Origin of the sequence: Nitrosomonas sp. (assembly GCF_043753625.1) — a bacterium.
Classification (GTDB): domain Bacteria; phylum Pseudomonadota; class Gammaproteobacteria; order Burkholderiales; family Nitrosomonadaceae; genus Nitrosomonas.
Window position 1 is genome coordinate 1 of record NZ_JAYUWI010000043.1, and the last position, 49694, is coordinate 49694.

Sequence of the window (49694 nt, forward strand, 5' to 3'; positions counted from 1 at the left end):
CATCGCAAACTTGTTTTATTGGTGTTATAGGAATACCTATATTACAAGTTTGTTTCTATTTATTAAATAGTTATCTTAAAATGTCAACAGGCCCTAGATGCAAATGAAATGGGTCAGGAAAAACAAGCCTTACTTAAGAAAAATGAACAAATCAAGAAACAGCTAGAAGAATCTAGTACACAGATCAATGATCTGGCTGCAGATTTTTTGCTGAGAGCAAGACTCGCTGAATTTAATTATCAACTAGGCGATCAACGTATTCCTACGACACAACAATACTATGAGGAGGCATTAGAACTTAACTATACGCCTCAGTATTTGTGTAATTACGCTTGCTTCTTACAAAGTGAAAAAAAATTTGATGATGCAGAAAAAGTATTCTTGGATGCACTGCCAGTTTGTAAGAATCTTGCGCAAAATGATTTAGCTACGTATTTACCCGGAGTAGCTATCATACTTACCAATCTGGGAAGTATTGCTTCTCATAAAGTAAGCCGCCGCGACCAAGCGGAAGCGTATTACTGTGAATCTATAGAAATTTTTCTTGAACTAACAAAGAACAATATTGATAACTACCGTGCTGATGAAGCTGGTACGCGCACTAATCTGGGGTTACTGATAAGTGATGATCGTAACCGCTTCGATGAAGCTAGAAAATTATTCGAAGATGCCATAAAAATTTGCCGTGATGTACATAACAAAATTAAATCAGGTAAGGCTCTTTACGCTGCTGCAGCAGCAATCAACAATCTATGTAACATACTGATTCAAAAAGACAGAAATCTCTACTTTGATTCTATTGAAAGATTACTAAATGAAGCCTTAAAAATGTACGAATCTCTGCTCACAAATAATCAAGATAGATATTATCAATCTGACAAAGCATTAGTGCTCAGAAACCTAGGTAACTTGGTAGCATCAGATAGTAGGCGTAATCGTCACGGTGAAGCGGAAAGAATTCATCATAAGGCTTTAAAATTTCAAAGGGAACTAGCTGAAAATAATCCTGAGGTTTATTTACCTGAAGTGGGATTGACGCTTAGATATCTAGGAAATCTTGTCGCACTTGAACGTGATCGCCGAAAAGAAGCGGAAGAATTCCTCCAAGAAGCTTTAGATATATATCGTAAATTAGCAAAATCGAATCCACATGAGTATCTTGCTGAAGTAGCAAATACTCTAGAATTATTAGGTGGTGTAAATATGCACTGGAAACAACCCCAAAAAGCGTTACGTTATTTCCGAGAATCGGGAAAGCTATACTCATTCCTTACTCAGCAAGATCCATCAGTTTTTAGTGAAAGACTAAAAATTAACAAATTACATATTCAAGATGCAATAGGAATTGCCGCAAATGAGCGTAAAAAAGAATAGAAATTTAATTAATGAAGAAATAATTAAATTAGCAAATGTATACTTCCCAGTTACCAGATTTATCCGTTTTGGTGAGCCGTTTTAGGCTCAAACAAATGCCGTCAATGAATCGAATTCAGTCAATCACTGTCAGATTAAATGACGATTAATTTCTGAAGCTGTCAGATCAAGTTTGAGCCACTACAGATTCGATTGTTTTTATTTCATTCAGCATGGCTCGATAATCTAAATAATCGATCGCAACCGGAAATGCGGTATTGGTTATGTACCAGCCGCAAAGACGGATAGGAATAGGCATCCATGCTTCTTGCCAGTTGCATTTGATGCTGTAATTCACTTTCTATCGCCGGACTTCTCAGATCTTCGATAAAAACTTCTTCGTTCAATCCAATTTCGCGAGCGCAAGCTTGCAAGGTTTCCGGCAGCGAAGGATTCTTCGCTTGTTGATAATAAGCGGTCTGAATGGCACGGACGGCGTATTGTGGTGATTACCCTAGGATCGTAGCCGTGCAAAGGTCTCTACACATTCATCCTAGCCGGTCAATCTTAGCACTGGCCGTCTTGATGTGGTCCTCAAGTGCGGCGATACACGATCCGAACCGGTGGCTGAATCCTGTGCTCGCCTTCATCTGAGCAAGGAACACACGAGCCAGTTGTTCAGCGTATCGCTAGGTTTCGTTAGTCACACTAGCGCAAATGCTGGCCTCGGACACGGTGCTCGGTAGCCCGCCACCACTGCGGGGTGCAAAGGTCATCGACGTCATATCGTAAGCCGGTGCAATATCATAAGGGCGGCCATGCTCGGAGACGAATGACAGATTGCCGCTGTGCATGTCGGTATTACCGATCAGGGTGCCGAAAGCCCACAGGAGATCTGCACGATCCGCTGCTTCTTGGCGAATCTGACCGTCAGCCGCCAGCCGGCGGGCGATGATGGGCCAACCCCCTGTGCCTGCGCCAACGAATTCGGCGTCCAGCGCAGCTAAGGAGCATAGTGCACGCCGGCCCAAGTTGCCGATACGGTCAAAACGCTCCGCTTCAAGAAAACGTTGGCTGCCGTGATCCACTATCCGTGTTTTGGCGGCAGGGACACCGGCTTCGCGGAGCGTATCCAGCGCGAGATGTTCGGCTAGCAACAGATCGCGCCAGCGTTCGCTCACAGGACTTTCTTCCATCTCGCTGAACTTCACGATGACGTGCCGGGGTCCATCGGGCGTTATGGCGAAGGTGGTGAACTTTGGTTGCTCGCCTCCGGCTGACGATCCAGGTTTCTCACCGCGAGCGGCTTCTATTGCCAACCGAGTATATGCTTTGGCCTTTTGTTTCTCCTCGATTGGATCGGGAACGGAAGCGGCGAGAAAACGATCCCGCGCAATATCGCCCAGCAGCAGATTCCCTACCACATCATGGCCATGCGCAAGCAGCGCCCGCAAGGCGTGGGTATCGGTCCAGTCTGTGAGCCGTTCCGGAAGCCCCAGTTCAGCGCCGTAACGAGCAGCGTATGCTCGACCGAGATACCCTTGGGGACGCATGTCAAACAACCACCATGGCAAACCGTGGCTATGGAGAGTGACTCCGTTCTCTTGGCACATAACGAACCCTTCCAGACGCACTGGAATCAACATTCCCAGTTGACGTATCCGGCCTTCTGCATCGACCCGGTAGACCGGGAAGTCCGGCAATCCGCGTGTGGCATCGCGTAGCGCGTAATGAATAGATCGCGCAGCGCCAATCCGAACAATTTCATCGCCAAGTTCGGTCAGAGTGCGGGAGATCGTTGGTTGACTGACACCAATAATTTCAGATATTTGGCGAGCGGATAACGGCCCACCAAATAGTCGCATTCGAATAGTCTCAGCGTGCAGTGACATACATTTGAATTAATATATGAATATATTAGTGAATAGATAGTATAAGCGATCCGAAACTCATTCGGAAAAAATATTGCAGCTCAAGGCTGTCTATGATCGAAGATAGATGGATATATCGCAGCCTTGGGCGATGTAAGCCGCCATCGATCACTAAGTCTCGCAGACTGCATTGGATCGACGCTAGTCAACCAATGTCAGATTGAATGGATGATAACTTCTGAAGCTATCAGATCAAGCTTGAGCTACTACAATTTCACTCAGCATGGTTCGATGATCCAAATAATCGATCGCAACCGGAAACACGGTATTGTTATGTACCAGCCGCAAAGACGGATAGGAATAGCCATCCATGCTTCTTGCCAGTTGAATTTGATGCTGCAATTCACTTTCTATCGCCGGACTTGTCAGATATTCGACAAAAACTTCTTCGTTCAATCCAATCTCGCTGGCACAACCTTGCAAGGTTTCCGGCAGCTGTAAATAGCGCCTCTCGACCGTCCTTGGAGGTGATTGGTCGTGCAATTATCGCAACCATCCTTTTTTCTTGATATAGGCAAGCGGTAGTAACGCGGCACCGAGAGTTAACATCATTGAGTAAATGAAACCATGTTGCCATGACAGCTCTGGCATCACAGCGAAGTTCATCCCATAGAAGGTGCCAACTAGTGTAGGCGGAAGGAAAACGGCGGTAATAATAGTGAATACCTTAACTATTTGGTTCTGCTTGATGTTCAAAATATTTGTGACGGCGTTTTGTAGATAGCGTACCTTCTCGTGCTCAAAATAAGCATGTTCCTTGACCCCAACGACATCGCCTGCGAGTTCGTTGACTACCGCTTGCAACTCCGCCTCGGTGACGTTATCAACCTCGCCACCTAGGTAGCGCACTGCACGCGCCAGTGACAACTGAGCCTCCACACATTTCGAAATGAGTTCTTCAGTCTCGTTTAAGCTTCGCATCGTCCCCAGAAGATCCGTCACTCCCATTTCTTTTCCTTGTGCGTTGTACCCATCCGATATTTCGGAAATCTCCTTGGCACTGCGCTCGAGTTCATCAGCAATGCGGTCAATGGCGGTGTCGGCGCTATCGTTAGCTACTTGCAGCAGTACTCGCAACACCTCTTTCGGGCTTTGGGCATTGGCCTGCTTGCGGTTCAAGCGTTGTAATGCGATCGAGAACTGGTGAAAACCCTCTTCATTGTTGAGGGTGGCTACCACTTGTTGTCCGAGAACGAAGGTGACGTGTCCAAAGCATGGGACCTCATTCGCGTCCAGTGTCAACAAATAGGAGCGCATATAGAGGAAACTGTCGTCCTCTGTCACACTGCTGTTTTTTGAGCCGGTGTCGATACCGAAACGCTGGCGCAACATTGCGCTCTCTTCCACGGTTGGTGCGGCAACGTCAAGCCAAACGACATCACGATCATTTTCTGGTTCTGGCATGCCATGCACAATAGAAAATGATTGTTGAGTTTTAATGATGCTGTGGATCATGGGTTAGTTTCTCCTCTTTCTCGGATGTGCTGGCAAGCATTTTTATTCGCCTTTTGACTTGTCAGTTGATTTTTCGCTATGGGAGAGCGATGTTGACGATGTTGCCGTTTCTTGCCCGGAAGGCTGTAGGTAATGCACCATAATCATGATTACTGCAAGAAATAAGTACAATACGACTACTGCAGTGATTATCTCGTTTTCCAGGCTACGGCGATGTAGTGGCTGAGTCGTTCCTTGGTTGATCTTCATGGTGGATTCCTTATTTTATTAACGGAAGGATTTTATCCGTAAACTAAGTGGGGTAAGTAAACTTTACCAGTCCAGTTAAACGATTTTCTAAGTGTGAGGTATCGGCTGGATGGATGGCGCACCCAATCAAAAAGATCAATATCTTAAAGGAATCTCTGAATAACTGTCATTTCGAGCATAGCGAGAAATCTATGCTGTTGATTACCAAAGATTCCTCACTCTGTTCGGAATGACAAGAGTGAGTTATTCAGAGGCTCCTAAATTACAAACTCCCTCTATTCTGACTCCGCATATTCAATCGAATAATCCCAAACTAACCTATCCTCTTTATTCTGATCCGAATATAGCGAAATATCTCTTCTGAAATCTCTGGCTTGTTCGGGTGGAATATGGACATAAATATATTCGTTTTTTTCTGAAAAAATAATGCAATCAATAGGATCGTTATTCGCACAATCTTTAATGGTAATTTTTAATTGCACACCATTCAAAGTAAATTTTTCAGAGTTATTGATTATACGCCCCGTCATTTCATAGCTACTGTGTGAGAGCTTAAATGAGATATTTTTTAAAACTAACTCTGAAGGCGAAATCCTGTTTCTGGATTTATTCTTTTCAAATTCTTGATACTGCCAAAATAACAAACCACCAACCGCACATACCAAAACAAAAACCCCTGCAAATTTTCTAAATTTTTCTGATACTACTAGCAAAATCAATATAATAATTCCTGCGAGCCATTTCATAATCTGTCCCTTATAATCTCGTCTAGAAGGCTGTTGAAAAACGTATTCGAGGCAGCCGATGCAAGGCAAAAAACAGGCGAAAAAGCGCAGTTTATACTTAATAAATGAGCATTTTGAGCCTGTTTTTAACACCGCAGCGGCAACGCAGATAGTTTTTCAACGGCCTGCTAGAAGATAAACCTTTTTTGAAACACTCATCTGTGTTTTTGACAACACAATGGATTATCAGTACGTTTATTTTTGCTTAGAAAGGTATTTATGCTTACTGTATTGCAGTAAGGCGGGTCTGTTGAGAAATATTATGAAAAACCAACTGAGCTAACCTGCTGATATCAGCCTTGGGCTCGATGAACAATTAAAAGTGAGTTACGTCCACAGTTTATGACCGTCAAAAGAAAGAAGAGGGAACCTTGATATTTGAATGGCTGACAAGTCCTGAAGCGTGGATAGCATTAGGCACATTAACTGCACTAGAAATTGTTCTCGGGATCGATAACATTATATTTATCTCCATACTTGTCGGGCGCCTTCCCGAAAGTCAACGTGCGTTTGCCAGAAGGATGGGGCTTGGCCTTGCCATGATCACGCGCTTGGCTTTGCTATTTTCGATCTCCTGGGTAATGGGATTAACTGAACCGTGGGTTACATTGTTTTCATATGAGATTTCAGGACGCGATGTGATTCTGATTGGTGGCGGTCTGTTTCTGGTCGCCAAAGCTACGCATGAAATCCATAACAGCTTGGAAGGAATAGAAGAACCGGGTCGTTTGGTTGTAGTCACCAGCCTGGGAACGGCGCTGCTCCAGATTGCGGTGTTGGATATCGTATTCTCATTGGATTCAGTCATCACGGCGATCGGCCTGGTCGATCAGGTTTCTCTCATGGCGATTGCTATTATTCTGGCAGTAATCGTGATGCTGATGGCAGCAAAAACTATCGGGGACTTTGTGGATGAACATCCTACGATCAAAATCCTTGCTCTTTCATTCCTTATTTTAGTGGGCGTCACACTCATGGTGGAGGGGTTCGGTGTACATGTGCCAAAGGGCTATATTTATTTTGCTATGGCTTTTTCCGTCACAGTAGAGATGCTCAATCTTCGTATGCGGAAAAAACGGATGGCTCCCGTCAAACTCTACAAGAAAATTTCAAAATAGCTGAGAGCGGTTATTTATTACAAGAAATATCTCCCGATAAGCTATGAATTGTGTCTCTATTACATTATCCGTAAAAAATAGATTCGCACTAAAGATTTATCTTTTCTTGAGTCAAGGTAGCTTGATGTAGCTAGAGTTGTAAAGCACTCCGTTGCAAACGGAGGATTAGACCTGCAGAGATTTAATCAAAATGTTTGCCCATCGCGCAGCTATACTAAGAAGTTATTTGATTTCCAGATTATTGCAAAAGAAACGTGACAAATCTGACGATTATTGGCAAGCACTAGCGGATATATTTTCAATAGAAACAGTTAATTAAAACACCCATTAATCATATTAATTACAATTAATATCAATTGGTTATTAATAGATCGTGACAATAAATCATTGTGAATACGGATTAGTTGCAATCTAATACATTTACGTCCTCTCTTATACTTCTAAATATTGACAATCACTCATCCAAAGAGTAGACAGAGAACAACGAAATTTTTTCGTTGTTCTTTTTTCCGATCACATTCAGAAAATGTAAATGGATTGACGAATTTTAATCAGTAATTGGCTCCAGCCAAAGGATATTTTATGAAAACGCAATTTTGGATTACAACGATAGCAATCATCTTATTGATAGTATTCGGTCAGGCGAATGCAGGTGAAAAGGAAGTAAGCAAACAGCAAGTACCAAAAACGGTACTCGAAGCTTTTGAGAAAGCTTATCCAAATGCCAAAGAAATAGAATTCGAGAAAGAAATAATCGATGGAAAAGCTGTTTATGAAGTGGAATTCAAGGAAAACGATAGAGAATACGAAGTTCTGTATGACTCTGATGGAGTAATTGTACAAATAGAAGAAACTCTCGATGCTAAGGCGTTGCCCGAATCAATAGTTCAGGCTATTTCCAAGGCATATCCGAAAGCAACCATTGAAGACGCAGAAAAAGTAATGAAGCCAGATGGAACGGTTATTGCTTACGAGGTCGAAATCAAGTCGGAAGGAAAGAAACTCGAACTTGAATTGGATGCTAACGGAAAAATATTGAAAACCGAGCAGGATTAAGACTAGCTGGATAAAATAGATTCCAACAAGTCACATAAGGAATCAATCGACTCGTCAGATGATCTTGGAGACATCACTGGATATTCTATTTTTTCAACGTGACAAATCTGGCGATTATCTGCGTATATTAGTGAGTGCTATCGGGTATTAAATTAATAAAATAGATACTTATAATACCTGTTAATCCGCAGATCCCAAGGTTCTAGCCCTGGTCGGGAGCCGTTTTAGGCTCGAACAAATGCCCGCAATGGTTCTAATTCAGTCAATCAATATCAGATCAAGTCTGGACTACTATAGATTCGATTGTTTTATTTCACCCAACATGGTTCGATGATCCAAATAATCGATAGCAATCGGAAACACGGTACTGTTATGTACCAGCCGCAAAGACGGATAGGAATAGACATCCATGCTTCTTGCCAGTTGTATTTGATGCTGTAGTTCACTTTCTATCGCCGGGCTTGTCAGATCTTCGATAAAAACTTCTTCGTTCAATCCAATCTCGCGGGCGCAAGCTTGCAAGGTTTCCGGCAGTGATGGATTCTTCGCTTGTTGGTAATAAGCGGTCTGTATGGCACGTATCATTTCCGGTTCAGCTTCCGTCCGCTGCTTTTTGGCTGCCAAAACAGCCCGGCAAGCCGGATAAGTCGCACGAATCGGCGTATTTCGTGACCAGAAATCCCAATTGAAGTGAACACCGGGTACCGTTTGCTCGATGCGCTGCCATGCCTGTTGCACCATTTTTTGCGGCGCGAGCGGCATCAGTTCTGTGGTATCCGGCGCGAGCCCGCCAACGAGGTATACAATCTCCATATCTCGCGGTAAATCCTGTTGCAACGCAGACCAGCTTTGGCCAAATGCGTAGCACCAGCTACACATGGGGTCATGGATATAAAAAAGCCGAGGAATGGATTTCAATGCTGAAATGAATGCTCAAAGGGTAGTAATATTATCGCTTATAAGCGATTAATCCTAACAATTGAGTCCAGACTGGTATAAATTTCTATCGCTGTAAAAAACTATGGATATTTCTGTCTCGTGAAAACCAAAATGCATTATCGTAAGCCCCTTCTTTCATATTTTGGTTTGCAACCGATGAGTACAACGTGGAATTCCTTGCGGATGTCTCTTGCGAGAGGCGTATTGATCTGTTTGCTGCTCCTGCTCGGCAGTTGCAGTATGTTGCGCCTCGGTTACGATCAAGGGCCGCAGTTGGTCTGGTGGTGGCTCGATGGCTACGTCAACTTTAGCAGCGAACAGACACCGCACGCCAAGGAGGCAATCCGCCGGTGGTTTGATTGGCACCGCAAAACGCAGCTTCCCGAATACGCGGCTTTGCTAGCCAAGCTGAGCAACCAGCTTGATGATACCGTGACACCGGCACAGGTTTGTGGTTGGTCTGAAGAACTGAGAAACACCGTGGCACCAGCGTTCGATCAGATGCTGCAGCTCGGCGCACCGTTGGTGCCGGGTTTGGGTGAAGCACAATGGCAGCACATGGAGAAACACTACAGCAAGGGTAACGAAGAACTGCGGCGCGACCACCTGCAACCGAATATCGAAGAACGACGGGAGGCATCGGCCAAACGCACCATCAAACGCATTGAGAATCTCTACGGCAGCATTGACGAGGCGCAGCGGCGCCTGATTACTACCAACATTGCAGCGTCACCTTTCGACCCAGAAGCCTGGTTGATCGAGCGCCAGCGACGTCAGCACGAAACACTGTTGACACTGCGCCGCCTGGCCGCTGAACCGGTAGAAACCGAACAAGTCGTTGCGGCACTGCGCGTATTGGTCGAACGCGTCGAGCGCTCTGCTGATGACGATTACCGCGCCTACCAGGTGAAACTGACCGAGTACAACTGCGCTTTCATTGCGCAGATGCACAACAGCACCAACGCCACCCAGCGCCGCCATGCGCATGACAAACTAAAGAGCTGGGAAAATGACTTTCGTACCCTGGCAAACCATGCTATCCGGTAGCGTATTCTTCCAACCTATCCGGCAGCTTTTGCTCCCATGACGTCCGCTTCCTGTTCGAGTCATTGATCGCACGGAATAAATTTCAATCAATACTCACCCTTACAGTGCGATGATTGAAGAAAAAAACCATTCCGATGCCATCCTGAGTAAAAGCGCTTTTGAGGGAGGGAGGCATGGAATGGGGAGGGGGAAGAAAGTAAAGCTAGGAGAATCTAATTAAAATAGACAAAAAATTAATAACTTGTTCAGTAACTGTCATTGCTCAATCCAGATAGGATTATCCAGGCAAAACAAAGAAAAGGGAATGTGACAAATTGTCGCAAGCAGAGGATTTGATCACGAGCGGTTAAGAATGGTCCCCGGAAAAAATTGCAATTCATTGAATTTGTGTAGGAAACACACATATCACCGCCACGAAAAAACATGCGAATCAGAGTGTAATCATTCCATTCCTGAGATAAATTTATTCAATCAGCTCAGCAAGATCACTTTTCTTTAGCTTTATTTTGTAAAGCAGCTGTCATAGAAGTGAATTCGAATGATCGAACGGATAATCAGATAGACGCTTAATACAATCAAGGCAAGATTAAGCAACCCCAATGGAATCAGAAAGTGCAAAACACTTTCTGCATCATACATTCTTGAAGTCGCTACCAGCACGCTCATAACGGATAAAGGAAGAGCCAATATGGCTATACCTGTCCGCATCACGGAAAGTGAGGTACGCTTTTCAGCCAAAATAAGCTGAATCTCATCCATGACTACTGTTGGATCGGCTTTATCGATATCCGCAATCAAATCTCACCCCTCTGAACTTGCTAGATAATTTTGCATGGAATGACGGCATCTTCATCGTAGGTATAGATTGCACAAAGCCGATGATAGCCATCCGCGACGATCACTTTGCCATTCACCGAATCTCTCACCAGCAAAATAGGTGACAATTGATTCCCCGATTGTATCTTCTGTTGATTTTTCTTCACCTGCGTATTGCTTATTCCGAGCAACGATAAATTGGATGCTCTAAAAATATCCTTGGCTTTGAACTCTGAAATCTTTGCCTGTTTTAGATTATCCACATAACCAATCGCTGTCTGTTCATCGTACATCAGGCTCAAATAAGACAAAGCTGCCGGATAATTATGTGCTTCCGGCTCGCTTAGCCAGTTAATTTCAGTTTTCTTTGGCATGGTTATAAATTTGCTCCGCGCGCCCTGCACCTATCCTTGCGGCAAGACCACAGAGAATCGCAAGTTAAAAACTCAACCATTTGAAATAGTTATGCCTTCATGCTCGATTTCCATGCTCTCAATTGCCACTTCATTACCTTCCGATTTCAAGTCGGTGCCGGTAATCTTTGTCGGCCAAGCATTCGTCAGTGTCCATACCATAGTCGCCTTACCGCCCTCATCCAGCAGACTGATAGTAACCGGCAATCGTTTAATCGTATTCATTTTAATTTGTTTAAACCAATCCCAGAATTTGTTATCCCCTTTGAAGATACCTTTCTTCATGGTGATATTTCCGACTTTCTTCATTCCTGGCATTTTGATCACCGAAAATTCTGGACTATCGCCATGACGATATTTGATCTCCTCTGACTGGATGTCCAATCCGCTCACTTCCTGAAATGACATCACTTGAGAATCCCACTTAACCTGAAAATAAAACTTTGGCATAGGCCAAACAGTAGTCGATTGACTTGATCCATCATCTGCCATAAATTGTCTCCATTTTTATGTCTAAAGCTAATTAAATAGCTATATATTCTCGGTCAGGCTAGGAGGCTGTCCAAGAATAGTGATCGTAGCGAGGGAAAGCCATTTTGAGACAGATTTTTCGATTATTTGAGGCGAATAGTTATTCTATTTAACGAGAATAATCGGAAAATATGACCAAAATAGCTTTTCTTCAGTAGATCGCTCTATTCTCGGACAGCCTCCTAGCGCCTTTTCTGGCCTAGTAATGACCCCAACAAGCCGCGGGTAATTTCACGCGCAATGGATGAGCCCACCGAACGAGCTGCGCTCTTTGCAAGGGCGTCAATTACTCCCTCGCGGCGCCCGCCACGTTTCCCGGATGAACCTAACAGTAGGTCGCCTAATTCTCCCAAGATTCCCTCGCTCGTTGGTTTCTGCAAAAACTCAGAATCTTTGGCTTGCGATGAGTTGCTAAGTGGTTTTTCAGTGCCGGTTCGCGCCTGCAATAATTCAAAAGCGCTTTCACGATCTATTTCCTGTTCATATACACCAGCCACAAGCGAGGATTGGATCAGTTGTTTTCTTTCCTCTGGTGTGATCGGGCCAATCTGGCTAACGGGAGGCAATATAAAAGCGCGCTCGGTGACTGTCGGCGATCCATCAGAATCGAGAAAAGAGATCAGCGCTTCACCAACGGAAAGCTCAAGAATGGCTTGCTTGACATTCAGTTTCGGATTAGGCCGCATGGTTTCAGCGATAGCATTCACTGCTTTCTGGTCACGCGGCGTGAATGCGCGCAACGCGTGCTGAACGCGATTACCCAGTTGCGTTAATACTTTTTCCGGAATATCAAACGGGTTCTGCGTGACGAAAAAAACCCCAACACCTTTGGAACGAATCAATCTAACAACTTGTTCGATCTTCTCCAGCAAAGCGGGAGATGCCATGCTAAACAACAAATGCGCTTCGTCAAAAAAGAATACCAGTTTTGGTTTTTCACGATCACCGGTCTCCGGCAAATTTTCGTACAACTCTGACAGCATCCAGAGCAAGTACGTGCTGTACAACCGCGGCGAATTTAACAGCTTATCAGCAGCCAGAATATTGATGACACCTTTGCCATCAATCGTCTGCATTAAATCCTCGATATTGAGCATCGGCTCACCAAAGAACTTGTCCCCGCCCTGCTTTTCTATTTGCAATAAGCTACGCTGGATCGCACCGATAGAAGCAGAGGAAACATTGCCATACTGAGTTCTGAATTTGTCGGCATTGTCACCGACAAATTGCAATAATGCGCGCAAATCCTTCATATCGAGTAACAACAAACCATGATCATCGGCCACTTTAAAAACCAATGCGAGGACGCCTTCCTGTGTTTCATTCAGATTCAGCAAACGTGCCAGCAGCAGCGGCCCCATATCAGAAATCGTCGCACGTAACGGATGACCGTTTTCCTGGAGCACATCCCACAAAGTAACTGGAAAACCTTGCCATTCCGGAGAATCCAGTTTTAACAGATCCACGCGTGCTTTTACTTTTCCGGACAACGATCCGGGTTTACAAATACCCGTCAAATCGCCTTTAACATCCGCCATAAATACCGGCACACCGATACTGGAGAAACGCTCTGCCAATTTCTGCAAAGTGACCGTCTTGCCGGTACCGGTTGCGCCAGTAATGCAGCCATGGCGTGTTGCCATCGCGGGCAGGAGCGCCAAGTCAGTTTTGCTTGTTTTAGCGATGATCAATGATTCAGCCATAATGTATTCAATAAAAAACTTTAAAAAATTATCGGTTGAGAAATCAATTCTTTCCAATTACTGAGAAAATGTACTGAATGTCCAATTGTATGTCAAACCGCAGCAAAGACAATGAAAACATGTCTATCGATGTATACTATTGCTTGGGTACTGATGCACGCACCAGTTTTTTAAGCAAGCTTCCTAGAAAATTTCTGGATTGATAACCTTGAACAAACAGCTTATTTATGGCGACATTGGTGGCACCAAAACCATACTGCAATGGGCTGAAATAAGGGATAGTGAGATCCATCAGCAATCCACCTATCGTTATGACAGCGCCGCTTTTGCAACTTTCTCCGACATGCTGAGAGACTTCCTGAATCGAACCGAGACAACAAATCATCCGGTAGCAGCCTGCTTTGCAATCGCAGGACCTATCGTTGCTCAGCAAACAAAAGTAACCAATTTACCCTGGCAAATAAGTAGCACAAGCATTTCGGATGAATTTTCTATTCCCGTTGTCAAGCTCATCAATGATTTTGAAGCAGCAGCATTGGCGATTGAAAGCCTGTCAAAAAACGATTTGATCACATTACAAACTGGGCAAACCCATGCGCAAGCAACGCGCGTCGTACTGGGTGCGGGCACAGGGATGGGTGTGGCTTGGCTTATCTGCCTGGAAGGTCGCTATTCCGCATTGTCCACTGAAGCGGGTCATATGGATTTTGCACCGGCCAATGAATTGCAGATCCACTTGTTCAAGGCGTTACATGATAAATTTGGCCATGTATCGGTCGAACGCGTGCTATCCGGATCCGGATTAACCAATATATTTAATTTCCTGCAAATGAACGCGGCGATAGCTTCAGATTTAGCACCGATTATTCTTGAGGAAGACAGTGGCGCCAACATAACCGCACTGGCCCAGACCCGCAAACACCCGATCGCAATCAAATCATTGGATCTATTTGCTGAGATTTATGGTGCCTACGCGGGTAATCTGGCGCTGGCTGGATTATGCCGGGGTGGCGTATACATTGCAGGCGGCATTGCCCCTCGGATTATTAATATATTAAGCTCAGGTGGCTTCATGCGCGCATTTCGAGACAAAGGACGATTTTCTGCATTGATGAATGAAATTCCCGTGCATGTCATCACAAATACTGAAATCAGCTTGCTCGGTGCCAAACAAGAGGCACATAATCTGCTCAATAGTCAGGATTGAAAGTTTGGCGGTTTCAAGATCCAATTCCCATTCTTCAAAACAATAAATTAACCACCCATACAAAAAATAAATCTCATCAAGGAGAGTCATCATGTTTTCGAGAACTGCTTTCACCATTACCGTCAATCCTAAAATACCACCGCGTCTTAAGCGTCTGGAAGAACTGGCTAACAATCTTTGGTATAGCTGGGATCGTGCCACGCGCACGCTTTTCTCCCGCCTGGATCCGCATTTATGGGAAGCAGTCGGACATAATCCCAAGGCATTTCTTAAACGCGTGGATGAATCGGCACTGCTGAAAGCAACGGAAGACCGGGTTTTCCTCGCGACCTACAATAGTATCCTGTCCACTTATGATTCCTATCATGATGCATCATCGCAGGATTATGCGGGACACTTAGGCCCGCAAGATCAGGTAGCTTATTTCTGTTTTGAATTTGGTTTTCATGAAAGTTTACCGATTTATTCCGGCGGCTTGGGTATCCTGGCTGGAGACCACTGTAAGGCAGCCAGCGATTTACACTTGCCATTCGTAGCGATTGGCTTGCTCTATCGCCAAGGCTACTTTTCTCAAACGATTGATAGTTTGGGTAATCAGCAGGTTACCTACACCATCTCGGATTTTGAGGATCTGCCTGTCACGCCGGTCTTGCATGAGGATGGTTCGAGTGTGCAAATCGAAGTGGCATTGCCGCAACGCACCATCGTTGCAAAAATATGGCAGGCAAAAATCGGCCACGTCACACTTTATCTGCTCGATACCGACTTACCGGAAAATTCTCCACAAGACCGCTATATCACGCACAACCTGTATGGGGGTGACCGAACCATGCGGATTGAACAGGAGATTATTCTGGGTATCGGCGGTGTGCGTGCACTCCAAGCGCTTGGCATCAAACCGACTGTGTGGCATATCAACGAAGGTCATGCTGCTTTTATGATTCTCGAGCGCATTCACAATCTGGTAGCGCAAGGACTTGATTTTGCGACTGCACTGGAAAGTGTGGCCGTTAATACTGTATTCACAACGCATACCGCAGTACCTGCCGGGCATGATCATTTCAGTGCAGAGATGATGCAAACTTATTTTGCCAGCTTTTATCAGAATCTCAACATTACACGCGAAGAATTTCTGTCACTCGGTCATGTATCAGATAGCCCTGACTTCAACATGACAGCATTGGCGATTCACGGTTCACGCACACACAATGGTGTCAGCAAAATACACGGCGACGTATCAGCAAATATTTGCCGGGATTTGTGGCCACAAATTGAGCCGGAGGAAAATCCGATCTCCTATATTACGAATGGCGTTCACGTGCCAACCTTCCTGGCGCAGGAATGGTCTGATCTGTTTGATCGTTATCTCGGCCATGAATGGCGCAATAAAATGTGCGATACCGGCTATTGGTCAGGCATTAATGCCATACCCGATCATTTATTCTGGAGCGTGCGGCAATCGTTAAAATCGCAAATGTTTCACGGTATCCGTTCGCGCATCACTGATCAAAACACCAGAAATCATGGCTCTGAAGCGCATCTTGACCGGCTACTGAAGTTTGTTGATCCCATCAATCCAAACGTACTGACATTGGGCTTTGCACGTCGATTCGCCACGTATAAGCGCGCCGCTTTACTATTCGAAAATCTCGACTGGCTGCGGAAAATCATCCTTGATCAAGATCGCCCTGTGTTGCTGATCTTTGCCGGCAAGGCACACCCAGCCGATGTACCGGGTCAGGATGTCATCCGGAGAATCAGTCAGATTGCACAATTCCAAGAATTTGAAGGACGGCTCTTATTAATTGAAGGCTATGATTTACGGCTCGCCCGCCGCTTAGTTGCCGGCGTGGATGTTTGGCTTAACAACCCAATCTATCCGCTCGAAGCCAGTGGCACATCGGGCATGAAAGCAGGTATTAACGGCGCCATTAACCTGAGTGTATTGGATGGCTGGTGGGGAGAAGGCTACGACGGTAAAAATGGCTGGGCGATCAAACCCGGTCCGAGAGATATGGAGGACGCGCTGCGCGACAAAGAAGAAAGCCGTGCACTGTATGAAATCCTGCAAGATCAGGTCGTTCCACTCTATTACAATTATGGCAAACTCGGCTATTCGCCTGAATGGGTAAAAATGGCGAAACATTCAATGATGTCACTACTGCCACGTTATAACTCGACTCGCATGGTCGATGAATACGTAACGAAATTCTATCGCTCAGCCAGTAACAAAGGCATGCAATACGCAGCCAATGATTTTTCTGGCGCAAAAAATATTGCTGCTTGGAAAGCCAAAATAAGAAACGCTTGGCGTGGCGTAACACTCCGTCGGTTAGACATTCCCTCTGAACGCGCTCATTTTAGTGAAGCGTTGAATTTTAAGGTGGCTGCTAAACTGAACAATTTGGAACCGGAGGATGTCATCGTAGAGCTACTGATGCACCGCCAGTATAAAAAAACCCGATTAACCAACTTTAATCATTTCAAGTTTGAATATACAGGCGCCAAGGATTCAGACGAGCATATTTTTGAACTCCAGTTAACACCGGAATTGTGTGGCAAACAGGAATATTACATTCGAATTTATCCCTGTCACCCGTTACTGTCCCATCCGCTGGAAATGGGTATGATGGTTTGGTTGTAAATTACGATAGCGTTAACAGGAGGGCTTTACATGAACATTAACCCCGTTGGATGGTTTGAAATTTACGTGCAAGATATGGATCGGGCCAAGCGTTTCTATGAATCTGTTTTCCAGGTTAAGCTGGAACGTTTGGACAGTCCTGCAGAAATGAAAATAGACCTGTGGAGCTTTCCGATGGCAAAAGATCAAATGGGCGCATCCGGAGCATTGGTTAAGATGGAAGATGGGCCATCCGGTGGAAATGCTGTGCTGATATACTTTACTTGCGCAGATTGTGCTGTTGAGGCAGCACGCGCAATGCCTTCAGGCGGAAAATTAATTCGTGAGAAAATGTCCATTGGTCAATACGGCTTTATCGCTCTGATCGCTGATACCGAAGGCAATATGATCGGACTTCATTCCATGCTATAACATTTTTGACTCATGTCCCTTTATCAAATTCAAGATCCTTCCAGTCTTTGTAGCAGCGCTCGAAGACCTGATCGTGTAATTGAACAACCCCGTGGCAAAATCATGGGGAATCGCAAGTTAAAGTACTTGAGACGAAAACAGATTCGCCGCCATGAAGGCGGCGAATCTGTTATTTTCTGTAATACACAGACGCTCCCTTATAGGAAGAAGTCCCCTACTGTCCAATCAGCAGCTACGTTAATCCCATCTTGCACCAAAATCTCAAAGTCAGCTCCAAGAGCGGCATCTACATTACCCTGGATAATAGTATTTCCACCGGACTCAAGAACCCTGATCTGACCAGCAGCTGAGAATGCTGCCGTTGAAATAAATGTAAAATTCTGATTCCCTGCGACACCAGTATTCGCATCAATCGCGTTAACATCAACTCGATCTCCGAGTACAACCCCCACCGCATCAAAGCCAGAAATAATGTCGTGCCCGACACCGAGGACTGAATCCCCAATCGCGGTAAATCGGAAGAAATCGAGTCCTGTTCCGCCTATCAAAGTATCAGTTCCGGCTTGACCGAGCAGTGTATCGGATCCGCCACTACCGTTCAGAAAATCGTTGCCTGCATTTCCACTTAGCGTATCAGCCCCGGAACCGCCATTGATATTGTCAGCTCCATTACCGCCAGTTAAGGTGTCTGTCCCTGCGTTGCCATTAATTGTCAGATTGCTGAGAACGGCCGACCCATCAACATTATCGGGCCCATTGCCGCCATGGAAGACTTCAATTCCAGCCGTATTGAGGTTTATGGAAATCCCCGTAGTTCCACTGATAATGAGTGTATCCGCACCTAAGCCACCGATAACACTTGTCGCTTGATCAGTTATAGTAATCGTGTCATCGCCGTCGCCAGCATTGACTGTATCAGCGCCAGCACCAGAATTGATGGAATCATTCCCTGCACCTCCGATGATGTTATCGATGCCACTACCCGTTAGAATGCTATCGTTACCAGTTCCGCCATCGACAATATTATTACCTTCTTGGCCGTTGATCGAATCGTTGCCGTCATTTCCATTCAACGTATCGTTCCCTCCACCTCCAGTCATACTATCGTCGCCTGCATTCCCGGTGATCGTGTTGTTGCCTTCACCACCATTCATGAAATCACCGGCACTGCCACCGGTGATATTGTCATTACCACCACTCCCATTGATAATGACCTGCACAGCCATTGCGCCGCCATTAAACGTATCATTCCCTTCACTTCCTTGTTGAATCCGTTCTATCCCAGCCGTAGCGAGATTGATCGTTCGACCTAGGGTACCCGATAAAAACAAAGTATCAGTCCCTAATCCTCCGATAACACTGGTAAACCGTGTGTCCACCTGAATAGTGTCATCCCCATCACCTGCATTTACCGCATCGATACCGCCACCACTATTGATATTATCGTTCCCGACTCCACCGGTGATCGTATCATTTCCGCTTCCGGCAAAAATCGTGTCATCCCCATTACCTCCGATCAAAGAATTATTTCCATCCCCGGCGCTAATAAAGTCATTGCCATCACCGCCGTTGATCGTATCATCCCCGCCCACACCGCTTAGACTGTCATCACCTGCATTCCCGACGAGATTGTCATTCCCTTCGCCACCGTTTAAGGTGTCACCCGCGCTCCCCCCGTGAGGATATCATCCCCGCCATTCCCGCTGATGATCAAGGCCACGGCCATTGCCACACCATTGAACGTATCAGCTCCCTCACTGCCTTGTTGAACACGTTCAATACCTGCAGTTGCAAGATTGATTGTTCGACCTACGTCGCCCGACAAAAACAGCGTGTCAGTCCCAAGCCCTCCGATAACACTTACAAACTGAGTGTCAACCTGGATCGTATCATCGCCGTCACCGGCATTGACTGTGTCAGCACCGCCGCCCGCGTTAATGCTATCGTTTCCTACACCACCCAGGATATTGTCACTCCCACTGCCGGCATTTAATGTATCGTTGCCTATACCGCCGTCCAGTGTGTTAGTTCCCTCACCCGCGTTGATACTATCGTTGCCGTCTCCCCCGGTTAGGGCATCATTCCCAGACCCGGCGCTGATCGAATCATCACCTGCACCGCCATTTACTGTATTATTCCCTAGCCCGGCGTTAATGCTATCAGACACACTTCCGCCACTGATCGTGTCACATTACCACCATTCCCATTGACAATCAGTGCTACCGCCGTAGCAGCACCGTTAAACGTATCGTCTCCCTCGCTTCCTTGTTGAATACGTTCAATACCCGTAGCTGCAAGATCTATTATTCGACCTGTAACCCCCGACAAAAACAGTGTATCAGTCCCAAGCCCACCGCTAACACTTACAAATTGCGTGCTTACCTGAATCTTATCATCACCAGCGCCGGCATCGACTGTGTCAGAACCGCCGCCCGAGCTAATGCTAACGTTTCCATCACCGCCGAGTATATTGTCATTTCCACTTCCGGAATTTAATGTATCGTTGCCTAAGCCACCATTTAATGTGTTAATTCCCTCACCGGCATTTATATTGTCGTTACCATCTCCTCCGCTTAATGCATCGTTTCCAGAACCCGCGCTAATTGAATCGTCACCCGCATTACCATTTACAGTGTTGTTTCCTTGCCCCGCATTAATGCTGTCGTTAGCGCTCCCCCGTGAAACCGTGCCCTTGTCTACGCCGATCTTTTCGGCGATCTCGGTTTGATTCAAACCAGCTTGCTTCAGTCCGTAAATCTGGTATCGTAGTCCGCTGGTAAGCTGCTTGTATTGCTTCATCTGTGCTCCTTTTACTTGGTCGTTTAAGTGGCTCCGATATTAACGCAGCTTGCCACCTAAATTCGCTTACAAAAGTTGCACTTCGAACTTGAATCCGCCTCTTCTTAATCCAGGACAAATGTCCTAGAAAATTAGGCGTAATTGTCCTATTGAATTATATTGCTTGAATAGTTAGAGTACAATTGTTGATAAACAGTAAAGGTTTTCAATAAGTTTCTGTTCAATAAAATAATTATTCTTATGAAGGGGCAATGCTATGGCAAACATAACTGGAACAAATGGCAATGATACGATTACTCTGGCTTTAGTATCGGCAGGCGTAGTGGGTATACCTACTGCCGGAGACGATTTTATTTCGGCGCAGGATGGCGATGATACCGTCGAAGCGGGCGGTGGGAATGATTTCATCGACGGCGGGGATGGCAACGATAGTCTTAATGGTGGTAATGGCAACGATTCAATTTTTGGCCGTGATGGCAATGACACCATTATTGGTGGACTTGGCAATGACAATATCGACAGCGGCGAAGGTGCTGATTCAGTTAATGCTGGTGATGGTGATGACACGATCCGCGTTAACACTCAATACGTTGCCTTGAATGGAGGAGCGGGAACCGACACACTGTTTCTGGATGGTACCACGGGCCGGATAATCAATCTTGCAGTTGCCGGTATTGAACGTGTCCAGCAAGGTAGCGAAGGCAATGATACATTTGATGGCTCCGGAATGGTTGTATCCCTCACCCTTAATGGAAATGGCGGAAACGATATAATCACCGGTGGTAGCGCTAACGACAGTATCAACACCGGATTGGGAAACAACACAGTTAATGCCGGAGCTGGCGATGATTTTATCAGTGCCAGCTCCGGAAACGATACGATCAACGGAGGGGACGGTAGCGATACTATTTTTGCCGATGAGGGAAATAATACACTGGATGGTGGTGCAGGCAACGATACATTATTCACCAACAGCGGCAGTGATAGCATTCTCGGCGGCTTAGGCAATGATAATATCAATGCGGGAGGCGGTGCTGATACTGTAAATGCCGGTGATGGCGACGATTCGATTCAGTTGGATGATCAATTCGTGAGTGTCAATGGCGGCACAGGAACCGATACTTTGATCTTATCGGGCATTACGGGTCGAACCATTGATCTTGCAGCCACCGGTATTGAGCGCATTTCACAAGGAACCGCAGGCGATGATAATTTCAATGGCGGTGCTTTGGCTATCGCATTAACTATCAACGGAAATGATGGCAATGATACGATTACCGGCGGTGGCGGCTCTGATAGCATTAATGCCGGAGAAGGCAATAACACCGTTGTTGCAGGGAATGGAAATAACAGCATTACGGCCGGGGGCGGGAACGATAATATTACCAGCGGCTTAGGAAATGATTTCATCAGTTCGGGTGGGGGCGATGACACAGTCAATGCTGGTAACGGAGACGACTCTATTCATGTCGCTGAGGGGAATAATACTGTCATTGGAGGATCTGGAAACGATACTATCTCAGCCGGAAACGGGAGCGACAATATCACGGGTGGAGTTGGTAACGATAACATCAATGCTGGCGGGGGCGCCGACACAGTCATCGCGGGTGATGGCGATGACACGATCCAGGTGAATACGCAATTCGTCAGCATCAGCGGAGGAACCGGTACCGACACCCTATTCTTATCGGGTACTACCGGACGGACAATTAATCTTGCTACCACAGGGATAGAACGCATCAATCAAGGAAGTCAAGGAAATGATACGTTCAATGGCGCCACTTTAGCCGTTGCGGCTACCATCAATGGAAATGGCGGGAACGATATCATCACCGGAGGCAGCGAGTCTGATTCCTTAAATGGCGGTGAAGGAAACGACACGGTTAACGGTAATGCAGGTGACGACAGCATCAGCGGAGTAAATGGCAACGATACCATCGACGGTGGTGACGGTAACGATTTCATCAGCGGCGGTGAGGGAAATAATAACCTGATTGGCGGAAATGGCAACGATAACATCAATGCTGGAAGCGGTATTGATACCATCACAGGTGGAGTCGGTAATGACAGTATCAATTCGGGAGGAGGAGCTGATACGGTCAATGGCGGCGATGGTGACGATACAATGTTTGTAACTGATCAAGTAGTCAGTGTTCTCGGTGGCTTGGGAAATGATACACTCTTCGTCAGTGGTACAACCGGAATAACGATTGCTAACCTCAACACAGCCAGCATCGAGGTTTTTCATGGTGGTAATGGAGCGGATAACATCAATGGATCAACAGTTGCTGTCAATCTAACGCTTAATGGTAACGGCGGAGCGGATACTTTGACAGGCGGTAGCGGAAACGACAACATCAATGGTGGTGCCGGAGCGGATAATCTAACCGGCAATGTGGGTGACGATACGCTTAATGGCGGCAGCGGAGCAGATACATTATCCGGTTTGGCAGGCACCGATCTTCTGATAGGGGGAACAGGGCTGGATGTTTTCCGATATGTTGCTGTCGGAGATTCAGTCCTTGGTGCGGGACGAGATGTTATCAGTGGATTCGATGACGTTGGTGCCGTGCTTGGTGATAAGATCAGTTTCACCGCAATTGATGCAAATGCTGTAGTCGCAGGAAACCAGAACTTTGCATTCATTTCCACTGCTGCATTTTCAGCGGCGGGTCAAATCAGAGTTATTGAATCCGGCGGTAATACTATTATTCAAGGGAATGTCGATGCCAATCTGGTCGCCGACTTTGAAATCCTGGTGCAAGATGGTGCTCCGTTAGCTGTTAATTGGGTGGCAGGAGATTTCTTCCTGTAGTTTTTTTGACCGACCAATACGGTCAGACAATCAGTTGCAAATAAAACAGTGCCGCCCTACACGGCGGTACTGTTCATTCTCCACAGCACTTTAACGGAAGAAATCTCAGGAGATTGTTCCCAGATCAAAGTCGATAATAAAAATTCCATTTGACCGGAGGTCAATCAGACAGGCGTAAACTCGGTTGCTTGCGGTCGAGTAGTCAGAGCCTGAGGGAATTTTTTGATAAAGTAGCTGAATTTGGCGCTCAACCGAGTGTTAACCTGACAGTTCGGTCATTGCCAGTATTGACCACATCCTTCCATGAAGTGGCGATTTACCCACACAAGTTGAAACCTACAAACAGCAACGGACATTATCCACAAAGTGAGATTACGGTGGATTACGGATTATTAGTGTAATTAGAGCACCGCTATCAACAGTGTCGTCGCCATCAAGCGCTGAAATGGAGTCATCTCCAACTGTGGGCAAACCAACAACCCCTGCCGACACCAAAGCCAGAGTAATTGTATCGTTACCATTCGTTCCAGTTACGTTTGCCATAATACTGCCTCCTTCAAATATATAAGAAATTAACTGCCCCTTTTATCACGATAATACTTATTAGAAACCAGAGCAGTTCACTAACAATTTCACTGTCGCCAGTGAAAAATCTAAATTCAATAAGACCATCGCATCCAATTTACTATTTCATTTCTTTCAGGTAAAGAAAATAATCTTTTAGTTAAATTACTACATGCAATCTATTGAATAATAATCATAAAATAAGCACAACAAGATTTATGATAATTGTGTCACCGTCGCTTTAATTAAGCTATGAACCATATGCGACAGTGCTTTCAGTCAATTTTATTGAGTTCATTAAAATCTCACCAGATCAGTGATGTGATGCCATGAATTTTTCGAGAAGTCTTAATCTATGGAATTCTTGAGCGACTTAAGTAACCAAACTGAGAAATTTAGGATTACTAATGCAATGAATAAACAACCCCACTGCATGCAGTGGGTTGTTAGATTGATAGCGGTGAATTACTTGTTACGAATACCGGGACGACTGCGTTCAAGTACCTTAGCAATTGCTTTGATATCAAACTGACTCACACCCGCAAGTTCGGCTTGCTGACTAACAATACCAAAAAATTTCGTAATCACTTCATCGGGAATATTTCGTCCTTGGTGGATTTTTGGCATAGAACCACGGCATCGATGGCCTGATTCGAGTGTTGCACCGCTATGCCGTGACGAACCGCCTAAATCATGGTCCAGCATCATAGCCAAGCATTGCTCAATCTCCGCCGGAGTTTGGGTCAAATTACCAAAGAATGATGCAATTTCGCTATCTGCAAGTAACGCTGGCACCGCAAAGTTATGCAAAAACGCAAGAATTCCATGATAACCGCCTAACCTAGCCGCGACAGTATCACTTTCCACTACTAAACGCGGAACACTGTCGTTGTTTTCATTGATTTCCGTTTGTTGCGTCGGTGTTTTACCCGAGTCAGCCAATGCAGAACTTATGCCATCGATTGCAACGAGTCCGTACATTAAAGCAATCACGAGATATTTAACCCATTCGGCTACGTGATGTTGTTTCGATTGTACAAAAACCATGACTTTGTCTCCTGTCAATTCATTTCAAGTTAATTTGCCCAGTGATAGCTGCTGCTGATACTGGAAATTTATGGAGTTTTCCGAAATAAATCTCTTTTCTTAATCTCTCCATTACTTAATACGCGGAGACTTGAAATTTGGATGCAAGAAACTGTAAAAATAAAATTCTTTCTTTAATTCAGCCAAATAGAACAGATACTTTATACAAAATAAAGCATCTGTTATAACTGACCATACTCAAAAACTATGCAGTTCACGGCATAAAAATTACCGGCTTGCATCCAAACCGATATTTCCTGCGTATAGGTTAATAGAAGCTTTTGCTTTATTTTTCTGGAATTATTTTAATAACTGAAAGAATGGGGAAATTCTATGTCAAATAAAACCATCAAAGTCGTTGCCCAAGTAACTGCGCTCGCCGACAAAATTGTTGAAGTACAAGCCATATTGCAAGCAATCGTTGCACCGACCCGCTTGAAAATTGGCTGCCTGAATTATTAGTTACTTAGAAATAGCAGTCACCTCGCTGAGTTCTTATTTATTGAAGAATGGGCTGATGAACAAGCGATTGATGCACACTTCGTCACGCCACATATGCGGGATGCTCTGGAAAAAGTAACCCCGTTGCTAGCGGCAGCGCCTATCATCAAGAAATATGAATCACTCGTTTAACAAGATACCGTTAGGAGGAACGATCAATGAGTACCAACATGCAAGAAATAACAGCACAACCTTATCACGGCATTTTTTTAAATGACGGGCGAAAATTCAGCAACTGGGGTTCAAGCCACAGCACGCAACCCGCTGTGTACGTGGAGCCCTTCAGCTACGCGGATGTGCAAGCAATTGTGCTGGATATGAAACAATTTCCTACACCAGTGCGCCCAGTGGGTTCCATGCTATCGGTCACAGAAACCATCGTTAATGACGGCGGCACATTGCTCTGCACACGCAAACTGGATGCAATACTGGGTTTGGAAACCGATGATCAGGGCAGGCATGTGGTCCGGGTGCAAGCAGGATGCCGGCTGAAAAAACTGAGTCTTTGGCTACAGCAGCAAGGCTGGGAAATACCATTTCAGGCAGAAATTGGCGAGGCAACTGTCGGCTAAATCGCGGTAGGAGATACTAAGGAATCGTCCTTGGACGGACCCGGTTATTTTTCCAGTCATGTCGTGGCTATTCTCTCTATCGATGAAAACGGAAGCCTGCAAACATTACCCGACAAACAGGATGCTGCCGCTTTTTACGCATTCAAATGCAGTTTCGGTTTATCCGGCATTGTTGTGGAATGTGTCATCGAAGTGCGCCAAGCCAACTTATGCAGAGCAGATGTTGATTTGAAAGCGTATGACAGCCCAGAGGCGCTAACCGATGGCCTATTGTGTTTGCGCAAAGGGTACGACGCATTGCTGGCCGTTGTCATCCTACATCAGCTTGTCTGTTTTGTGGAACAACGTTACCGGGCTGGGGCAGGTAACGTGAAGCCGATGCGCTCGCAACCCGAATGCGAAGCGTATCGAATTGCGAAAAGGCTAGCGATTCAGCGGGGATTTGACGGCGGCAGCCTACCGCAACCGAAAGGCATCGTTTTTTCGCGCTATGATTTCATCAACGAGTACTGGCGCTCCGGAGAAACGGAAAGTCGTCTGGATTTTCAGTACTACGAGCACGATATTGGCAGACTGGAACAAGTCATCGTCGAATCGTATCGGTTCACGCGAGCCTTTCAACAAAAAACCGGATTTGCACCCACCAGTTGGGCCACTTATTTCGTCCATCGCCACGAAAAAAAATCCAAACCTTACGGTATTTATTCAGGCGGACCCGGCATTTCCTGCTCGTTCGATCCGGTTTATTGCAATCCGAATGACCTGCTCTGGCAGCAATTTTCAAAAGAATACAATCGTCTCGCCATTGATACCTTGGGTGGCAATCCTTCACCGATCCAAACCCAATGGCTGCGACCCGGCGATGCACGTATTCCGAAAAAATTGGCACGAAGCCGGTTCACTACACTCTATTATCAGCAATTTTTAGTGTGCTGACATTGGACTTGTTGCCTGATGAAGCAGTGCGCTACTGAATCTCAGCCAGTAATATGGTTTAATAAATCTATTCCGCTCCCAGCGAATCGGATTACTCGTGACAGATAAGGTTTAACGATCAGTGACAAATAGTGATACAACATGTTGCGACACCAGCGCGAAAGAAGTACAAATGCAGGCTTGGGTCACCGCAATTGCCGGGCATGACGAACAAGCATTGGCAGAGTTGTATGAAAAGACCCTTGCACGTGTTTATGGATTGGCGCTACGCATCACACGTAACTCTCAAGCGGCGGAAGAAGTCAGTGAAGATGTGTATTGGCAAGTGTGGCGCGAGGCACCACGTTTCGACGTACAACGCGGCAATGTCATCGCATGGCTACTAACGATCACACGCAGCCGGGCGTTGGATTATTTACGCAAGCAAGATAGCGCCGAACTTTGTGAGGAACCGGAGCTTCTGTTGATGCATGAACCGGCTTGTGACGGCGATCCGCAAGATCTGCTCTCCGCCACACAAACGAACCATCAATTGAACCGGGCACTCCAACAACTCGAACCGGTTCAGTGGCAATTGGTGGCTATGGCTTTCTTTCGTGGATTGACGCATGAGGAAATCACCACATCCACTGGCATAGCGCTGGGAACGGTGAAATCGCATATTCGCCGTGCGCTGAAGCAATTACACGATGCGTTGGAAGAAGATTTAATCAAAGGCTTTGAATGATGAAAAAACGCTATTCTTTAGATCCAGCAGATTCGGAACAAGCACAGAAAATCGAATCCGCTTTGTTGGAAGGATTGGAGCCATTACCGCCCAGCGCACAGCAACGCTCAAAAATCCGCGCACAGCTTTTTCAACGCATTCATGCCAGCATTACCGCAGAATCGCCGCGCATCACCGTGCGCAGCGAGCAGGGAAAATGGCGCAAGATTCGCCCGGGTGTACGCGCCAAAACGCTGGACAAAAACACCCGTGCTTTCCTGCTCGACATCGCACCCGGCGCCAGCCTCCCGATGCACCGCCACCATGAAGATGAAGAATGCGTGGTGCTGCGCGGCTCAGCCAGCCTCGGAGAGCTCAAAGTAAGTGCTGGCGACTACCATTTAGCGCGTTCGGGCAGCCGGCATGGAAAGATAGCCTCAGAAACCGGTGCATTGCTGTACTTACGCGGCATACCGGTAGGCCACACCGCCGAAATTGCCCGCGACCTGCTCACCGCCTTTTTACCCGGTGATGGCCGTGAATTGATCACCATCCGCGCAAATGAAGGCGAATGGTCGGATCTAGCACCCGGCGTAGCAAGCAAGCCGTTATTTGATGACGGACAAATTCATTCATCGCTTGTACGACTTGCTGCGGATACATCTTGGGCAGCACGATCGCAATGTCTCGCACACGATGAAGAATGCTTGTTACTCGAAGGCGATGTGTTCATAGGCGATACCTTGCTGCAAACCGGTGACTGGCAGCTCGCGCCGACGGGTTCCGAATCTCTTTCGATATCCACGGACAAGGGCGTATTGTTCTTTATGCGTAGCTGCTGGTGACAGCACGTCACTCCCGTAAGGATTTAAGGTAAGTGGAGCGAAGCAACTTGAGATGGCGATGAAACGATTTAAGAAGACCAAGACTGCGTCAGCTTGAGCTTTTCTAATACCCCGTGGTCTTGCCACGGGGTTTGTTTATTGATACGTCATGAAGCTAAGGATTTTCCACAATTAAAGCGCAACTGAATCAAATTCTAAGCAAGGGAAGATGCTTATAGAATCAATCCTAAACAATGATTCTCAATAGCCGAGGCTTTTTACGATTATCAGTGTTAAACGTTTTTTTCTGCGACGCACGACAAAACACGGCACACCCAATCCGATCAACAACATAGCGTATGTCGATGGCTCTGGAATCGGAGGTATTGGTATGGTTGTAGAGAGTAAGATGGCATGGGATGATCCATTGGATTTATGGATTTCACCGACGATCCAACCATCGTCATTGATATCCTTTGCTGTTGTTAATACCCATCCGGCATCTTTCAAATCAGAAGGTAAATAATCATTCAGATCTATTGCCCTGTTTCCATACCATAGCGTTCCGTGTGAACCATCATGGCCATTCGTCGAGATTTCGACTATCAGTCCATGTTCATTGATATCTGTCGCAACTGCTCTCCCGTCGAACAATGGAATCATGGGTAACGCATCAATCTGTCCATTTTCCCAAATTACTGCTCGATCACCGTAAGATCCCACTATCTGTCCCAGATTATTAATGTCATTAGCAGAGCTTGGATGAAATTCACTGCCTAGAGTTGGAAGTTTATTCATGATGCCATTTTCCCAAATAACAGCCTGGGTTGCGTGGTCAAAAACAAATCCTGGTGGTACAGGGAGCTGACCAGATCCAACTATCTGTGCAGAATCATTGATGCTATTAGGGACGGTTCTATCGGTACTGGAAGGGTTAAGATTCAAGAATGTTGATGTTATGCTATCCCAAAATGCTGCGTTTGAAGGAATGGTGCCGCCAAAAATAATTTGTCCAATGATTTGGCCATTATTATTCATTGAATTTGGGGAAAATCCAGGACTAGAACTAAACGGTGTAACTGTATCTGCACGCGTATCCCAAATTCCGATGCCCGTAACAAATGAAGAAACCAAGACTTTTCCATCCTCGCTCATATCCAGTACTTGACCATTTAATAATCCCTGTGACTGTGCTAGTCGAAAATTTTTGTAACACATGTAAATCGGTAAAGTTGTAGCTGGGTGGGGTTACTGCAGCATTAACCGATGCAACACCAGTTAATAGTATTCCAGCAAGCACCACACTTGTTATTGATTTCATCCCATCCTCCTATATTTCGTTGGTTTTTGAGTAAACAAGATGCATAAATGCGCGTTACTTTCTAGTCCCCCTGTTTTAATAAAGATATAAGAGTTGATGCAGATTACTTGTTGAAATGATAAAGTAAAGTCCGGTACTGAATGGGCCCTCCAAAAAATATTTCTGTGTCAATTTGAAATCATATTTCGAAAACTCAGATTCGAGTAATCTCCAGAAATTGAACCTTCTGAAAGTGATCTATGAACTTTGGAAAGACGCTGTTCACACAACTCATGGAGTTTGTGCCATGGACGAGCTTTGCGAGAATCGTGGCTCGTCATGGCGGCAATTCGGGGTACGCAGTCTGAGTTGCACCGGGCAATCCTTCGCTCAGTAGCTTGACCCACAACTGTATCGTCTTGGTTTAGCCTCCCACGCGGGGGCGCACTCGATCTTGGAAAGTTAAAACGTATTGATAATAGAGAAAATAGCTCTGTTATGCTCGCATTCCCCATCAAATTTACTGCCCCCCCTATTTCCATTACCACGCGCTTACTTCAGTGTCCTAAAGGAAGAGAATAAAAATCCAATCGCGGAATTTGAGTATCAGCACAAATGAGTATCAGCACAAATAGAAAAATAAACCTTTTTCACGTATAATTCCGTCTTCAATAGCCGGGGCATTCAGAACTTGTTGGCCTTGGTTCTGTTTCCAGATCTTGTCCGTAACCAAGGAGTTTTTTGTGTCACAACGCCCGCACGCCATCCTCGCACTCGCCGATGGAACAATTTTTCGTGGCGTGTCTATTGGTGTTGAAGGCATCAAAACCGGTGAAGTCGCTTTCAATACGGCGATGACCGGCTATCAGGAAATATTGACCGACCCTTCGTACTGCCAACAAATCATCACTCTGACTTATCCGCATATCGGCAACACGGGTACCAACCCAGAAGATTTTGAATCCGGCAACATCAACAAAGTGTATGCCGCTGGTTTAGTGATCCGCGATCTCCCACTGGTAGCCAGTAGTCACCGTAAAACCCAGACATTCGCTGAATTCTTGAAAGAACAGAATGTTGTCGCTATCGCTGAAATTGACACACGTAAGCTCACTCGCATTTTACGAGAAAAAGGCGCGCAATCCGGTTGCATCATGGCAGGTGAAATTGATGAGGATAAAGCATTACAAGTTGCCAAAGCATTCCCAGGTCTAGCCGGTATGGATCTTGCCAAGGTAGTGAGTTGCCAGCAATCCTATCTTTGGACAGAAGGTGAATGGTTACTCGGATCGGGTTTTAGAATTCAGGAAAATCCCCAATATCATGTTGCCGCATTTGATTTTGGCATCAAACGCACCCTATTGCGCAAACTGGCACAACGCGGCTGCAAGGTAACGGTATTTCCTGCACAAACCCCAGCAGAGGAAATTTTAGCGGTACAGCCTGACGGCGTATTTCTCTCCAATGGCCCTGGTGACCCGGAGCCTTGTGATTATGCAATTTCTGCCACCCAAACATTGCTGGAAAAGAATATCCCGATATTTGGCATTTGTCTTGGTCTCCAATTACTGGGCTTGGCCACGGGTGCACGCACCATCAAAATGAAGTTCGGCCATCATGGCGCCAATCATCCGGTACAGGATGTTGATAATGGCCGAGTGATCATTACCAGCCAGAATCATGGTTTTGCTGTTGATGCAGATACGTTGCCCGCTAATGCGCGCATCACACATAAATCACTGTTTGATGGCAGTTTGCAAGGATTTGAATTAACGGATAAACCTGCATTCTGTTTTCAGGGACACCCTGAAGCCAGTCCGGGCCCGCATGAAGCCGATTATTTGTTTGATCGATTTATTAAAATAATGCAGCGTTATAAAAATCAGCTTTCCCAATAACTCGCATCTAAACGACGGAATTTTTACCTCTTAGAAAGTATGCCTAAACGTACTGACATTCAATCCATACTCATCATCGGTGCCGGTCCCATCATTATCGGCCAGGCTTGCGAGTTTGATTATTCCGGCGTACAAGCCTGTAAAGCTTTGCGTGAAGAAGGCTACCGCATCGTTCTGGTAAATTCCAATCCCGCTACCATCATGACTGATCCGGAGATGGCCGATGCGACTTATATCGAGCCGATTACCTGGACGATGCTCGAAAAGATCATTGCTATTGAGCGGCCACAGGCGCTACTGCCCACTATGGGTGGTCAGACTGCATTGAACTGTGCATTGGATTTGGTCAAACATGGCGTATTGGAAAAATACGGTGTTGAGCTCATTGGTGCATCGCGTGAAGCAATCGATATGGCTGAAGATCGTGAAAAATTCAAACAAGCCATGACGCGTATTGGATTGGGCTCTGCTCGTTCTGCGGTAGCACACAGTATGGAAGAGGCATTGCAAGTTCAGGCTATGGTTGGTTATCCAGTCATTATTCGCCCTTCTTTTACAATGGGCGGTAGTGGCGGCGGAATAGCCTACAATCGGGAAGAATTCCTGAATATCTGTGAACGTGGATTGGAAACTTCTCCCACCAAAGAATTATTGATTGAAGAATCCGTTATTGGCTGGAAAGAGTTTGAAATGGAGGTGGTTCGGGATAAAAACGATAATTGCATTATTGTCTGCGCCATTGAAAATGTCGACCCAATGGGCGTTCATACCGGCGACTCGATTACGGTAGCCCCCGCACAAACACTAACTGATAAAGAATATCAGTTGATGCGCAATGCATCCATCGCCGTATTACGCGAAATCGGGGTGGAAACTGGCGGCTCCAACGTTCAGTTTGCGATTAATCCTAAAAATGGCCAAATGCTAGTGATTGAGATGAATCCGCGTGTCTCGCGTTCTTCCGCGTTGGCTTCAAAAGCAACCGGTTTTCCGATTGCCAAAATCGCCGCCAAACTTGCTGTCGGTTATACCCTGAATGAATTAGGCAATGACATTACTGGCGGCATCACACCGGCATCCTTTGAGCCCACGATTGATTATGTCGTCACCAAGGTGCCGCGTTTCGCGTTTGAAAAATTCCCACAAACCAATGATCGCCTGACGACACAGATGAAATCAGTCGGTGAAGTCATGGCGATTGGCCGTACTTTTCAGGAATCCTTGCAGAAAGCATTGCGCGGACTGGAAACGGGCGTGGATGGTTTGGATGAGAAAACCGATAACCTGGAAACCATCAGAACCGAACTGGCTAATCCCGGCCCGGAACGCATCTGGTTTGTCGCCGATGCTTTCCGTTGTGATATGTCTATTGAGGAAGTGCAGCAACTGACCAATATTGATATTTGGTTTTTGGCACAAATTGAGGATCTGGTCAAACAAGAGCAGTCATTGACTCATACAAAACTGGAAACACTGGATAAACAGACATTACGCAAACTAAAACGCAGCGGTTTTTCTGACCGGCGCCTGGCAAAGCTACTTAATACCGAACAGACTGCGGTCCGCACTTACCGGCATCAATTCAACTTGCGGCCAGTCTACAAACGAGTCGACACTTGTGCAGCTGAGTTTGCAACTAGCTCGGCGTACATGTATTCCACTTACGAAGACGAGTGCGAATCACGCCCCACGGATAAAAAGAAAATTATGGTACTGGGCGGCGGGCCCAATCGTATCGGCCAAGGTATCGAATTTGACTATTGTTGTGTTCATGCAGCATTGGCGTTACGTGAAGATGGTTTTGAAACCATTATGATTAATTGTAATCCGGAAACCGTTTCAACCGACTACGACACATCGGATCGTTTATATTTTGAGCCGCTGACACTGGAAGATGTTCTAGAAATCGTTGCTGTGGAAAAACCGCATGGTGTAATCGTACAGTATGGCGGGCAAACACCCCTCAAGCTCGCTCGTGACTTAGAAGCCAATGGCGTGCCGATTATTGGCACCAGTCCGGACATGATCGACTGCGCGGAAGATCGCGAACGCTTCCAAAAAATGCTGCAACAACTGGGTTTAAGACAACCGCCTAATCGGACTGTGCGCAATCCAGAGGCTGCTTTTATCGCTGCTGAAGAAATCGGTTACCCGCTGGTAGTACGACCCAGTTATGTATTAGGTGGGCGTGCTATGGAAATTGTTCATGAAAAGGCTGATCTGGAGCGCTACATGCGTGAAGCGATTAAGGTCTCCCATGACTCACCGGTATTATTGGACCATTTTCTTACCAATGCAACGGAAGTGGATGTTGATGCAATCTATGACGGAGAAACCGTTTTGATCGGCGGCATCATGGAGCATATCGAGCAAGCCGGTGTGCATTCCGGCGATTCCGCTTGTTCTCTCCCGACGTTTAACTTGCCGCCTGAAATATTGGATGAGCTGCGTCGCCAAACTGCTGAAATGGCGCGCGCATTGAGCGTCGTTGGACTCATGAATATACAGTTTGCGATTCAGGACAATACAGTTTATGTGCTCGAAGTCAATCCCAGAGCATCACGCACTGTGCCTTTCATCTCTAAGGCAACCGGACTCCAATTAGCAAAAATCTCTGCACGTTGCATGATAGGAAAGAGTCTGATTGATCAGGGTTTCACCAAAGAGATAATCCCTGAATATTATTCAGTCAAAGAAGCCGTATTCCCCTTTATCAAACTCTCTGGTGTTGATACGATATTGGGCCCAGAAATGAAGTCTACCGGCGAAGTTATGGGAATGGGCACCACTTTTGCCGAAGCTTTTGTTAAGTCCCAATTAGCGACAGATGTTCGGTTACCAACTTCCGGCAAGATTTTCATCAGCGTGAAGCAATCTGACAAATTGCATGCCGTTGAAATTGCACGCAGCCTTGCAGAACTCGGTTTCACCCTTTATGCCACTCGCGGAACTGCTGCTGCGATAACCGAAGCCGGAGTGGATGTCGCTATTATTAACAAGGTAGCAGAAGGTCGTCCGCACATAGTAGACATGATTAAAAATGGAGAAATCAACTTAATCATCAATACAGTAAAGAATCAGCGCAGTGCGATACGTGATTCTTACTCGATTCGCCATGCCGCGCTTCAGGCGAGAGTGACTTACTATACAACGTTAGCGGGCGCACGCGCTGCGTGCATGGGTATAACCAATCGACGTGAACTGCAGGTCTATAATTTACAGAAATTACATATACAACTTAAGACATAAGCAATCAGTCCTCCTAAACTATTAATAAAGCAGATGAAAATGAAAGGCAAAAAATTACAATGAGCACTATTCCATTAACGGTAGTAGGGGCGGAGGCATTGCGTAAGGAATTACACGAAATGAAAACGGTACATCGCCCAGCAGTCATTGTGGCAATTGCTGAAGCGCGCGCACACGGTGATCTTTCTGAAAATGCCGAATATGACGCTGCCAAAGAAAAACAAGGTTTTATTGAAGGACGTATTGCGGAATTGGAGAGTAAACTCTCCAACGCACAAATCATTAACCCAGCACTCATTAATGCAGACGGAGCTTGTGTTTTTGGCGCCACTATCGAATTGGAAGATCTGCAAAGTAGCGATATCGTTACTTATCAAATCGTGGGTGACGATGAAGCCAACATCAAGAATGGAAAAATCTCCATCAGCTCCCCGATTTCGCGTGCCTTGATCGGTAAATTTGCCGGAGATATCGCAGAAGTTCAAGCACCCAGCGGCATACGAGAATATGAAATATTGGATGTTAAGTACATCTAAAGCTCTGCAGACAATTCAGTTCTGAAAGCTACGCTTGGCGCGAAATGCTTCACGTTTCTTTCTATGGATCGTATGCGTAGGTTTCTTCTCGATTTCTTCCGGTTTGGGCCGATAAATAATAAATATTTTACCAATATGCTGTACCGGCGCTGCTCCCAATTGCTGACATATTTCCTCAAAAAGTACATTTCTGGCAATCCGATCATCAATCTGAGCTTTAATCTTAATTAATTCATGACTTAAAAGCCCGCGATCCAGCTCCGCAATAACGCTAGGCGACAAACCAGTCTTCCCGATCATCACAACCGGATTTAGCGCGTGTGCTTGCGCTTTTAGTTCACGCCGATGAGTAATAGTTAGTGTTAACATAAATCCTCTTAAATTATATTATTTTACTTGATGAAACAGGCTAAAACTAGTAAAGCTTGGATGAAAGAGCATGTCAATGATTTTTTTGTCAAGCAAGCTAAAAAAGATGGCTATCGTTCCCGGGCCGCATACAAGCTGCTGGAGATTTCTGAACGTGATCACATACTAAGACCGGGTATAACTGTTGTCGATCTAGGTGCGGCCCCTGGAAGTTGGTCTCAAGTTGTCAGCCACAAAGTGGGTAATAAAGGGAAAGTTATTGCCGTAGATATTCTGACCATGTCACCACTGCCCGGTGTGGAATTTATCCAAGGTGATTTTAGAGAAGAGCACGCGGTACTTGAATTGAGGAAGCACTTAGGTGAACATCAACCGGATCTTATAATTTCGGACATGTCGCCTAATATAAGTGGTATTGTAGTCAGTGACCAAGCTAGAAGTATGTATTTGGCTGAACTGGCGCTGGCATTTTCAATGGAACAACTGAACTATGGCGGAAACTTTCTAGTCAAAGTTTTTCAAGGCCGAGATTCTGAACAGTTTCTCCGTGACATGCGTACCGGATTTAAGAGTGTACTAGTAAGAAAACCGAAGGCCTCTCGTAATCGCAGTAATGAATTATATTTATTAGGGATCGGAAGAAAATAAAACTAAGATCACTGAAAAATGAATGGATCCCCTTAGTGATTAAGGCGAATGTACATAGTAGGATTACAATTTAACAGCAAATTTATACAGCACGAACTGTTCTGTTATATTCTACAAAATAGAGTTAGAATGACTAATCAATGATTTTAAGGTGCAAATCAAGGAGCTATTTTGAATAACTTAATTAAAAACATGGCCATTTGGCTAGTAATTGCACTTGTGTTGATGACTGTATTTAATCAATTCAGCGTACGTCAACCGGCGCAAGTGCCAATGGAATATTCTCAATTCATTTCTGAATTAAATCAAGGCAGAATCGCCAAAGTCGTCATTGAAGGCCGTACGCTTAAAGGTACGAAGTCCGATGGCAGACGTTTCACAACATATGCACCATCCGATCCCTGGATGGTTAGCGATTTACTTAAGGCTGGCGTTGTTGTTGAGGCTAAACCAGATGAAGAACCATCCATGTTGATGAGTATCTTCATCTCATGGTTCCCGATGCTATTACTGATTGGCGTATGGATATTTTTTATGCGTCAAATGCAAGGTGGCGGGCGAAATGGCGGCGCGTTCTCATTTGGAAAAAGCAAAGCGCGCATGATCGACAAATCAACCAACACAGTAACTTTCAATGATGTCGCAGGTTGCGAGGAAGCAAAAGAAGAAGTTGCAGAACTAGTCGAATTCCTGCGTGACCCAACCAAATTCCAGAAACTGGGTGGACGTATTCCACGCGGTGTGCTGATGGTAGGGAGCCCAGGAACGGGTAAAACATTGCTCGCTCGCGCAATTGCAGGAGAAGCGCAGGTACCTTTTTTCAGCATTTCGGGTTCCGATTTTGTTGAAATGTTTGTCGGTGTTGGCGCATCCCGGGTACGTGACATGTTTGAGCAAGCAAAAAAACATGCACCCTGCATCATCTTTATTGACGAGATTGACGCAGTAGGCCGTCAACGTGGCGCCGGTCTGGGTGGTGGAAACGATGAGCGTGAACAAACGCTCAATCAGCTACTGGTAGAAATGGATGGTTTTGAAGGTGCCATGGGTGTTATTGTAATTGCAGCAACCAACCGCCCTGATGTATTGGATCCCGCTTTACTACGTCCTGGCCGTTTTGACCGTCAAGTTACCGTACCACTACCGGATATACGTGGACGTGAACAGATCCTTCATGTGCATATGCGCAAAGTACCGCTTTCACCTGACGTAAAAGCAGATATTCTGGCACGTGGCACACCGGGCATGTCGGGTGCAGACCTTGCTAATCTGGTTAATGAAGCGGCGCTATTTGCGGCACGTGGTAACAAACGTTTTGTAGACATGGAAGATTTTGAACGCGCCAAGGATAAAATATTTATGGGTGCAGAGCGACGTTCACTCATCATGCCGGAACATGAACGCAGAAATACTGCCTATCACGAATCAGGGCATGCAGTCGTAGCGCAATTATTGCCGAAAACGGACCCAGTACACAAAGTAACCATTATTCCACGAGGCCGGGCTCTGGGTGTAACCATGCAATTGCCCACAGAAGATCGTTTTAGTATGGAACGTGAAGAAATACTGCAGAGAATTTCGGTCATGTTTGGCGGGCGTATCGCCGAAGAAGTTTTTATGAAGCAAATGACAACAGGTGCTTCCAATGATTTTGAGCGCGCAACAGATCTAGCACGGCAAATGGTAACCCAATGGGGAATGTCCGATAGGCTTGGTCCGATGGTCTATGGTGAAAATGAAGGTGAAGTTTTTCTTGGTCGTTCCGTGACTACGCATAAAAATATGAGTGAAAAAACTATGCAGACCGTCGATGCAGAAGTCCGTCGTATTGTTGATGAACAATATGCGATTGCTCGGAAACTCATTGAAGCCAATAAGGACAAAATAGAAGCCATGACTCAAGCCTTGCTGGAGTGGGAAACGATCGATAGCGACCAAATCAACGATATCATGGAAGGCCGCCCACCACGTCCGCCTAAACCACCACAGTCAACAATTTCTTCAACCACAAGTGGTGAATCATCAGTAAAACCAGATGAACAAGGTGAACCGGAAGCACCGCAGGAAATCGTAAAAGAAGCTGATTAATCAATAATCATTTGAGTAACGGGATACGACCAAAAATCGTATCCCGTTTTAATTTCTACATTCCCTTCTCTTATTGTAACTTCATGACAGAAAAGTATTATGTTCTCAACTAATCGACCACTCATCATGGGGATTATTAATGTAACCCCCGATTCCTTCTCAGATGGAGGACTTTATCTGTCAACGCAACAAGCCATTGCGCATGCCAGGAATCTGATTGATGAAGGTGCGGATATACTGGATATTGGTGGAGAATCAACACGCCCTGGGAGTCAACAAGTCAGCACTGATGAAGAATTAAAGCGCGTTATCCCTGTACTGGAAGCACTCACACTTACCAATACTCCTATTTCAATTGACACTTCCAAACCCGAAGTGATGAAGTACGCAATAGCTGCAGGTGCTTTCATGATTAATGACGTTAATGCACTGCGTAGTCCCGGGGCGTTGGAAACTGTCGCACAGAACAATCATGTTCGAATCTGTTTAATGCATATGCTAGGTACCCCTCAAGGTATGCAAAAAAATCCCGAATACAAAGATATTGTCTCTGAAGTAAAAGATTTCTTGGAGCAGCGTATCCATGCAGCAACGACAGTCGGCATCTCGAAAGATCGATTGATTATCGACCCTGGTTTCGGTTTTGGCAAAACACTGCAGCATAATCTTACATTACTCGATCGGCTGGATCATTTGACAACACTTGGCGTTCCGGTATTGGCGGGTTTATCCCGCAAATCTATGCTCGGAACCATCACCGGAAACAGTGTAGATCGCCGGATTCATGAAAGTATTGCTGCAGCCTTGCTCGCAGTAGTTAAAGGTGCAAAAATTGTACGTGTACATGATGTCAAAGCCAGCAAAGATGCGCTTGCTGTCTACAACGCCATGCAGAACTTTGAAGTATAACAAGCAGCAGATTAACAAACCAAACGTTCATAAAGCTTTTTCCAATCCTGATCAATAATTTCTTAAAATGACTAAAAAATATTTTGGAACTGATGGCATACGCGGGCGTGTAGGTAAATATCCGATTACACCTGATTTCATCATGCATCTGGGTTATTCTGCAGGCAAAGTTCTGGCGGCTGCCGATTGGCATTTGATGGAAGGGAAGCGTCCAACCGTCCTTATTGGCAAAGATACCCGGGTTTCTGGCTATATGTTGGAATCTGCACTGGAAGCAGGATTATGCGCAGCCGGCGTGGATGTTATTTTGTCTGGACCGATGCCGACGCCAGCTATCGCTTACTTGATTCGCGCACTGCGATTGCAAGCTGGCATTGTTATCTCAGCATCACATAATCTGTTTGAGGATAACGGTGTAAAGTTTTTCTCTGCTTTAGGATGCAAGCTTCCTGATGAAGTGGAACACAAAATAGAAGCCGGCTTAAGTGCTCCCATCGAAACCAAACCTTCGGCACAGCTCGGCAAGGTACAACGTATTGATGATGCTGCTGGCCGCTATATCGAATTCTGTAAAAGCACTTTTCCCTATCACCTTGATCTGCGCGGATTACGCATTGTGGTCGATTGTGCACATGGTGCCGCCTATCATATTGCCGGCCATGTCATGCATGAACTCGGCGCCGATGTCGTCACCATTGGCGTACAACCTGACGGTTTGAATATCAATCATGAATGCGGTGCTACTCATTGTGCCACATTGCAAAAAGCTGTTACACATCACCATGCTGACTTGGGCATTGCACTGGATGGTGATGGTGATCGCGTCATCATGGTAGATAAGCAAGGCAGATCTTATGATGGTGATCAATTGATCTACATCATCGCCAAGCATCGTCAGCAGAAAAAAATACTAACCGGTGGTGTTGTTGGCACCTTGATGACCAATCTTGCAATAGAAGCTCAATTCAAGAAATTGCATATCCCATTTCTCCGCACCAATGTCGGTGATCGTTATGTATTGGAATCACTGCAAGAAAAAGGATGGTATCTCGGTGGTGAGAATTCTGGACATATCATTTGCATGGATAAGCATACTACGGGTGATGGCATTATTTCTGCTTTGCAAGTTTTGTATGCACTGCGTGATACTAATAAAACACTGTCTGAATTCATGCGTGGCGTCTCCTTATACCCACAACGACTAATCAATGTAAAAATCCCCAAGATGTTTAATTTTAATGCCAACAAAGCGATCCAGTCCGTGCAGCAAGAAGCTGAAACTGATCTGAGTGGCAGCGGACGTGTTCTTATTCGGGCATCAGGTACGGAACCGCTTATCCGTGTAATGGTTGAAGGTAAATTAAAACATAAGGTTAATTTCTGGGCTGAACGAATCGCTGAAACCGTACAAGCTGCCAGCACTTCATAAAAAAATCGGCATTCGAATTCCACAATCAGCCTTTTTAGAAACATATCTGACATACTCATAAAACACTGTATGCTGTATATGATTAAAGAGCTGATATAAAATTGAGTCGAGCCAATCCACTTTATGACAAAAATAAAAATGTCATAATCTTGCAATAATTCTGTAATAAGATATTGCGTCAGCTTCAAGTAACTTCTGATTACCCTTCATTCACTCATTTGGAGAGCATAATAAATGTCGAATACGATTCACTTCAGGGCACTCATTGCAACAATACTTCTCAGCACATGCGTTACTATAGGTGTTGCCAACGCTAGTCCGATCGTTAAGATTGATGGTTCTAGTACCGTTTTCCCCATTACTGAAGCTGTCGCTGAAGACTTTCAAATAGCCAAACGCGGCGCGGTCCGTGTCACTGTCGGTATCTCTGGAACCGGTGGTGGTTTCAAGAAATTCTGCCGGAATGAAATTGATATTGTTAATGCTTCCCGCCCGATTACGCAGCTGGAAATGGAAGCTTGTAAGCAGGCAGGGGTGCAATATATTGAAATGCCGATTGCTTTTGATGCCTTAACCGTCGTTGTTAATCCCAAAAATACTTGGAGCAAAACCATCACTGTTGAGGAATTAAAGAAAATCTGGGAACCTAGTGCGCAAGGAAATATCACTAGCTGGAATCAAATAAACCCTGCATGGCCTGATAAAAAAATTAACCTTTATGGCCCTGGTGCGGATTCCGGCACATTCGAATACTTCACCGAAGCTATTGTTGGCAAGGCCAAATCAAGCCGTGGCGATTTTACCGCATCAGAGGATGATAATGTTTTGGTGCAAGGTGTCGCAAGCGACATCTATGCGCTAGGTTTTTTCGGTTTTGCCTATTACATAGAAAATAGCAAAAAAATCAATGCGATTGCTGTCGATAGTGGCAATGGTGGCGTAATTCCATCCGCCGCGACGGTAGAGAATAATAGCTACAAGCCATTATCACGCCCGATATTCATCTACGTTAATGCCAAATCAGCTGAGAAGCCTGAAATTAATGAATTCGTTAATTTCTATATGAAGAATGCACCAGAACTTGTGACAGAGGTCAAATACTTCCCGCTTTCCAGAGAAGTATACAACCTCAATATCGAACATCTGAGTAAGAAAAAAGTGGGTACCGTATTTAAAGGTGCGGGAACCAACATAAAACTAGAAGATATACTTAAGCTAGAATCCAGTTTATAAACTAAAACCATTTGAAGACGTTTCAATTCTCAGGCTTCGGTAGAAAATAGCCACAGCATCTCAAGGAAGTACTGATTAACTCCTGTGCCTATTTTTGGCTTAGAATTAATCAGTACTTCCTTTATTTTTTGGATTAAGGAAATCACCCGGAGAAGCAATGGATTTTTTGCCAGTTTTCTTAAACATCAAAAACAAAACCTGTCTAGTGGTAGGCGGAGGAGAAGTCGGTACACGCAAAATTATACTTTTGCTCCAGGCCGGGGCCCGGGTTTCCGTAGTATCGCCTGAGCTGGATACCACGCTGAAAGAATACTTCGTGAATGGCAGAATCATACTCTGTGCTGAATATTTTCAACCCGAACAGCTGGAAAATATTGTTTTAGTTATTGCCGCGACGAATGATCGCGCCACGAATCAATTGGTTTCTGAAGCAGCTCAGCAACGGAAAATTCCGGTTAATGTGGTTGATGACCCGGATTTATGTACTTTCATCATGCCCTCCATCGTGGACCGGTCGCCACTGTTGATTGCCGTATCCAGCGGCGGCCAATCCCCTGTACTGGCCAGATTGTTACGCGCTCAATTGGAAATTATGATACCGGTCACCTATGCACGGCTGGCGGCGATGGCTGGGAAGTTCCGCCAGCATGTCAAACAGCATTTTACACACCCGGAAAAACGACGTATTTTCTGGGAAAAATTGTTGCAAGGCCGATTTACGGAATTGGTGCTGGCTGGAAAGGATAAAGCAGCACAGGCATATCTGTTGCAATCCTTACGGCAAGAAAAAGACGAGTCTCTACAAGGCGAGGTTTATCTGGTTGGAGCCGGACCGGGCAATCCTGATTTACTCACTTTCCGGGCCATGCGTCTGATGCAACAGGCCGATGTCGTCGTTTATGACCGGCTGGTCTCGCCCGCCATTCTCGATATGGTACGCCGAGATGCCACTCGTATTTATGCCGGCAAGGAACGTAATCGCCACACCTTGAAGCAGGAATCTATCAATCTACTACTGGTACGGCTCGCACAAGAAGGGAAACGAGTACTGCGACTCAAAGGCGGTGATCCTTTTATTTTTGGCCGTGGCGGTGAGGAAATCGAAACTTTGGCGTCCCACCATATTCCTTTCCAGGTTGTGCCCGGCATTACCGCCGCCTCCGGTGTTGCAGCCTATGCAGGTATTCCACTCACACACCGGGATTATGCCCAGTCATGTATTTTTGTTACCGGCCATCTGAAAAACAACAGCGTCGATCTGGATTGGTCCCATCTCGCACGCCCTCACCAGACCATCGTAGTTTACATGGGGTTGTTAGGCTTGCCTTTTTTATGCCAGAAGCTGATCGCCCACGGTCTGCCAGATTCCACGCCTGCAGCAATCATTCAGCAAGGCACGACGCAAAAACAAAAGATCATTACCGGAACATTACAAACATTACCCGGTCTCGCCGCGACTGCAAATCTGACTCCGCCCACACTGATCATCGTTGGAGAAGTCGTCCAACTACACCAAAATCTTGCGTGGTTTGAACCGGACGAAGAAATCTCGCAAGCACAAGTTATCTCAGGGATAGCAACAGAAAAGAATAAGAAACAGTAAAGTCGCAGTAACCATGAGCAACATCATTAATGCGATAACAGATTCCAAAATCAGTTCTCGAGATAGCCGTTTGAGTTTTAATGAGAAAAGAGGCTGATCAATTGGAAATCTTATGCGGATTCTCTAAACCGCATCGACAAATCTATCGCTTTGATATTCTTCGTCAAACTGCCAATAGAAATCCTATCTACACCCGTTTCAGCCACCTGGCGCACGTTCTTCAAGGTAATACTCCCGGATGCTTCCAATATGATTCGTTCACCGGTTTGCTGGCGAGTCAGCGCAACCGAATCCAATAGCTGATTCAGCGTAAAATTATCTAACAGAACCATACTGGCATCGGCCGTCAGTGCCTCTTGTAATTCTTGCAAAGATTCTACTTCAATCTGGATAAAGACCCCTGGTGGCGCAATTTCCTGCGCTTTTTTCAATGCTGACTTTATTCCACCCGCTGCAATAATATGATTTTCCTTGATCAAAATCCCATCATACAAACCAAAACGATGATTGATACCTCCGCCACATTTTACTGCGTATTTCTCCGCTAACCGTAACCCAGGTAATGTTTTGCGTGTATCCACAATAGCGGCTTGTGTACCGGCTATTGCATCTACAAAATTCTTGGTCTGTGTCGCCACTGCTGATAATAGCTGCAAAAAATTCAGTGCCGAGCGCTCTGCTGACAGCAAAGTACGTGCATAGCCTTTTATCTCACATAGCTTTTGCCCTGCTTGAATATGATCTCCATCCCTGGCAAACCAACTGAATAAAGTGCCAGGCGCGAGTGCCAAAAAACAAGCTTCAAACCATTGCGCACCGCACAATACCGCGTCTTCCCTACTGTGCACATTAGCAACCAGCTCTTTTCCAGTTGGGATCAGCAAGGCTGTCAAATCACCCGCACCAATATCTTCCGCCAGCGCCTGCTTTACATTGTTATCAATTTCAGCATGTAAATCTTTCAATTATTTTTACCTTCATCTTCAATGAACAAAGGAATTATAGTACACCTGATTAACGCCACAGTATTTCAGTAGCTTTCCAGTATGCTCACTTTCACCATTTGAACAGATAGTATATGCTGCCCCATGCCTATAAGGAGGTTACATGTCTAGTGCAATTGATTTAATTATCTACAGTATTGCCACTATGCTGGGTCTTGTCATCGTCGGCATGGTCGTATTTTGGTTTATTCAGGATGTAACACAAAAAAAACATTCTGTGCTACGCAACTATCCTGTTATTGGACGGCTACGGTATATTTTTGAACGACAGGGAAAATATTTCCGGCAATATTTTTTTACCAATGACCGGGATGAGATGCCGTTCAATCGTGCTACGCGCGGCTGGATATACAAAAATTCCAAGAATAAAGGCAGCCTCGTCGGTTTTGGTTCCACCAATGACTTACGCCAGCCTGGTTCGATTATTTTTGTCAACGCCGCTTTTCCTATCCAAGAAGAAGATCAGTTACCAACACCTTCGCTACATATCGGACAAGATTATTGCGAATACCCATTCGAAGCGAAATCCATCATCAATATTAGCGGCATGAGCTATGGCGCAATCTCAAAGCCAGCTGTACGCGCACTATCACTCGGTGCCGCACAAGCAGGTTGCTGGTTGAATACCGGTGAAGGTGGATTATCCCCTTATCATCTGGAAGGTGGTTGTGATTTGATCATGCAAATTGGCACCGCCAAATATGGCATCCCGGATGAAAGCGGAAATTTCTCGCCCCAACGCGCAAAAGAATTAAGTATGGTGGTGAAAGCATTTGAAATCAAGCTATCGCAAGGCGCAAAACCCGGCAAAGGCGGATTACTGCCTGGGAATAAAGTTGGTAGTGAAATTGCCGCCATCCGCGGCATTCCTGAGAATCAGGATTCCATCAGTCCAAATCGCCATAAGGACATTAACAATATTGATGAACTGCTGGATATAATTATTTATATCCGAGAACTGACCGGGCGGCCTGTAGGCGTCAAAACGGCTATCGGCGGATGGAATTTTATTAACGAGTTATGTGATAGCATCAACCGCCGGGGGCTTGAATATGCACCCGATTTTTTGACTATCGATGGGGGTGAAGGCGGCAGTGGCGCAGCACCTCAGACATTGATTGATCATGTCAGTCTACCTATCGCAGAAGCCTTGCCACGCGTGGTAGATTCATTACTCCAATCCGGTCTCAGGAACCGCATCCACATCGTTGCTGCGGGAAAATTGGTGACTTCTGCTGAAGGCGCATGGGCGCTCTGTGCTGGTGCCGATTTTGTGAATACTGCGCGTGGCTTTATGTTCTCATTGGGCTGCATTCAGGCGATGCGCTGCCATCTCAATACTTGCCCAACTGGAATTACCACGCATGATGCACGTTTACAGAATGGTCTGGTAGTTGAAGAAAAATATCTGCGTGTTGCCAATTATGCCCGGAATGTCAACAAAGAAATTAACATGATCGCTCACTCATGCGGCCTACATCACGCACGGCAATTTAAACGTGAACATGTACGTATCGTTGAAACAGCGGGTAAAAGCGTAGCGCTAAATATTCTTTATCCCTATCCCGAACCATCCCAGAAGAAAATATAAACTAGAGATCCGATTTGTCCAATTTCATTGTTAGCCGTTATCCAGGTATCAATCGGGCAGCCCTTCATATCATTTTGAGAAAAAATGGGAAAAAGACTCCCTAAATACCATTTAAGATTAATGCCTGACTACCGATAATGTATGCCTCATGCCCGGAAACAAATCTACTTAACAACTAGTAGCCCAATAATCGACAATGTTTCGTTTTTTTATCAATCAGGATGACCTAAGAATCCGAATAATTAGCGGCTTAACGCTGGTTATACTCATCTTGTTAGCGAGTTTCTCAGTGTATCGCGTCATGCAATCACAAATCGAAGAAATGGCTGCTTCAGGTCTAGAGGTAGCACTAGCGAATAAAGTCAAGTTAATCGAAAATCAAATTGCCTATTTAGTAGCGAATACAAAAACATTGAACACACGTATCTTTCTGATTCAAAGCTTAGAAAAGATTTATGTAGATGAACTCAATGATGAAGGTATCGCCGGACTCATCAAGTCTGTGGATAAAATACTGACCAGACCTTTCATCGGTATAAAGATCCATGACGCTGAAGGAAACCTGATACTGAATTCAGGTATCAGTTCCACTAGCCCGAATCTTGCTGTTGAATTGGATACCGGCTCGGATATCCATACTGTTTTATTGTGGGATGAGCAGTTTATTATCCGTAACTCGATACAACTCCTAGATGAAAAAAACAATCCCATCGGCCGCATCACGACTGAAGAATCCATGCCGGATCTTACAAGAATATTTAAGGAAGCGACTCTAATTGGTAAAACCGGTGACTTTCTTCTTTGTGCACCTGTAAAAGAAAATGATCTTGAGATGGATTGCTTCTTGCGCGGATTTAACGGGAATCAATTTAAACGCATGCAGCGAACTATGCATAACAAACCGTTACCAATACATTTTGCCTTAGCAGGGCAGACCGGCATTAAATTTACTCAGGATTATCGGCGGATGGATGTTGTTGCAGCCCATTCACCGGTTGCTTTCGGCTTGGGTGCTGTGCTCAAGATCGATGAAAACGAACTGTATAGCCACCTGACTCAACAGACAAAAACAATCGCGCTATACCTAGGTCTGCTCGTTCTAATCGGTATGGCAGTTATATACTGGTTGACCGTCCCGCTTATTCAAAAAGCAATTAAATCCAAAAACACATCAATCAATGCATTTAAGGAGTTAATACGGGCTAGAGACAACGCGGAAAAAACTTCTTCCGAACTATCTGCCTACATTAACGCGATTGGTAAACTTGCTCTAATCTCGATCACAGACGACCAGGGAAGTATTATACAAGTCAATGAAAAATTCCGTGAAATCAGTGGTTATTCTTCAGAAGAGCTCATCGGACAGGATCATCGCATACTGAACTCACGTACACATCCTGAATCATTCTTCATTGAAATGTGGGAAACAATTACAACAGGTCAAACCTGGCATCATGAAATCTGTAATCGCAATAAATCTGGTGGGCTCTATTGGGTTGATTCGACCATTGTCCCGTTGGTGAACACAAGTGGAAAAATAGATCGTTTCCTTTCTGTACGAGTAGATGTTACTGCACGCAAACAAAATGATCTTGACTTGAACGAGCGGCTAAAGGAAAGCAATTGTTTACATACGGTACGAAACTATCTCGAACAGGATCTAAATGCAGAAAAAACATGCCAGAGCATATTAAACTGTTTAATTCTGGCTTTACAATTTCCTGAGATGGCTGTTGCCATGATTAAACTTGCAGATAAACAGTTTACCACAGCATCCTATCAAGACAAACTTCCAAATACGATAAGCGCAAAAATCATCGCCAATGGAGAGGTATGTGGACTGCTGCAAGTATCTTATATCCAGGACCTCCCTTTTGCTCTGCCTTATGAGCAGAATCTTATAACAACCGTTGCGCATGATCTAAGTCGCTGGTTCGAACATACTGAAGCAGAAAAACGCATCATCGAGATGGCAACACATGACGCGTTGACGGGCCTACCCAACCGGTATTTACTACAAGACCGTATCGAACAGGCGCTCGTCCATGATGCGCGTAGCCAAAGACAAATGGCGGTACTGTTTATCGACTTGGATCATTTCAAAACCATCAATGATTCACTCGGTCATGATATCGGTGATCTTTTGTTAAAGGCGGTTGCAGAAAGATTGGTGATTTGTGTCCGCAACGAGGATACAGTCGCCCGTCAGGGCGGTGATGAGTTTATTGTTGTATTAAATTCCATCACAGAATCACTAGATGCTGCAAAAGTAGCACAGAAGATCTTGGATTCACTGCTTCGACCCTATTACATCCATAAAAATGAGCTACATATCGGTGGCAGCATCGGTATCTCGGTTTTTCCGAATGATGGTGCCAATGCAGAAACATTGCTAAAGAATAGTGATGTCGCGATGTATCACGCAAAGGAAAACGGGCGGAATAATTACCAATTCTTTACCGATGAACTCAATAAATCAGCACATGAGAGACATACGCTCGGGCTTGATTTACGCTATGCACTAGAACGTAATGAGCTGGTGTTATATTACCAACCTGTCATGGATATGCCCAACCACCAGTTGTACGGTGTAGAAGCGCTGCTCCGTTGGCGACACCCCGAACACAAGTTGATCGCCCCAGATAAATTTATCAACCTGGCAGAAGAAACCGGTTTAATTATTCCAATTGGAGAATGGGTTCTGAAAACAGTCTGTGCACAGATTAAATCCTGGCATGAGCAGGGTTATATCGTGCCAAAAGTTGCCATCAACCTGTCAGCAAGACAATTCCGTGACAAAGAACTAATTAATAATATATCACGCATCCTCAGAGAAACAGGTGTAGAAGCTAAATATATCGCCCTGGAAATAACAGAAAGTATGCTGATCGACAATATTGAAAGAGTGGTAGAAACACTTAACTGTCTCAATGCAATGGGCATACAAATTTCTATTGATGATTTCGGGACTGGTTACTCAAGCCTGAGTTATTTGAAGCGCTTCCCGATTCATACACTCAAAATAGATCGTTCATTCGTGCGCGATATTGTAACCGATAAAAATGACCGCACCATTGTTGCGACTATTATAGCGATGGCGCACAGTCTGGAAATGGATGTCATCGCAGAAGGAATTGAAACAGAAGAGCAATTGAATTTTTTGATGACACAGAAATGCAATCACTATCAAGGCTATTATTTTAGCAAACCAGTACCTGTTTCTGAAATTGAGCGTACCCTTGTCAATGACGGAGTAAAAAGGTACCAAATATCGCGCCAAAAGTGTACCAGTTAGGTTAATAAAAAGAGGGATCTAACCTCTGGTTTTGCGCCTCTGATTTTTTATTTCTTGGATTTCAGTCAAAGCGCAGTGTTT

44 protein-coding genes and 3 pseudogenes are annotated in these 49694 nt (G+C 45.3%); 26 read left to right on the forward strand and 21 right to left on the reverse strand.

The window, feature by feature from the left end; translation table 11 throughout:
- Positions 1-108 precede the first annotated feature (108 nt).
- Complete coding sequence (locus tag ACH10T_RS04100; protein ID WP_394808056.1) at positions 109-1374, forward strand: tetratricopeptide repeat protein; 1266 nt, start codon at positions 109-111, stop codon at positions 1372-1374.
- 203 nt (positions 1375-1577) lie between these two features.
- On the opposite strand, the gene ACH10T_RS04105 is transcribed toward ACH10T_RS04100, so the two are convergent.
- From ACH10T_RS04105 to ACH10T_RS04130, 6 genes are all read right to left on the reverse strand, one after another.
- Positions 1578-1838, reverse strand: coding sequence for a DsbA family protein (locus tag ACH10T_RS04105; RefSeq protein WP_394808097.1), 261 nt, complete (start codon positions 1836-1838; stop codon positions 1578-1580).
- A gap of 204 nt (positions 1839-2042) precedes the next feature.
- Complete coding sequence (gene yjjJ, locus ACH10T_RS04110) at positions 2043-3245, reverse strand: type II toxin-antitoxin system HipA family toxin YjjJ (RefSeq protein ID WP_394808057.1); 1203 nt, start codon at positions 3243-3245, stop codon at positions 2043-2045.
- Positions 3246-3476: 231 nt separating this feature from the next.
- Positions 3477-3767: a hypothetical protein gene (locus tag ACH10T_RS04115; RefSeq protein ID WP_394808058.1), complete on the reverse strand. Its 291-nt coding sequence runs from the start codon at positions 3765-3767 to the stop codon at positions 3477-3479.
- Positions 3768-4739, reverse strand: a complete 972-nt coding sequence (locus ACH10T_RS04120) for a CorA family divalent cation transporter (protein WP_394808059.1) — start codon at positions 4737-4739, stop codon at positions 3768-3770.
- A 42-nt stretch (positions 4740-4781) separates the two neighbouring features.
- Positions 4782-4988 carry a hypothetical protein gene (locus tag ACH10T_RS04125; protein ID WP_394808060.1) on the reverse strand — a complete coding sequence of 69 codons (207 nt, stop codon included), beginning with the start codon at positions 4986-4988 and terminating at the stop codon, positions 4782-4784.
- A gap of 275 nt (positions 4989-5263) precedes the next feature.
- Positions 5264-5734: a hypothetical protein gene (locus ACH10T_RS04130; RefSeq protein WP_394808061.1), complete on the reverse strand. Its 471-nt coding sequence runs from the start codon at positions 5732-5734 to the stop codon at positions 5264-5266.
- Positions 5735-6147: 413 nt separating this feature from the next.
- Between ACH10T_RS04130 and ACH10T_RS04135 the strand changes: the two genes are divergently transcribed.
- Positions 6148-6891 (forward strand): TerC family protein, encoded by a 744-nt coding sequence (locus tag ACH10T_RS04135; RefSeq protein WP_394808098.1) that lies wholly within the window; start codon positions 6148-6150, stop codon positions 6889-6891.
- A 582-nt stretch (positions 6892-7473) separates the two neighbouring features.
- Entirely contained in the window at positions 7474-7947 is a 474-nt protein-coding gene (locus ACH10T_RS04140) for a PepSY-like domain-containing protein (RefSeq protein ID WP_394808062.1), read from the forward strand.
- A gap of 291 nt (positions 7948-8238) precedes the next feature.
- Here ACH10T_RS04140 and ACH10T_RS04145 read toward each other — a convergent pair whose 3' ends face one another.
- Complete coding sequence (locus tag ACH10T_RS04145; RefSeq protein WP_394808063.1) at positions 8239-8865, reverse strand: DsbA family protein; 627 nt, start codon at positions 8863-8865, stop codon at positions 8239-8241.
- Between the two features lie 120 nt (positions 8866-8985).
- On the opposite strand from ACH10T_RS04145, the gene ACH10T_RS04150 reads away from it, so the two are divergent.
- Positions 8986-9933 carry a DUF6279 family lipoprotein gene (locus ACH10T_RS04150; protein ID WP_394808064.1) on the forward strand — a complete coding sequence of 316 codons (948 nt, stop codon included), beginning with the start codon at positions 8986-8988 and terminating at the stop codon, positions 9931-9933.
- A gap of 501 nt (positions 9934-10434) precedes the next feature.
- Here the strand turns inward: ACH10T_RS04150 and ACH10T_RS04155 are convergent.
- From ACH10T_RS04155 to ACH10T_RS04170, 4 genes are all read right to left on the reverse strand, one after another.
- Entirely contained in the window at positions 10435-10731 is a 297-nt protein-coding gene (locus ACH10T_RS04155; protein ID WP_394808065.1) for a hypothetical protein, read from the reverse strand.
- A 20-nt stretch (positions 10732-10751) separates the two neighbouring features.
- Positions 10752-11123 carry a hypothetical protein gene (locus tag ACH10T_RS04160; RefSeq protein WP_394808066.1) on the reverse strand — a complete coding sequence of 124 codons (372 nt, stop codon included), beginning with the start codon at positions 11121-11123 and terminating at the stop codon, positions 10752-10754.
- A 72-nt stretch (positions 11124-11195) separates the two neighbouring features.
- Positions 11196-11654, reverse strand: coding sequence for a phage tail protein (locus ACH10T_RS04165; protein WP_394808067.1), 459 nt, complete (start codon positions 11652-11654; stop codon positions 11196-11198).
- Positions 11655-11875: 221 nt separating this feature from the next.
- A complete protein-coding gene (locus ACH10T_RS04170) occupies positions 11876-13396 on the reverse strand; it encodes a helicase HerA-like domain-containing protein (protein ID WP_394808068.1) in 1521 nt (506 codons plus the stop codon).
- 208 nt (positions 13397-13604) lie between these two features.
- On the opposite strand from ACH10T_RS04170, the gene glk reads away from it, so the two are divergent.
- The 3 genes from glk to ACH10T_RS04185 all read left to right on the forward strand — a co-directional run bounded on the left by glk (position 13605) and on the right by ACH10T_RS04185 (position 17658).
- Entirely contained in the window at positions 13605-14603 is a 999-nt protein-coding gene (gene glk, locus ACH10T_RS04175; RefSeq protein ID WP_394808069.1) for a glucokinase, read from the forward strand.
- Positions 14604-14694: 91 nt separating this feature from the next.
- A complete protein-coding gene (gene glgP, locus ACH10T_RS04180; RefSeq protein ID WP_394808070.1) occupies positions 14695-17247 on the forward strand; it encodes an alpha-glucan family phosphorylase in 2553 nt (850 codons plus the stop codon).
- Positions 17248-17277: 30 nt separating this feature from the next.
- Positions 17278-17658: a VOC family protein gene (locus ACH10T_RS04185; RefSeq protein WP_394808071.1), complete on the forward strand. Its 381-nt coding sequence runs from the start codon at positions 17278-17280 to the stop codon at positions 17656-17658.
- Between the two features lie 197 nt (positions 17659-17855).
- Here ACH10T_RS04185 and ACH10T_RS04190 read toward each other — a convergent pair whose 3' ends face one another.
- The 4 genes and pseudogenes from ACH10T_RS04190 to ACH10T_RS04205 form a co-directional block, all read right to left on the reverse strand.
- Entirely contained in the window at positions 17856-18884 is a 1029-nt protein-coding gene (locus ACH10T_RS04190) for a calcium-binding protein (RefSeq protein ID WP_394808099.1), read from the reverse strand.
- 201 nt (positions 18885-19085) lie between these two features.
- A pseudogene (locus tag ACH10T_RS04195) lies at positions 19086-19286 on the reverse strand (calcium-binding protein); the annotation flags it as partial.
- A 23-nt stretch (positions 19287-19309) separates the two neighbouring features.
- Entirely contained in the window at positions 19310-19825 is a 516-nt protein-coding gene (locus ACH10T_RS04200) for a calcium-binding protein (RefSeq protein ID WP_394808072.1), read from the reverse strand.
- Positions 19798-20457, reverse strand: a complete 660-nt coding sequence (locus tag ACH10T_RS04205; RefSeq protein WP_394808073.1) for a helix-turn-helix domain-containing protein — start codon at positions 20455-20457, stop codon at positions 19798-19800. The genes ACH10T_RS04200 and ACH10T_RS04205 overlap by 28 nt, the downstream gene beginning before the upstream one ends.
- 256 nt (positions 20458-20713) lie before the next feature.
- Here ACH10T_RS04205 and ACH10T_RS04210 point away from each other — a divergent pair, with 256 nt between their 5' ends.
- Positions 20714-23272 carry a beta strand repeat-containing protein gene (locus ACH10T_RS04210; RefSeq protein ID WP_394808074.1) on the forward strand — a complete coding sequence of 853 codons (2559 nt, stop codon included), beginning with the start codon at positions 20714-20716 and terminating at the stop codon, positions 23270-23272.
- A gap of 372 nt (positions 23273-23644) precedes the next feature.
- On the opposite strand, the gene ACH10T_RS04215 is transcribed toward ACH10T_RS04210, so the two are convergent.
- Both ACH10T_RS04215 and ACH10T_RS04220 read right to left on the reverse strand, forming a co-directional pair.
- Positions 23645-23815 carry a hypothetical protein gene (locus ACH10T_RS04215; protein WP_394808075.1) on the reverse strand — a complete coding sequence of 57 codons (171 nt, stop codon included), beginning with the start codon at positions 23813-23815 and terminating at the stop codon, positions 23645-23647.
- Between the two features lie 486 nt (positions 23816-24301).
- Positions 24302-24883 (reverse strand): hypothetical protein, encoded by a 582-nt coding sequence (locus tag ACH10T_RS04220; protein ID WP_394808076.1) that lies wholly within the window; start codon positions 24881-24883, stop codon positions 24302-24304.
- 372 nt (positions 24884-25255) lie between these two features.
- On the opposite strand from ACH10T_RS04220, the gene ACH10T_RS04225 reads away from it, so the two are divergent.
- From ACH10T_RS04225 to ACH10T_RS04250, 6 genes and pseudogenes are all read left to right on the forward strand, one after another.
- The gene (locus ACH10T_RS04225; protein WP_394808077.1) at positions 25256-25384 is read left to right on the forward strand and encodes a putative quinol monooxygenase; all 129 of its coding nucleotides are present in this window, start codon (positions 25256-25258) and stop codon (positions 25382-25384) included.
- A 12-nt stretch (positions 25385-25396) separates the two neighbouring features.
- Positions 25397-25555 (forward strand): annotated as a pseudogene (locus ACH10T_RS04230) (putative quinol monooxygenase); the annotation flags it as partial.
- Between the two features lie 26 nt (positions 25556-25581).
- A complete protein-coding gene (locus ACH10T_RS04235) occupies positions 25582-25995 on the forward strand; it encodes an FAD-binding protein (RefSeq protein ID WP_394808078.1) in 414 nt (137 codons plus the stop codon).
- A 30-nt stretch (positions 25996-26025) separates the two neighbouring features.
- Positions 26026-26931, forward strand: a complete 906-nt coding sequence (locus tag ACH10T_RS04240) for a hypothetical protein (RefSeq protein ID WP_394808079.1) — start codon at positions 26026-26028, stop codon at positions 26929-26931.
- Between the two features lie 121 nt (positions 26932-27052).
- On the forward strand, positions 27053-27658 hold the full coding sequence (locus ACH10T_RS04245) for a sigma-70 family RNA polymerase sigma factor (protein WP_394808080.1): 606 nt from the start codon (positions 27053-27055) through the stop codon (positions 27656-27658).
- Positions 27658-28482, forward strand: a complete 825-nt coding sequence (locus tag ACH10T_RS04250) for a cupin domain-containing protein (protein ID WP_394808081.1) — start codon at positions 27658-27660, stop codon at positions 28480-28482. Before ACH10T_RS04245 ends, ACH10T_RS04250 begins: the two co-directional genes overlap by 1 nt.
- 240 nt (positions 28483-28722) lie before the next feature.
- Here the strand turns inward: ACH10T_RS04250 and ACH10T_RS04255 are convergent, their stop codons facing one another.
- Positions 28723-29499 (reverse strand): PEP-CTERM sorting domain-containing protein, encoded by a 777-nt coding sequence (locus ACH10T_RS04255; protein ID WP_394808082.1) that lies wholly within the window; start codon positions 29497-29499, stop codon positions 28723-28725.
- A 28-nt stretch (positions 29500-29527) separates the two neighbouring features.
- Positions 29528-29782, reverse strand: coding sequence for a hypothetical protein (locus tag ACH10T_RS04260; RefSeq protein ID WP_394808083.1), 255 nt, complete (start codon positions 29780-29782; stop codon positions 29528-29530).
- 239 nt (positions 29783-30021) lie between these two features.
- On the opposite strand from ACH10T_RS04260, the pseudogene ACH10T_RS04265 reads away from it, so the two are divergent.
- From ACH10T_RS04265 to greA, 4 genes and pseudogenes are all read left to right on the forward strand, one after another.
- Positions 30022-30117 (forward strand): annotated as a pseudogene (locus tag ACH10T_RS04265) (DUF4372 domain-containing protein); the annotation flags it as partial.
- A gap of 387 nt (positions 30118-30504) precedes the next feature.
- Positions 30505-31659 carry a glutamine-hydrolyzing carbamoyl-phosphate synthase small subunit gene (gene carA / locus ACH10T_RS04270; RefSeq protein WP_394808084.1) on the forward strand — a complete coding sequence of 385 codons (1155 nt, stop codon included), beginning with the start codon at positions 30505-30507 and terminating at the stop codon, positions 31657-31659.
- A 39-nt stretch (positions 31660-31698) separates the two neighbouring features.
- Positions 31699-34908, forward strand: coding sequence for a carbamoyl-phosphate synthase large subunit (gene carB / locus ACH10T_RS04275; RefSeq protein WP_394808085.1), 3210 nt, complete (start codon positions 31699-31701; stop codon positions 34906-34908).
- A gap of 59 nt (positions 34909-34967) precedes the next feature.
- Positions 34968-35444, forward strand: a complete 477-nt coding sequence (gene greA, locus ACH10T_RS04280) for a transcription elongation factor GreA (RefSeq protein WP_394808086.1) — start codon at positions 34968-34970, stop codon at positions 35442-35444.
- Between the two features lie 15 nt (positions 35445-35459).
- On the opposite strand, the gene ACH10T_RS04285 is transcribed toward greA, so the two are convergent.
- The gene (locus tag ACH10T_RS04285) at positions 35460-35813 is read right to left on the reverse strand and encodes a YhbY family RNA-binding protein (RefSeq protein ID WP_394808087.1); all 354 of its coding nucleotides are present in this window, start codon (positions 35811-35813) and stop codon (positions 35460-35462) included.
- A gap of 30 nt (positions 35814-35843) precedes the next feature.
- Between ACH10T_RS04285 and ACH10T_RS04290 the strand changes: the two genes are divergently transcribed.
- The 6 genes from ACH10T_RS04290 to cysG all read left to right on the forward strand — a co-directional run bounded on the left by ACH10T_RS04290 (position 35844) and on the right by cysG (position 43723).
- A complete protein-coding gene (locus ACH10T_RS04290) occupies positions 35844-36461 on the forward strand; it encodes an RlmE family RNA methyltransferase (protein WP_394808088.1) in 618 nt (205 codons plus the stop codon).
- A 171-nt stretch (positions 36462-36632) separates the two neighbouring features.
- Positions 36633-38549 (forward strand): ATP-dependent zinc metalloprotease FtsH, encoded by a 1917-nt coding sequence (ftsH, locus tag ACH10T_RS04295; RefSeq protein ID WP_394808089.1) that lies wholly within the window; start codon positions 36633-36635, stop codon positions 38547-38549.
- A 99-nt stretch (positions 38550-38648) separates the two neighbouring features.
- On the forward strand, positions 38649-39458 hold the full coding sequence (folP, locus tag ACH10T_RS04300; protein WP_394808090.1) for a dihydropteroate synthase: 810 nt from the start codon (positions 38649-38651) through the stop codon (positions 39456-39458).
- Between the two features lie 67 nt (positions 39459-39525).
- Positions 39526-40887: a phosphoglucosamine mutase gene (gene glmM / locus ACH10T_RS04305; protein WP_394808091.1), complete on the forward strand. Its 1362-nt coding sequence runs from the start codon at positions 39526-39528 to the stop codon at positions 40885-40887.
- Between the two features lie 234 nt (positions 40888-41121).
- Complete coding sequence (locus ACH10T_RS04310) at positions 41122-42120, forward strand: PstS family phosphate ABC transporter substrate-binding protein (RefSeq protein ID WP_394808092.1); 999 nt, start codon at positions 41122-41124, stop codon at positions 42118-42120.
- 157 nt (positions 42121-42277) lie between these two features.
- Positions 42278-43723, forward strand: coding sequence for a siroheme synthase CysG (gene cysG / locus ACH10T_RS04315; protein ID WP_394808093.1), 1446 nt, complete (start codon positions 42278-42280; stop codon positions 43721-43723).
- Between the two features lie 110 nt (positions 43724-43833).
- Here cysG and nadC read toward each other — a convergent pair whose 3' ends face one another.
- Positions 43834-44688 (reverse strand): carboxylating nicotinate-nucleotide diphosphorylase, encoded by an 855-nt coding sequence (nadC, locus tag ACH10T_RS04320; RefSeq protein WP_394808094.1) that lies wholly within the window; start codon positions 44686-44688, stop codon positions 43834-43836.
- Positions 44689-44830: 142 nt separating this feature from the next.
- On the opposite strand from nadC, the gene ACH10T_RS04325 reads away from it, so the two are divergent.
- Entirely contained in the window at positions 44831-46318 is a 1488-nt protein-coding gene (locus tag ACH10T_RS04325; protein WP_394808095.1) for an FMN-binding glutamate synthase family protein, read from the forward strand.
- 301 nt (positions 46319-46619) lie between these two features.
- Positions 46620-49613: an EAL domain-containing protein gene (locus ACH10T_RS04330; protein ID WP_394808096.1), complete on the forward strand. Its 2994-nt coding sequence runs from the start codon at positions 46620-46622 to the stop codon at positions 49611-49613.
- Positions 49614-49694: the final 81 nt, after the last annotated feature.

Bases quoted from the DNA above. Each gene is read 5' to 3' on its own strand.
- ACH10T_RS04125 (WP_394808060.1), bottom strand. From the start codon at position 4,988: ATGAAGATCAACCAAGGAACGACTCAGCCACTACATCGCCGTAGCCTG.
- ACH10T_RS04330 (WP_394808096.1), top strand. From the start codon at position 46,620: ATGCAATCACAAATCGAAGAAATGGCTGCTTCAGGTCTAGAGGTAGCA.
- ACH10T_RS04160 (WP_394808066.1), bottom strand. From the start codon at position 11,123: ATGCCAAAGAAAACTGAAATTAACTGGCTAAGCGAGCCGGAAGCACAT.
- ACH10T_RS04220 (WP_394808076.1), bottom strand. From the start codon at position 24,883: ATGGTTTTTGTACAATCGAAACAACATCACGTAGCCGAATGGGTTAAA.
- glmM (WP_394808091.1), top strand. From the start codon at position 39,526: ATGACTAAAAAATATTTTGGAACTGATGGCATACGCGGGCGTGTAGGT.
- ACH10T_RS04170 (WP_394808068.1), bottom strand. From the start codon at position 13,396: ATGGCTGAATCATTGATCATCGCTAAAACAAGCAAAACTGACTTGGCG.
- ACH10T_RS04130 (WP_394808061.1), bottom strand. From the start codon at position 5,734: ATGAAATGGCTCGCAGGAATTATTATATTGATTTTGCTAGTAGTATCA.
- ACH10T_RS04140 (WP_394808062.1), top strand. From the start codon at position 7,474: ATGAAAACGCAATTTTGGATTACAACGATAGCAATCATCTTATTGATA.
- greA (WP_394808086.1), top strand. From the start codon at position 34,968: ATGAGCACTATTCCATTAACGGTAGTAGGGGCGGAGGCATTGCGTAAG.
- ACH10T_RS04120 (WP_394808059.1), bottom strand. From the start codon at position 4,739: ATGATCCACAGCATCATTAAAACTCAACAATCATTTTCTATTGTGCAT.
- ACH10T_RS04165 (WP_394808067.1), bottom strand. From the start codon at position 11,654: ATGGCAGATGATGGATCAAGTCAATCGACTACTGTTTGGCCTATGCCA.
- ACH10T_RS04255 (WP_394808082.1), bottom strand. From the start codon at position 29,499: ATGAATAATAATGGCCAAATCATTGGACAAATTATTTTTGGCGGCACC.
- ACH10T_RS04190 (WP_394808099.1), bottom strand. From the start codon at position 18,884: ATGGCTGTGCAGGTCATTATCAATGGGAGTGGTGGTAATGACAATATC.
- ACH10T_RS04205 (WP_394808073.1), bottom strand. From the start codon at position 20,457: ATGAAGCAATACAAGCAGCTTACCAGCGGACTACGATACCAGATTTAC.
- ACH10T_RS04285 (WP_394808087.1), bottom strand. From the start codon at position 35,813: ATGTTAACACTAACTATTACTCATCGGCGTGAACTAAAAGCGCAAGCA.
- folP (WP_394808090.1), top strand. From the start codon at position 38,649: ATGTTCTCAACTAATCGACCACTCATCATGGGGATTATTAATGTAACC.
- glgP (WP_394808070.1), top strand. From the start codon at position 14,695: ATGTTTTCGAGAACTGCTTTCACCATTACCGTCAATCCTAAAATACCA.
- ACH10T_RS04325 (WP_394808095.1), top strand. From the start codon at position 44,831: ATGTCTAGTGCAATTGATTTAATTATCTACAGTATTGCCACTATGCTG.
- cysG (WP_394808093.1), top strand. From the start codon at position 42,278: ATGGATTTTTTGCCAGTTTTCTTAAACATCAAAAACAAAACCTGTCTA.
- yjjJ (WP_394808057.1), bottom strand. From the start codon at position 3,245: ATGTCACTGCACGCTGAGACTATTCGAATGCGACTATTTGGTGGGCCG.
- ACH10T_RS04235 (WP_394808078.1), top strand. From the start codon at position 25,582: ATGAGTACCAACATGCAAGAAATAACAGCACAACCTTATCACGGCATT.
- ACH10T_RS04215 (WP_394808075.1), bottom strand. From the start codon at position 23,815: ATGGCAAACGTAACTGGAACGAATGGTAACGATACAATTACTCTGGCT.
- carB (WP_394808085.1), top strand. From the start codon at position 31,699: ATGCCTAAACGTACTGACATTCAATCCATACTCATCATCGGTGCCGGT.
- ACH10T_RS04290 (WP_394808088.1), top strand. From the start codon at position 35,844: ATGAAACAGGCTAAAACTAGTAAAGCTTGGATGAAAGAGCATGTCAAT.
- ACH10T_RS04310 (WP_394808092.1), top strand. From the start codon at position 41,122: ATGTCGAATACGATTCACTTCAGGGCACTCATTGCAACAATACTTCTC.
- ACH10T_RS04210 (WP_394808074.1), top strand. From the start codon at position 20,714: ATGGCAAACATAACTGGAACAAATGGCAATGATACGATTACTCTGGCT.
- ACH10T_RS04250 (WP_394808081.1), top strand. From the start codon at position 27,658: ATGAAAAAACGCTATTCTTTAGATCCAGCAGATTCGGAACAAGCACAG.
- ACH10T_RS04260 (WP_394808083.1), bottom strand. From the start codon at position 29,782: ATGAAATCAATAACAAGTGTGGTGCTTGCTGGAATACTATTAACTGGT.
- ACH10T_RS04185 (WP_394808071.1), top strand. From the start codon at position 17,278: ATGAACATTAACCCCGTTGGATGGTTTGAAATTTACGTGCAAGATATG.
- ACH10T_RS04100 (WP_394808056.1), top strand. From the start codon at position 109: ATGGGTCAGGAAAAACAAGCCTTACTTAAGAAAAATGAACAAATCAAG.
- ACH10T_RS04225 (WP_394808077.1), top strand. From the start codon at position 25,256: ATGTCAAATAAAACCATCAAAGTCGTTGCCCAAGTAACTGCGCTCGCC.